Raw genomic sequence first — 57,671 nt, forward strand, 5'->3', positions numbered from 1 at the left:
TGCAACTTTCGGGCCCAGTGGTGGGCGCTGCCACACGCCTCCATTCCGATCAGAGTAGGCGGCATGTTGGCAAAAAATGCGGCCATTTGTTCACGTTTAATCTGCTTCTTCAATACAACCTTGCCAAATTCATTGACCCCGTGCACCTGAAACACATTCTTTGCCAAGTCAATGCCAATAGTTGTAGCCTTCATGGTGGACGCTCCTATCTGTGAGGTGGTTGTTACGCAACTCCACTTTGGCACATCGATGCCGTTTAGGGTGGGGGCGTCCATTCCATTGCTTTGGGTCGGCGCAGGTTGGGGCCAAATGCAGACATCCATGTATGACTGCTCTGAGGCTGCAAAATATCTGGAAAATTCGAGGCAATCCTCGGTTTCACTTTAACTATCCAGCCTCCACGAAACACGGGGCGATTCAATCCGTGTCCATGTGGCAGTGGGGTGAAATACAAGAAGTGTCATGGCCTTTAACGCCAATTGGGACCTCGGGCCATGAGTTGCCGTTCGTGAATGTCGACTAAGCGGGGAAATATCTTCGCGTTGAATCAGATCTGCACGCTTGGCAATTTTAGGATACGGGGTAAACCGACGATATGGTTTTTTAGCCATTGGAGAAAACTGTCTTTGTCTCATCTGTGCCTGGCAAGAGGACTTTATGACCAACTACGGTATTGACAACACGCAGCTCATTGATGCGATCAATAGCGCGCGTCGCTCCTCCCTTAGCAAAACTGTCGGCGTGCCATCGGTCGCGTCACACAACTTGATGTGTAACGCTTGGCAGGATTCGTCTAAGACACTTGAACAATTGCGACAATTTGAAGGTTCCAAGGCGCTGATTTCGGTACCAGCATTCGGGGAACATGGCTTTGAACCGCAGCTTGGCAGATTCCGATTTTCATTAATTTTTATGTATGGATTTTGCTCACCAGACCCAAAAATGATGCGGGTCCAACACCGTCGTAACCCCAGTCTAGAAACAATGCACAGAAAAATAAGCGCTCTTGACCGCTTTGGAGTGCAGCAGAAGTCCGGAATCAGCCTGGAACTGGCACCCGCATTGCAGCGAAAGCAGTGTCTCAACAAATCATATAGATTTTGGGTTTATGGCAATCACGTCCCGTCCTCCAGACATTGAGGCAGAGATTACGCTTCTTGCGACTGAGTTTGGTGGGCGCCGTTCTGCTGCGAAGTCAGGGTATCGACCATCTCATGATTTCGGCCTTGACTCACTGAACGATGCTGCCCATGAATACATTGGAAAGGAGTCAGTTTCGCCAGGTCAAAGTGCAAAAGCAAACCTATGGCTACTGGTACCAGAGTATCAAAATGGTCGACTCTATCCGGGCTTTAAATTCACTGTGCAAGAGGGTCCACGCATTGTTGGTCATGGTGTGGTCGTAACTGTCATTAATCCCATTCTTGAGAAGCGTATTTAGCTCGAATTGGAGCGACCGCTTTGGAGCAGAATGTAAGACCGCTTCCAGCCTATTGAAGGCTGCCATCTGGAAAAACCCAAAATTCAGGCCAACGACTCTTCAAGGCTGATAGCGGGTGCTCCCGATAGTCGGCTTCCCGGTTGTCCAGTTCAGCCCTGTTCAGCAGCCATTCATGGCCTTCGCCATCGTGCCCTTACCGGAAGTAGCCGTCCACGATTTGGATCCTCCAAACCGGACGTTGGCTATGGATTGTCGCCGTCATACCAGCCACCGATCTGGGACGACGGTGATGTGCAAGTGAGTGACGGGATGTAAATCGAGTCAGCAGACTGGGATGTGGCGGCACAACCGTCACCGGACTATGAGGTTGATCAGCGTATCAATCGATGACCCAGCCAAGCGGCTACCTTGAAGCGTTGCGGGGTAACAGTGCCCGAGCCTGCGCAAATGACTCTATCGTCAGGCGCAGTTTGGTGAGACCACGTCACGGAGCCAGTCATCGACAGAGTTTTTTCGTGGTTTGATACCACCTCTGTCTGACGATACTTGGCTTCGTGTGGTTGGAAAGCCTATCCGTCGAGGCCCGGTCTGGCGTGTCAGGCCTTGCGTCGGCGTGCAACGGCTGCGCCAGCTAGCGCCAAGCCGACTAACGCCAACGTGGCAGGCTCGGGAACAGTGCCGCGCGTATAGGTCAGCGTGTCGATCGCAACTTGAGTGCCGCCGTCGTGAAACACAACTTTGCGCACGTTGCTGGCTGCGAACGAGGCATTCCCGAAAAGGCCGACACCACCGGAACTGAACGTCTCAAGTAGCAGGTCTGCAGCGTCGTACAACTCTGCAACGAAAGTGACCCCCTGGCCCGACACCGCCCAAGTCATGCCGAGTGCAGAGATGTCCTCGCCAAAAATCACCGATCCAGAACTGCCGTTGTTGGTAATGCCAAAACCGTCGTCCGGCAGGCGGGGGTCGGCGCCGAAGCGTATAGCGGTTGTGAAATTGGCAATGCCGTAGCTCTGGTAGAACGTTGTGCCGTCCAGAACCCCGAGGCCTGGGGCGCCGGCTTCGTTGAATGTGACAGTCACCGGCGTGGCTTGACTGGCGACTGAAGCACCCGCCAGCGTGACAGCCAGCAAAATCGAGCGAATCAGGTTATTGGACATATTGAATTCTCCAGCTTGTGATAGTCAAGACGCTGCAAGACCTATGCCACCCATTTAAATCAACAACTTACGATTGGTCAGTTTCTGAGCTGTAAAGCATTCCGACATAATATTGAAAAGAAAATCCAACCAGCTTTCGGGAAGCACGGCTGACGCCGGGTGCAGGCGTCAATCGTCGATTTCCGGTCGGCATGCATCACGATTTGCTGAATGGACCGCCGAATTGCACCCAAAGCACTGCTTGATGTCTGGAAAATGACCGCTGACGGCCACTATTCAGGCATCAGGCACGAGCCTCCTACCAGGTGATGCGCTGATCGAACTCGGTCTCCGGTGCGGGCTGGGCTGATGTATCCCACTGACGATCGCTGCCCACCTGTTCTGCCGCCGCCGCCCACCTTGGCGCATGGCTTTGTCCGGTCGTGCTGTGATGATAGCGGGCACGACTGCTTTGTGGCCAATTGCTGCGAAGGCCGTTGCGTGTGCCCGTCGTGCAACACGCGGCAAATGGAGGAGGCGGCCGCACACCTGACGAACTATGTTTTCCCGCACCTGCCTGTGCGCCAATGGATGCTGTCGGTCCCGAAGCGCCTGCGTCACTTCACGCAGCGCCACGAGGCAGTGCTCAACATGGTGCTGCGAATTTATCTGCGGATCGTCGCGCAAAGCCTGCGTGCCCACTGCGCTGGTGCGACCCAAGTGAACAAGGCGGCGCCACACATTGACGCAATGGCCTTCATCCACCGCTTCGGCTCCAGCCTGAACGGGCATGCGCACTTCCACGCCTGCGTGGTCGACGGGGTGTTTGAGGAATTAGCAAGAGACCACTGGACTTCCCTGAAGCGGGTATACACAGGTGTCGGCTTCCGACCATATAGCCGGTACCCGTTTTGACGAAATGTGCGCCACTTTGCTGCCTGTCGTTCCCTGGTTGCCAACGGCTGCTATAGAGCAGGCAGATCGCAAGTCTCTAAGACCGGAACCGCTGCAATGCGGGTGCCCGTTCCAGGCTGGAAGCATGTGCAGCAGATCGGGTTCTGCCTGCTCCAGACCGAACATTGACAGCCAGGGGGACCCGCCCACTCATCCGACGAGTACCCCAGGTCACTTTCGATGCACCCTTCCACGTTCCCGGAAGGGTCATGCACTGCCAGGCATGAAAAAATATCAAAAAGCATACAATTTTGTTATAAATTGATGTTTTTTGATATTTAAATAACTGGTGGTCACATGAATCAGACGGCAACAATGCCTCACAACACAACAAGCTTCACTGCATCAGAAGCGGGCATCTCAGACCTTGCCCTCAGCGAATTCCTGGCCTTCAAACTCGGTGAGGAAGAGTACGGTATCGACATCTTGCGGGTGCAGGAAATCCGCTCCTTTGAGCGCCCCACCCGCATGGCCAATGCACCCGAGCACATCCTGGGTGTGGTCAACCTGCGCGGTGTGATCGTGCCGATTGTGGACATGCGCATCAAGTTCAAGCTCAGCCCGGTGAACTACGACAGCTTCACCGTGGTGATTGTTCTGAACATTGGCACCCGTGTTGTTGGCATGGTGGTTGATGGTGTCTCCGATGTCATCACCCTGAGCCCGCAGCAATTACGCCCGGTTCCCGAATTTTCATCTGCCATCGGCAGTGATCACCTGCTGGCCATTGGTTCGCTGGAGAACCGCATGCTCATTCTGATCGACATCGAGAAGCTCATGAACAGTGCGGACCTGGGTCTGTTTCCCGAACTTGTGCATTGAGCGTTTCACTTACAGCTTATTGAGGGAGTCAACATGGAATTTGCAACAACCTGAATATCGTCACCCACTCGAAAGTGCACCTGGGTTCTTGACGCCGATGCTGTTTGGCGTTGGCTATATCAGCTCTAACGGGTCGATAAGGTAAGAGGTTGCCACAGAACCATGAGCACAACCGACAACCAAGATCAGGATTGCAGCGCCAACCAATAACGCTCGACATTGGGAGTCTTTTTTACTTCCAACTCTTGTAATTGCTGCACAACCAGCTGCAAAAAAAGTCACTTTAACGCGATCAAAGATCGCGCCCGTCAACCATTTAAAAGTGACATCCACTTTGTCACCCGGAGTTCATCCATGAGAACCAATTTGCCCGTCACCCAGAGTGAATACCAGTTTCCGGCTTCGGAAACCCTTCTGTCCACCACCGACACCAACAGCCACATCGGCTACGCCAATGCCGCGTTCATTCGTACCAGCGGTTTCTCGCCTGAACAGTTGCTGGGACAACCCCACAACATGGTGCGTCACCCTGACATGCCGGTGGAGGCTTTTGCCGACATGTGGCACAGCTTGAAGGAAGGACAAACCTGGCGTGCCCTGGTGAAGAATCGGCGTAGCAATGGCGACCATCACTGGGTTGTTGCCAATGCGGCGCCGATGCGTCGGCACGGGAAGTTGACAGGTTATTTATCGGTCCGCACAAAACCAACACGCACCCAGATTGATGCTGCGCAGACGAGGTATCAGCAGTTCAAGGAAGGGACAGCTTCAGGTCTGGCGTTTCACCGCGGGCTGATTGTGCGCACCGGCTTAATGCGCTGGAGCAGCACGTTGCAACTCTTGCCCACCGCCTGGCGAGTGCGCCTGCCGTTGCTTGCCCTGGGTGTTGCTGCCGAAACAGCCCTAACCTGGTCTGATCTGACTGGCGGTGTGTTGGCAGGGGCGGCGGCGGTCATTGCAGTTAGCCTGCTGCTGGTCGACTGGTTTATTGAGGCACAGATCACGACACCGCTGGGCCAAGTGGCGCAGGCTGCACAACAAGTTGCCAGCGGAGAGGCAGCACCTGATCTAAACATGGACCGTTGCGATGACATTGGCCTGATGGCCAGATCCGTCAACCAGGCAGGACTAAACCTGCAATCCTTGGTGGCTGATGTGTTTGAGCAAGCCCAGGGTGTGCAAGTGGCCAGCCAACAAATTGCTGCAGCTACCGCAGATCTGTCCAGCCGAACCGAACAAGCGGCCTCCAGCCTGGAGCAGACAGCTGCTGCCATGGAGCAGCAGACCGCCTCGGTCAAACAGAATTCAGACACGGCGCATCAAGCCAGCCAGCTGGCCCTGACTGCTACGCATGTGGCCGAAAAAGGTGGACAGGCGATGGCCAAAGTGGAGAGCACCATGACACTGATCAGTGCGTCCAGCCGCAAGATTGCCGACATCATCAGCGTCATTGATGGCATCGCCTTCCAGACAAACATCTTGGCGCTGAACGCTGCGGTGGAAGCCGCACGCGCAGGCGATCAGGGGCGTGGCTTTGCTGTGGTGGCCAGCGAGGTCCGCAGCCTTGCAGGACGTTCGGCGGCGGCGGCCAAAGAAATCAAGGTACTGATAGATGACTCCGTCGGCGACGTGGAAAGTGGATCGCGCCTGGTGGCAGATGCAGGGGGCACGATGAATGAAGTTGTTACTCAGGTCAAACGTGTCAATGACCTGATGGCAGAGATCACCGTGGCATCCAAGGAGCAATCAGCAGGCATATCCCAGGTGGGTATGGCCGTGGCGCAACTTGACCAGATGATTCAGCAGAACGCAGCCATGGTGGAGCAAAGCAGCGCTGCGGCAACCAGCATGGGTGCTCAGGCGCAGAGACTGGTGGAGGCGGTCAAGGTGTTCTCTGTTTGATCCATCGGTAGTCACAGGGGACGTGACTCGGCGTTTAGGTGACACGCCCAGGATAGCTTTGAAGGCAGCTTTGAGCCAGTTCTTGGATACCCCAACGCACTCCACATGTCTACCTTTGCTGAAACCGATAGATAGGGCAACCAATTCGGGCACGGTTGAGCACGTGCTCAACACCCTGGCCCATCTCAAGGACCAATCCCGGCTCATGACGGTTGGTGAAGTAGATACGCCACTGACGCTACAAACCCCACCGCTGGCCAACGTGACGCGCTACGACAGCCTGCGAGGCGGTGAGATTGAGGTCAGCTATGTCCAATGACATCGTGACCGCATTGAAGGGTTTGAGTTTGCACGGCATGGCCAGTGCATGGCCGGAAGTGTTGGGTACGGCGCGCATCAAGACACTGGACCATGAGACGGTGCTGCACCAGTTGCTCAAGGCAGAAGCTGCGCAACGTGAGGTGCGTTCCATGGCGTACCAGATGCGGGTGGCCCGTTTCCAGTCGCATCGGGACTTGGCCGGGTTTGACTTCGCCCAGGCTGGTGTGGATGAGGGTTTGATTCGGGACTTGCACCAGATGAAGTTTTTGGAATCTGCACACAACGTGGTGTTCATTGGCGGACCAGGCACGGGCAAGACGCATCTGGCCACCAGCCTAGGCGTAGAAGCTATCCGTAACCATGGCAAACGGGTGCGTTTCTTCTCTACGGTGGAGTTGGTCAATGCCCTGGAATTAGAGAAGGCGCAAGGCAAGTCAGGACAGATGGCTTACCGGTTGATGTACGTGGACATGGTGATCCTTGATGAGATGGGGTACTTGCCTTTTACCCAGGCGGGCGGGGCATTGCTGGTTCATTTGTTGTCCAAACTGTACGAGCGCACCAGCGTGGTGATCACCACCAATCTGAGCTTCTCGGAGTGGGCCAATGTGTTTGGAGACCCAAGGATGACGACAGCGCTGTTGGACCGACTGACCCATCACTGCCACATCGTGGAGACGGGCAATGAGAGCTGGAGATTCAAGAATTCCAGTGCGCAGGTACGAACACCACGCAAGACAAGTAAACCGAAATCAGGGAAAGGAGACCATCAAGAACAAGCCAATGACGTAGACTTATCCACAACCGAATAGCCAAATTTATCTTTAACCAGGTGGCTCAATATTGATCCGAAATGCTGGATCAGTTTGTCTCCGGAATCAACATTCCATGCGCTTTATCTGGCGTTCCGAGGAGGAACGAGCTTGGCTCGATATGGTGCCAATTGGCCGTGAATTTGGAAGTCCTGATTACGAACGACTGGAGCAGGAAGACCATCAAAGGAGGCAGGCCAACTTGGACGAACTTGTCTCCATATCAACGCAACAAGCGAGTGGAGTTCCGAACTCGGCAGAATGGGATCCCCAAGCCGCAACCAACGTGCAGAAAGCGTTACTGGAAATGGGCCATGACGTCAGCGCAGCAGTTGCTGTCGAGGTGTGGCGTCAATGTTCACAATCGCTGAAAGCTAGTTGGATGGGTGGTCCTGAATCGGTGGTGAGGGCCAAAATGATGCTGATTTGCCATTGCAATGGTATGCCAAGTGTTGGGCTAACATTGAAGCCATGACCACTGCTGCAGGACTTGTCATCGCATTTGCACTGATAGCCATTGGCGGTGTCGGATTGGCGGTGTTTGCCATCATGCACCGTGAGCGTCTGCCTGGGGATTCGGGTTCAAACCCAGGAAGTAAATGAGTGCATTGGTGCCAACAGTGGCATACCCTACCAGTGAAGATTAGCGTTGCATAGCTTCTGGGTCGACATAGCCCAGATCTGCATACACATTAGCAGTGCCAACTTCAATTGCCTCGGCCATCTGTTGACTCATCTCTTGGGTGGTCGCCAGACTTCGGCTATTCAGCGTCACGTTGCACATGCTGTGGCTCATTCGAACCGCTATCGCGTTTGATTCGGTACTTTTTCGCCTCAGAATTCAGATAGAGGCCACCACCAAAGATGATGCAGCTAACAATGAAAAGCAGCAAGTAATCGAACATCAGTCAGTCTCCAGGATGTGACTCATTCAGCGTTATCAGCATCACTCTTGGGCTTCGAGCTGGGGCTCACATCCTCTAACCTGTGCGTGTTGACGTAAAGCCCAATTCCGCACAGAACAAAGGTAAAAATAACAAAAGCAATCAGCAATTCGTTTGACATTTTGTGTAGCCAATTATTTAGGAAAACTACTCTGGCAACCCTCTATTTGTCGCGTTTGATGCGGTATTCATTGACGCCTCGCTATTTTGTTCGTAAGTCTAAGCCCAACGTGGCTTTTCTCAACAGTGAGATTGGTAGACTTGAGTGGTGATTCAGAGTCACTTTCGCAGAAATGAGTTGATTGAGTCGCCTCAGAAAGGGTTGCGCTGCGCAACCCCAACCGGGCGCAACAGGCAAAGGGCACGACATGGACATTCTTGTTTTGAGCATCGTTGCTGGTCTCATTAGTGTTTTTGGCCTCTGGGTCGCAACGCGGCCTGTTTCTGAGGAGGTTGCAAAGGAGAAGACGAACAAGATGCGAGTCTCTCGTCGACCTTTGGTGACACCTCGCCCGCGAAGAGTTCGGCTGTTGAGCAACAGAAGATAGAAATTGCAATAGCCTCCCCTCATTCGCGCTGAGTAGGGTGCCCAGACCATTGCCGGGCTGCGACGACCGGCTGACTGTACTGAACAAACGTCGAAGTCGTGGGACGTAGCAATCCGCCTTTTGCCCCCTTGTTCTCCAGCAGAACGGAGCTTGTAAGGGTTAACTCAGCCGCTGCGGTGTTTCTTCGGCGCGGATGAAATTGGCCGCTGCACCGTTGGCTCAACCATGACTCAGATGCAAAATGTCACTGCCCATGCAGTGTCTTTGGCACTGCATGATCTGCATACCCTAGTTCGCAAAACTTGCTCAATCCTCGTAGCTGGAGATGTTGGATGACGGATCAGTCGCATAGATTGCTCGCCATTGTGGCTGTCGATCAAGCACACCGCGTTCGCTGTCAACAACCGCACTGCGGGCACGGTGTCTATGCTCGGATTCATGTTGTCGAAGAGGGTGGTCAACTGCTTGTCTTGGGATCGGACTGCTTTGCAAAGCGGTATGGTGCTGTCCAGACGTCTGGTGTCCATGGGCAGGGCGGTGGCGGCGGGAGGGTGCTTACAGAGGCAGAACGTGAACTGTTGGTCAACAACACACGAGCGTTGCTGGAGCAGTTTGAGGCTGAGCGCCGCAGGGCGCTGGAGTTGGCAGAAGAAAAACGCCTTCAGGACCAAGCGCAAGAGGCCGCCAGACAAAAGGCGATGGTTGAGAAACTGAGGTCGCTAAAAGCCCTGTCTGAGCTACGAAGTCCATCCAGTCACGTCCTGCAACCAGACAACACAAGACCATTGGAGTCCCAGCAGACGCCTCTGGAAGTAACTCCCACGCCAGCATGGGCGAGTCTGAAGAAAGAGCCTTCCTCGCTTTTTGCGTATGGTGTAGGTGAGGGCCAATGCTGGGTGCTCATTCAATCAGCCACCCATGCTGGTTGTTTCATTGCCCCGGCCCCAGATGCGTTTGAGTCTTGGGATGAGGCATTGCCGCCCAGCATGGGTCGCCCAGACCTGGACCGTCAAGTCTATGTGAGCGAAAAATCTATCAACGAGTTGGTTGGGTGGTTTATGCAGCGCCGCCCCAAAAGCAGTCGTATTGACAGCGATCCCGTGGCGATTCAGCGCTATGCGCTTGAATGTGCAAAATCTGTCAGCTAACCCGAGCCACTCACAAACGATCCAATCGATCACAGCAGTACCGCGTTGCCATCGCCGATTTTTCTGTACGAGAAAGTGGCGCGACCATTGGCTTTGACTTAACTGGGGTGCTGCACCGTCCCAGCCCCGCTAATCATCTACTGATGCAACACCCGATTGAGTAATTCTGCCAACCTTGAACCAGCTGCCACCAACTGGTTCTCCATCACCGGCGTGAATGCCTGAACGTAGTCCTGGCCCACAAATCGACCCGGATAGAAACCCTTACTGGCCACGATCCTGCAGGAAGCCTGGGCAGCCCGGGCCGCGTTCCACGGTGCTGTCGAGCTCTTGAGGGTCTTGACCAACAGACGTTGGCTCAGAGTGTCCGTGTCTTCCTGCAAAGTCTTGATCAGTCCACTGTCCCAGAAGGCATGCAGGTTGCTTCCTTTTCCGAAGGCCTGTATCTGGTAGCTGTTGCCGCCCCGGTCATCACCATACCCTGCATGCAAGGGCTGGTGCACATCACCAACGAAGTGAACCAGGTACTTCAGTGCCAGAAGTCTTTTGTCATCCGAGGTTTTTGAAGCCAGCACCTCGGTTTGCTTTTCGATGGCTTCCACCGCACACTGGCCATCGGGACAATCGCGCTCACGCTGGTACACACAGGACTCCCTGGGGAAGTTCACATAGTGCCAACGTGCCGTGCTGGGACTGCGGTGCTCATCGGCCCAGGTGGAGATGGAGGCCAGTGTTTCTCCGGGCTCCAGTGCCAGTAGCCGGGACACTTCTGCCTTGGCCTGTGGTGTCAGCTGAGCCCAGGCCAGATTGGCAATGACATGATGGCCTTGTACGCCCCAGGCCTGGACCTGGGAGGCACCGAGCCACAGACTCAGCCACAAGCCCAGACTCAGAAGGCGCACAAGCAGCTTCATACGCCTGAGAGATCGTCCTGCTTAGGCCTGAGCCTCAGGCGTCGCAACTGTCTGGACTTCAGGCTGGACTGGTGTCGGAGCAGGTGCAGCTGCAGGCGCTGTTGTCGCAGCTGGTGCAGGGGTAGTTGCCTGTACCGGGGTCTTCTCAGGAGCTGCTGCTGGTGTTTTTGCCGGTGCCGGGCTCTTCTTGGTTGCCTTGGCCGCCACCTTGACCAGCTTGTAGCTGCCCTGAGGACCGGCCACCAGACGGCCCTCTTTGATCAGGCGAGCCAGCGCCGCAGTCATGGAGCCCACGGGAATATTGGTCTCTTTGGAAATCGCAGTCTGGATGATGTGCTCAAACTTGTCGGTGTTGAGAATCTTCAACAAATAGGCCAGGAGCTTGGCGGGGTTGCCTTGGAGTTCCTGGGTGGCAACTGCTGTGGTACCGCCTTTGACCTTGGCGCCCTTGGCAATGGCTTTGGTCGCGGGCTGGGTTACTGGCGCTTTGCTGGTCGGTTTGCCTGTTGGGGTCTTGGCTGCGGTCTTCTTACCTTTTGCAAGCGGTGTAGCTGCTTTGGCGGTGGGTGCAGCGGTTGGCGCCTTGGTTGCCTTGGCCGTTTGTTTTCGGGTCGCTTTTTTCACCTTGACGGTGGTGGCGCTGAGGTCGACGGCTTTGGTGACAGTCTTCTTGGCCGCCTTCTTGGTGCCTGTGCTGGTGGGGGCGCTGGCAGGTGCGCTCAGGGCGCGAGTCTCGCGCACGATGGGCAGGTCTTCTTCGGTCAGTTCACCGGCAATGCGATAGAGCTCGCGCAGTTCTTCTTCGATGCCCGACAGCCTCTTGGACAGACGGGCTGTGACTTGCCAGCTTTCGATGAGGGCAGCGTTGCCCAGGCTGTAGGGGTTGTTGAGGACGGCGGCGTTGGCGCGTTGGGCGTAGGCTGCGACTTCACTTTTCAACTTTTCGTCGGCATGGAAGATGGCGGTACCGGCCTTTTGCAGGGCAGTGAGGGTGGAAGCAGAGATTGGCATGGGGCGCTGGTCCTTGGAGAAATGAGAGAGAAACTGTGAACAAGAAAGACGACTTCAAACGGGGTAGGACACCGGATGGATCAATAGAAGACGATCAGGGTCTCGGTTGTCCGGGCATCAGGTTTGGTCCTATAGGGAGCGGATTGTAGAAAGATGAAGGAAAAGCGTTGGTGCGGTGGCTGACTTGCCAGCGTTCAGCAATTGATGATGCTTTGTCTTTCACGACCCTCAAGCACGGACAAGTCGCAGCAGGGTGATCTCAGAAGGTGCACCAAAACGCTTGGGTGGTCCCCAGTACCCTGTTCCCCGGCTGGTGTAAACCCACAGGGACTGCAACCTATGTAGCCCCGCCGTGAAGGGCTGTTGCCATCTGACAAAGTGGTTCCAGGGCCAGAACTGGCCACCATGCGTGTGACCCGAGAGCTGCAGATCAAACCCCGCTTGCAGTGCATCAGGCGCACTGCGGGGCTGATGGGCCAGCAATAACTTGAACACAGCGTCAACCGGTGCACCGTTCATCGCCCGAGCAGGGTCACTGCGTTGTGCCTTGTCAAAGTGGTGGGCTCCGAAGTCTGTCACACCAGCCACCACCATCGTGGCAGGCTCAGGGTCCTGTGCATCATGGTGGTGGTGAATCACCACATGATCGTTCATCAGCACTTGGATACCCAAGCCTCTCAATGTATCGATCCAACCATGTACCCCGGAGTAATACTCATGGTTGCCGGTGACAAAGAAGCTGCCGTGTGTGGAAGTCAAATCCACCAGAGGCAACACGTCATCTCGCAGCTCTGCAACACTACCATCGACCAGATCACCGGTGATGGCCACCAGGTCAGCACCCAGGCTATTAACTCTGGTCACGATGCGCTGCAAATACGGGCCCTTGATGGTGGGGCCCAGATGAATGTCGCTGATCTGTGCAATCTGAAAGCCTTGCAGTGCGTCAGGCAGGTTGGCAATCGGGACATCGACTCTCACTACTGCTGCAGTTCGACGTGCATTGGAGAATCCCCACAACGTCACCAGCAGACCCAACACCGGCACCAACAGCGCCGAGTCAAAACGCAAGCTCGCAAGGTCAACGCTTGCAAGCGTTGCGGGCCAAACCCTGTCGAAACCCTGCATCACCAGCAGTGCGACTTCCCGCAGCAAAGCCAGTACAAAGAGAGATGACCCGAGCCCCATGCACAGCAGACCCAACCAGGTCAGAAGGGAGGCCAATTTGGGCCTGGCAACACGCCGCCCCAGAAACCCCATGGGAAGCAGCAGTGCCGATAGCAGCAGCGCCACCCAAAATGCCATGCCCAACAACGGGTGAACTGCAAGGAGATCGGGTGCTACTGTCCAGCCGACAAAGGCGTGCAGAAGGAAAGAAATCAGAAACAGGACAGAGACGGACATTCGGGAGGACGCATAGGAACTCGTCCATGCGCGGTAGCTGCAATGAAACCAGATGGTGGCGGTTGGGGTTGATTCAAGTCATGGACGACTGTCGCAGAAGGATGGATCACCGCGACAGTAACGACGCTCGATGGATCGATTTGAAGTTTGTGTCGTGAGGTTGATGCGTTTTTGTTGTCAGACTGGCGCCGCATATGTGCGAGTGTTAACGCCGATATTGGAATGACAGGGTTCTGGTACTTGTGTCGGTGACGGAGTGACACACCTGTAATGTTCTGCAAACTGCGGTGGACACCGCGTTCAAGCGGTGCTTTTGCCTATCAATCCCCAACCAGTAAAGAGGGCGAATTGGGTATCGGCGGCAACACTCTGGTCTTCTGGACGCCACCAATGCCTCGGTGACATTTGACAGAAGTTCTAAATCAGTCAATGTACGCATGATCATTGAATCCTCTTGATAGGCTCCATGAAGACCTTCCAGGCGCGGCACCCGACCATCAGGGCCCGTGCGTCAGCCAGGGCGTGGTGCGGTGGCCACTGCGGTGTGTAGGTGGCATTCTTGGCCTTGTCAAACACAGGATGCGCGATGGTGCGCCTGTCCAAGTGAAGTTTGTCCCCCACGTTGGGCGGTAGCTTCTTGTGGGTCACATCCAGCAAAACCGACGCCAATAGCAGCCAGTCCCCTTCAAAATCAAAGATGAGCGTGGCAGCTTCCGGCAATGTTTCAAACCACTCGTGCAGCCGCTGTGTGAGTTGTCTGCGGTCGCAGGAAGCTCCTGAGACACGGTTCAGAACTGGCAAAACTTCCTTGCGCACAAAGTCGCTGCACTCGTCTTGCTTGAAGTCCGTTCGCTCGGCGTAAAACTCCCGCCCGTCTTCGGCCACCAGCGCGAGGCTAATCAGGTCATGTTTGACAAAGTCGGTGAATTCCGTATCCAGAAAAACCAGCATGTCACCCGCAGCCTTTAAACATGGTCGTCACCGACCGTTGCGGTCCACCGTCCCAACACTGACCGGCCCTAGCTTACGCAGTAGGTAAAGGCCTGTTGCATCCAGACGGTAGATATGCGTGGTGGCGGTCCAAGGGTTGAGCAACACCAGCTCGCGCACGCGGCGCTCCTCCGGTTTGATTTCGGGCTTGTTCATTTCTGTTACCAAGTGAACGCCTCTTGGCGTTTGCGCAATGCAGCTTCGTCGGCCCGTTGAGCATCAGTCCGGTCTTCACCGTAGGTGACAAACAGTGGAAGGGGAAAGAGCGCATTGTGCTGCCAGATCGGCGGATCTTGCGAGACCCCATAGACCTGCAGAATTTCACTGTGCGTGAGGTGCTGGAGATTCACTGCATCGGCCAACGCATCAAGTTCCCGCTCAAGCTGGGCATCCAGATTGACCAAGTAAACACGGGCTTTGATCAACGCTGTGACACGCTCTGGCCAGCCCAGCTGCCATCGATTGGCGATGGACACAGCAATGGAGCCCATTTCCTCGATTTGCAGAGCGCCCTGTGGGCCGTAGATATCGCGGTTTAGAAGTTCTTCCATCGGGATTTCTTGAGATAAGTTTCAACTTTATCGGTTTTTGATATGACTCACTCTGGACATCATTCCCGCAAATCAAATTCGACTCCGATAGACGAACAGCTACTTGAAATTGCTAGCACCCCCAAGTAAGTAGTCCAGGCCCGTGTCATCCGTGGGCGTGTTTTGACAGGCAAGCTGCCTCCCAGTTGGATTTCCAGCTTAGGTCTAAACAGGCGGGCGTCGTGGTTCATCAAAAGTGGCTTCAATCTCGAGGCAACAACAGCAAATGCCTGGTCGGATTGAACCATCATCTGAAACCACTGTTCGACATAATTTGCAGAGAGCATCTCCGCGTACCAGCTGATGTATTTTCTGTAGAGCAGCAGAACGGCCAATGCGTCGACATGGCATATGCAGCTCAGGTCTTTGAGCGCGTCAACATCCATCTTCAGAACAGCGAACCACAAAGACCTGGCATTTGGGAATCTCTGTCGGAGATAAAGGGCTACGGGATCTGCAAGTTTTTCGCAGATTTTTTTCGCCTCCGTTTTAGTCAGCTGACGCGTTTTTAAAATTCTCCACAGGGGGGAGTGGAAGATATCGCTGGAACCAGGGGCATATTGCTCAGCCACCACCACCGCAGTTGGCCTCTTGCTGTCACCATGTCCGTTACCGAAAGGACTCACATCACCCCGACCGTACTTTCTCCACAACTGCGGTTGACGGTAGCCTCCTTTGTCATCTCGCGGAGCCGCACAGTCAGGATTGATCAGCCGTTCGATCTTTGCGAAATCCAACCCCAGCATCTCTCTGACCGTCCAAGCCCAATAGGCTGACTGACAACAATCAATTTCACACCTCCGGGGACGGCCTACCTTTTTCTGACCCATCCGCAACCTTTCACCAGTTTTAAAAAGAATATTAGATATTTCTTCTATTCAATGAATGATTGAAAGCACAAAAATCGATATCAGCATATCTTTTGATCAATGAACAGTCATGAAACCATTGATTTATATGCTAAGTGGTTTAAATCGGCAAATTCCGGGAATATCCACGATCATGAATATCACCCCAATGCAGCCACCGCCGTTACCTCTCGGGCAAACACTCACCGAACAATATGGTCACCTAGTCGGAGGTGCCGACCTCGCCAAATTATTGGGATTTCGCAGCACAGACACCCTGCGTAAAGCAGTGGCCAATGGCACTTTGACATTGTCAACATTCACGGTCCCAGGCCGCCAAGGCCGATTTGCACTGACCAGCGACGTCGCCGACTGGCTCCTGTCACTCAGGAATGGAGGCGCCCCAAAAAACTCAGAGAGGGACAACTGATTCGTCTTGGCCCTCTTCTGGCCAGACCCGTGTTCGAGCAATCGATTGCCTTTGTTGGAAACAGCGCAGAACGTCTAAGGACCATCGCGCCCACCCCAAAAAACAGACCGCAGAAAGGAACCCAATGACTTAAAAGCTCAAAAAAAAACGACGTGAGGTCGGCAAACCACACGTCGTCTTCCTGGGGGATTCCCAGACTTTTATCTTCAGTGACAAGTCTACGGACCAAAACTTGGTTCGTCAATCCCCCTTTTTCATCAATTTGTTGACGAACGCCAATTTGGCGGGCGGTGGAATCGCTCGTCTTGGCGTCAAGGGGAAACTCATGCGAACACAGAAACGGTTTACACCAACACTGCTGGCACGATTCGTCCGGCAGGGACGTGGGACAGGGACATACATAGATTACCTTCCGTGGCACAGGGTCGGCCGGGGCGATCCCGCCAGCCTTGGGCGCTCACACTTGATGATGTGGCGGCAAAGACAGCGAGAGCTGCTGTCCGACGGTGAGTGGGTCGGACTGCTGTTTTCAACGATGATCAATGACCTGGCTGATGTGCGGGAGCAGCAAAAGCTCTCGCTGGAGGACGGACCATTTGAACTCGCCTTGTACGATGTGCGCCACGGTGGCAAGAGCTACCCAGGCACATTAAACATCGCTAGGCAACTCGGTTTCAAACACCCGCGTGTGAATGGTGATGGGGCTTCAGACGATTGGGTAATGACAACAGACCAACTCCTAGTCATTCGAATGCCGTCTGGCCAGCTAGAGTTGTTGGCTGTAGCTTACAAACCCGATGGCAGAAAACTCACAAAGCGCAACCGCGAGCTTCTCGCAATCGAGAAGGCGTACTGGAATGCACGTGATGTGGTGTGGCTTTTGATCACCCCCGATCTGTTTTCCGAGTCAGCTGGGGTCACCTTACGTCGCGCTGCTCCATGGGGACTTGGCGTCACCGTTGCTGCCTCCGACAGAGCAATTGCCGTCCATGTTGTCAACCAAACATTGGGGCACACCTTCACTTACACGTTGGACGTCATCACTGCTGCCCTTGGAAACAAGGATCTCGCCCAGAGAGCTTTCTGGCAGGCGGTATGGACGGGTGTCATACCCATGGATCTGCGAACCGGTTGGCGACCTCACTTGCCGATCAAGCTGCTGAGCCAAGATGATTTTGTCGCATTGAACCCGGTGGCTTCCAGGAGGACATCATGGAACTGATGTCAAACCAGGTGTTTCGACTGCTTCTTGACGACAGCTCCGATGCCTACCCGGCAGGGATCTACCGCGTCATATTCGACGAGGCCAGCATCAATAAAACGGTTTGTGTCTGTATCCAGACCGCCGACGATGCTCCAACCAGACCAGGCGGCCGCAGGAAACTCAAAACAACCAAGTGCCCTCGCAAGAAGGCACCACCGGCGCTCATTGGCGAGCTCATATGGATGGATCGCGACTATTTGCAGCGACTGGCGACAAACAAACTTCTGATCACGGTCGAGATTGACCGCGAGCCCATTTATTTCGTGCCCATTGAGTCACCCAAAGACCTGGTCATCTTCACTCAGAGATGCAAGTCCATGGCGGGCTTTCTTGATGCCAACAAAATGCAGGAGAGCATTCTGGTTCATGGAGGCCTAGGCGGACTTGTACGTGAGGCGATGACGACTGGCAAGGTTTGCCGTGCCTACGTGTACAAGCAGTGGTCAACACTTTGCCGTCTTGGTCTGAGCGAGATCAGCCTGTTGCCACGACGCGACCGCTGTGGTGCGCCCAATGTGAAGCGGCCCTGTGACCCTGGTGGTCGCAAGAAACCCGGACGAAAAACTCAGAAACAACGGATCGCCAAGGCGCATGGCATCGACTTGCCACCCAAGCAACCAGGCATGAGCACCGAGTGGCGAGCATCCATCATCGCCGGTGACAACCAAATCAAAACACCGGTTAAACCAGCAATGGCAAAGCGCTGTACCCTTATCTTAGAGAGCTCCTTTGTCAAAAAGTACCGCCAGGAGAACGGCGTACTGGTTCCCGTTGAGCTCAAATTGGGCGAGTATCCAAACAACCGGCAAATCCGGCGCGTACTAGAGGTCGAGGTCCCACGCCTCAAACGACTGTTGCAAGCGACCACCCTCGGTCATTTCAAACGGTCTTTGCGCGGCTTGATCGCGCGCAACTGGAAGGGTGTTGCGGGGCCAGGCCATACCTGGGCCATCGACTCAACGGTGGGCGACATTTACCTGAGATCGTCTCTCAATCGAGCCTGGATTGTGGGGCGCCCCATCGTCTATATCGTGGTGGATGTCTGGTCCACGGCCATTGTGGGCTTCTATGTTTGTCTGACTGGCCCGAGCTGGAATACAGCCAAGATCAGCCTCTTCAATTCAGTTTCGGATCCAGCACTTCTTGGGGACATGTGGGGTTATCAACCCATCCTGAGCCTCAACCCCTTCCCAACCATGTGCTACCAGCTGATGTGTGATCGGGGTGAGTATTTGTCAAAAGCCGCCAGTGTCACGGCCATTAAATTGATCCCCTGCATGTCGTATGCGCCGCCCTATCGTCCAGACTTAAAAGGCTTGGTTGAGGTCCTGCATCGCATCGAAAAGGATGCTCAGTTCTTGTTCTTGCCCGGTGCGATGGACTATCGACGGGCCGAATTTGACCTGCGAAAGTCACATCCCTCAGAGTCGGCAATGACTGTGCGCGAGTATGTCCAGTATCTGCATCTGATTTTTGCTGAGTACAACCTGACAGCGGATCGACGCCACCGGGTTGATGCCCATATGGCAGCGGCAGGTGTTTTTCCAAGCCCTGCCGGGCTGTGGCGCTGGGGAGACGCAATGGGCATCGGTCTGCAACGTCACATTCCCCAAGCTGACTTGATCACAACACTCCTGCCACCTGACAATGCCCGCGTTGGTCACAGTTCGATTGTCTACAGCGGCAACGATTACGTCTCCAAAACCATCCAGGACGAAGAATGGACAACCGAGTCACGCAACTTCAAGGGTTGGTCGCTTCCGGTTCATTACTACCCTGGCTCTGTTGGACGTATCTGGACACCGAATGTCAGCGGCAAGGGGCTGCTTGAACTGCAGATTTCCGACCAGGCCAAGACCTCGGTCGAGGTCACATTCGATGAACTCGCAGACTCGATCGCATTCACCCGAATGGGACGCGCTGACGTTGAACATCACAACACGCTTCGCGCTTTGGACTTCCTTCGCCAGGTGACAGCACTGCGCGACAACGCCATATTATTGACGAAGGAAGCGATCGCCAGGGCCCAGGGGGCTTCGCCAACGATGACCGAGGCCCGGTTGATTGAGGTGGCTTGTGCCTCGAACCTGCGCGGTTCTGAGGCCACCACCACCGACAAACTTCGCGACGAGGCCATGGAGGCGCATGAGGAGATGATGCGTGCCGTCCTGCGTGCTGGTGATGATGATGATGATGATGAGGCCTAACATGTCCAATCTGCACATGCTGGACCCCTACGCTGGCAATATCCTGACGCAGGGGCTGGGACCGATCCTATCCAGGATGGAGACCGCGAAGGCTTTGACTGAGCTTCCCAAACGGCTGCACTCCATGGACGGGATACCGCCCCACATTGCTATGCATCACTTGATGGCGATCCGGGACTTCCATATCCCAGGCGTTGAAGAATGTCGTCTACATCAGACCAACGACTTAATGATCAGACAAAACTACCGATACCTGGACCCTACTGTTGCAGCCACCTGGGCGACGGTCAGTGGAGATCGCGTGGCTTACAGCCACAGTCGGGCACCGGCATATAGTGGAGCGGTCGTTGGGCACTCCGGCACTGGAAAAACGGAAGGAGTCTTGCGCTGTCTGCGAATTTACCCACAGCAAGTGATTCAACATGGCAGTTTTCCACGCATGGTTGGACCTCATAAACAGGTCGTCTGGCTGTCCATCAATGTTCCCGCCAGCGGTAGAACTGTCGACCTTGGGACAGACCTCATGCGTGAGTCGGACCGGGTAACGGGAGAGAACCGCTTTGCCTCCGAGCTCAGCAAAGAACGGCGCGATGGCATGAAGATGCTCGACTCTTGGCGGCAGTGGGCCACATCGCATTTGCTTGGCCTCCTTCACCTGGACGAAGTTCAAAACCTGTTCAAACTCGCAACCCTTAAAAAGCGCCGGACCAGATCTGGCGTTCCCAGTGAAGCACCAGAGTTGAGCATCGTCGAAGATCAATTCCTGAAATGGATTTTGATCTTGATGAACACATGGCATGTGCCCTTGCTTCTGTCGGGCACGCCCGATGGCATCGGCGCCTTGACCCGTCGCCTCAGCACCACTGAACGGATCGTGACGTCTGGCTACCATGTGTTTCAACATTTCGACAGCGTAACAGACAGCAACTACCGAAAAAATTTTCTGGAACAGTTGGGCAAATACCAATATGTCCAGAAGAAACTCCCTGTCGACGACGAACTGGCGAACCTGATACTTGAACTGACCGGAGGTATTCAGCGCCTCATCGTGGCACTTTGGATCGCAGCACACCGGGTGGCGCTGGAGCGAAACGATGGCAGCCTGACGCTCAATGATTTCAGGATGGCTGCCGCGACTTACTTGGCAGCAGTCGCCCCCGCTGTGGCAGCGTTTCGGAGCAAAGATCCGGTCAAGATGGCCCGCTACGAAGACCTCTTGCCGCGTAACGATGCCATGTGGTCTCAGTTCTGGGGTTCAGTCTCGCAAATCTGATGCGTTTTTGAAGGTGCGTTTTCATGCATACCGATGACCACGGGCAGGTGCGCTCTTTTCTTCTTCGCACCAGAACGACGTTGGGGATCTTGTGCAGCCATGGCCGTGAGAGCCATGGTCAGCAGAGGGCCTGATTTGCGATTCAGATCGTCCATCTCATCCATGGACAGTCCACCAATCGTGGCACTCTCCGAACTTGACTTCTCATTGACGCGAAAGGCCGTGACTGCAGCCATTGGGTTCTTGGCCTCGGATCTGCTGCTCAAGTTCGGCAGGCCCAGTCCTCCAAAAAGGGACTGGGTTCTGTGCATTGCGATATGGAGCATCTTGGATACCGCTAGATGATTCCCTTTGTACTGGATATAGGCATCAATCAGGCTCTGGCGCTCCTGCTCGGTCGGAACCAGCATTTTGCGCTCCGGTATATCTGCATGCGTTCTCGCAGCGCCAAATAGGTCATTTAACGCATCGTCTGCTGTGTCATAGAGGACGGCACAGGCCAGAACATACGACGAGACCGAAGACGCGGAGGTTCGCATGTACAAAACCCCATCCACGTGATTCAATATCTGGCCATCGGGCTTCTCAGCCAGCCCAGAAAACACGGTATTCAGCCATTGACGGGGGAATGCCGATCTGATGAGGTCACTCAGCAATGGCTGCTTCACCCGCCCCCCATGCGTTTGCAAGCCGAGTGCTGCCGCTTTCTTGCGAAGTGCCAGTGCCACGTATTTCACGTCCAACGGCGCCACTCGAACCATCAACCCGGAAACGATGTCTAGAAATCTCTGAACGCTTGGGTTTTTCTTAGCCTCGTCCACCAACTCCTTCAGAACCAGTGCGGAGTTATCTGCGAATATGGCAGGCGGCTGAAGAAATGCCGATTCATTGGCTACAAAGTGAAGCGGAGTCTCATGCTTTGGACACCACAGTTGACCCGGCAACTGGAGATCGCGCCGCCAATAGCTGACACCATGGAACTCAACATCGGCCGAAACGCATGCGGTACAAAGATAAGCACCTGCGCGTGCTGGGACCATGCCACTGTTGGAAAGAAGTGTTCGGCGCGCCGGACTGCCATGCGGCAGATCAGGCAAAAACGATGTGATGGCGCGTCTGAATGGAATGGTTGAGTGCCTCTGCGCAAAATGTTCCAGCGACTGTCCAGCTATCAGACTCAGAGACTCCAGGTATGAGCGTTCATGCTGTGAAAGATATTCAAGGCAGAACATCCTGAGCATGTTTTCTTGGGCATCTTTTTCCGTCAGCAGTCCGTTGATGCGCATCACTCGACCCAAATAGCCGCGATCGAGTTCCTCTGGCAAGGGAACGGGGCGGACCAGAGAGGTCATATGCCCTCCCCTTTGGCATGCGCCTTGCCATGAAGCGGGCCTAAGGCTGATAACGACCGAATCACTGCAGACAGCGCTTTGGCATGTGCAGCAGAGCCATCCCAAGTGAGGGTCAAGGCATTCACCAACTCGTCATTGCTCCGTACCGAGTCGGCCGTCACGCCCCCATCGAACTTCTCGACATACAAACATATCTCTTCTGCCAGTCTGGAGGCTTTGACGCCTTGCCCTTTGAGAATGCGACTGACCTGAGATTGGCTGGCAGCCAAATCTTCCGCAATCTGCGTTTGTGTGATGCCATGCACCTTGCAGACGTGTCGGGCACGTTCCAGGCGCGCTTTGATATCTGATCGAATCATGTATTTAGCATATCACAATGCATTTATACATATTTACCTTTCAACAAGTTGTCCAATGCGTTGCTGCGCCTACAGAAGGTCTTTGATCAACTTGGCCTTGGATCGCCTCAACCCACGTTCAATGACGCGGCGGGTCAGTGGAAGCCTGTCCAGTGCTGAGAGTTTTGGTTTGAGCTGCGGCATCGCCTGGCAAAGCTGCCAGAGTTGCAATGGCTTGTTGGGCTGAGCGGCCTTGAGATCTTCCAAGGTTTGCTCTGCTTCGGCACTCAAGACCAAATCCCGTTCATCCCAGTCCACCCGAGATGCAACAGGTGTACGTGCCACGACCGGTGGCAGATTGACCTGAAGCCAGGCTCGGTCATTTCGATAAAGCCAGGCATACCGTGATGGATCCTGTGCTCGCAGCCAGTTGGTTCCCAGATGTCCGTCCGCGGCCAGTGCCGCAGCCCAAGCACTACGTGCTTGCGTCTGTCGATTCAGAAATACTGCTTGTTGCCATGCTTGATGCAATCCTGGCTCAGTTCGCAAAAAACGGGTTACCGCTTGCACTGAAATGCCATGTTTGTTGGCCGCTGTCGTTTTGTCCAAGCCTTGCAGCAAATCTGTTCTCAACACCTCTTGAACCGCAGATGTCAGTGTCTTGGGTCGCTTGGCCACTTTGACACCGACCTGTGCCAACCAAGCCATCGCAGTCCCAACCGTCACATGAACAGCACTCGCGGCTGCTGTGGCTGACATACCTGCGCGTACATGAGTCACCAACTGTGCCCTGGTTTCATCATTCGGGGATACGGACACGCACGGTTGCTCACTGTCGGGTGATTCTGGCTCGGACGAATGGCCACCAGGCGCATGGCAGCTGTCGTATGCTGCCAAAAAGGAATCGGCGCTGTCGAATAGCCAGCTTATGAGTACAAGCACGCGCAAGGGATGGGTGCCAGTGCGCCAAGGCCTCAGCAGTCGTCCGATCTGGGAAGCCGCTACCGATGCATTGGAGGGCAAAGCGCTCAACTCCATGGGTCCGCGCAACTTTTGAGTCCAAGCCAGGTAGCTGGGCGTCAGATCATTGACTCGCAAGTTGCCGTTCGGCGTTAGCCAGTCTTTTTGGCGGATGGCCTCACGCAAAACTGGCACCACATGTGCACCATCCAACCATCCTATAGCACGGTTTTGCCGCAACAATTGCAACGTTGTGGAAGCCAACGCCTTCAGCGCCTGTGCATCGGTCGACTTCTGCAACCAGTCGAGGGTGAGATGGCGCCTGTCTGGCAGTGCCCACAGAAACCGGTTGACACCCGTGGACTTGATCGTGGCTTCATGAAGTGGCTCCGCATGCCGCTCACAAAACCAAACACCAGGATATTGATGTTCCAGGTGCCAATAAGCCCAACCGGTTTCAGCGACATCCTGATCCATGCAAACCGTGCAGGCCTTCAATGGATGATTGGCGCGAAAGCTGCTGGTCAGGAGCCCCAACCGATATTTCAGGTGGTTGACTGACTTACCACGCATCATCGCAAGGCAATCAGAAATCAAGCCAGCCGAGGAGAATGGTCGGTAGTAAGACAGCAGCGTATGGTCAAGCGCCAAATCATCCGGTGCACCCAATACGCTGCCTGTTCGTGTGCAAAATTCATCCAACTCATTGGGGAAATCGTGGTGAGTACCCGCCTGCCGTCGACCAAAGAGTATGGTGGAGGTTTCGCACGCTCCCAGATACCCCCAAAAAGCATGTTGCCTGCTGACTAGGCTGAAAAGCGTCTCCCCTGGTAACCAACTGAGCAGTGAGGGAGGGAGGTCGAAAAGCTCTGATGAGGCACTTTCTGCCATCGTGATGGTGCTACCTTGGTAGTATGTGGTCAGATTTTGAACCGGTACACAAGCATGATCAATGGTTCCATTAAGTTGCAACGAAAAGAGGCAACCGAAAGGTAAGTGAGCTGCCGACTCACTTCACATACTGACAAATCAAACGACTTTGACCAAATAGACTCCGCATATCATTGCGCACATCTAACAAGGCAGGGAGAACTATGAAACTGGAGGCATTTCGAGTTCGAAACTATCGCTCTATCAATGACAGCGGAGATATCGCGGTTTCTCGCATCACAGCGCTCTTAGGGAGAAATGAAAGCGGCAAGTCGAACCTGCTGCGAGCGCTTCATAGCCTGAATCCGATAGAGGGGTTCAAAGCATTGAAACCCATCAAAGACTTCCCTCGGCACAGACGGCTCGAAGAGTGCACAGAGGAAACGCCCGTCCTGTCTACCACCTGGGTACTCGATGACGATGACAAAGAGGCTCTTTTGGAGGTGCTGCCGCGTGCCACTGATGTGGAAAAGGTCACAGTTGGAAGGAGCTACCAAGGCAAAACTAGAACTGTGGGCTTTCTTGATCTAAAAGCGATTCCATTTGATGAAAACGACATAAAAAGCAAGGTCAAAAAGGTCTCCGCCGCAGTGCGCGCCTTGGCACAGAAGCAGGAGGTAGCCACAACACTGGACGCGGCGGCTGATGCCTTTGAAACGGTTACTTCAACCACGAAAACGCGAGATGCGTGGGCATCTCAGGCTGCCGCTGCAGCAAAGGCCCTCCGAACAGCTCTGGCCAGCACGGACGCTGATCTCACCGAAAAACAAGAGGAGCTGCTCTCGGAACTGGAAGATTTGGCCAACACCATCGTAGGCGACAAAGATGCCCAGCAAAAGGCACGAAACTGGGTTATCGGGGCTATTCCCAAGTTCATTTACGTTGACGAATACCCCGAGCTTGATGGGCACCAAGACGTTGCAGCATACCTCCAACGCAAGTCTCAAGGCCAGCACCCCGATTCGGACAAGAACTTCGAGAAGCTATGCAAAGTCGCCGGACTCAAACCTGATGAACTGCAGCAGCTTCACGGAAATGGTGATCACGAAACGCGAAACCAACTTGCCAATCGAGCGAGCGCCGTTGTCACAGGTGAGATCAAACGCCTATGGAAGGATCGTGCGCTCAAAATTCGATTCAATTTGGACGCAAACCACCTTGACACAATCATATCGGACCCAACAAACACTTACGATGTTGAAATCAACCTCAACGAGAGGAGCCGTGGATTTCAGTGGTTTTTTGCCTTTTACATCACGTTCTCAGCGGACACCGACGGCGGCCTCGCCGAAAACGCGGTTATTTTGTTAGACGAACCAGGTCTTTACCTACACGCGAAGTCCCAGTCAGACCTTCTACGCCACCTGGAGACTGACTTCGTAAACCAGATTCTCTACTCTACACATTCACCGTTCATGGTGCCGACACATGCGCTGGACTCAGTCCGAACCGTCAACATAGCGGAGGAAACCGGTACGACCGTCACAAACGATCCAACGGGTGATGCTCGAACTCTATTTCCTCTTCAGGCCGCCCTCGGATATGACCTTGCCCAGAGCCTTTTTGTGGGGCCCAACAATCTGGTCGTCGAGGGGGTCACGGATTTTTGGATCTTGAGCGCCGTCAGTACCTACACAGCGGAGAAGGGGAAGACAACCCTGAGCGCTGCGCTAACAATGACTCCGGCGGGAGGCGCGCAGAAGGTATCCTACATGGTCGCTCTGCTGACATCCGAGGCTCTCAACGTGTTGGTCTTGCTCGACACAGAACGCGACTCCAAGGCAACCAAAGACGAGCTTTTGAAGGCGAAACTCATCCGCGACCAAAACGTCGTGTTTGTATCGGAAGCATTCGCATCTCCTCCGATCGAGGCTGATATTGAGGACTTGTTGGATCCGACGGTTTATGAGGCGTTGTTGCGGGAGAGCTATGCTACAGAACTGAAAGACAAGACCCTGAAGCTCAACGCGAACATCCCGCGAGTTGCAAAACGAATTGAGGCAGGTCTTGCAGAGCTTGGGATTCCCTTCCATAAGACCCGTCCAACACGGCTGTTTCTTAAAAAGATGGCATCGGAGCCTGACAAGATGCTGCCAGACCAGAGTCTTGCGCGATTCGAAGCGCTGTTTGCACTGATCAATGGCCGACTTGAGAAGCAGGTGGCGCGACCTGTGAAGCCATTCGGGAGTTAAGCGATTTGAACCCGAAGATTGAAGAAGCAAAAGCGCGTTCTCGATCAAAGTTGACCGAGTTCTTATCGGCCATGCCAAAGGACCTGGATGCCCGAGATGACGTAATTGCCGAGCGGCTCCGGCGCGAAAACTCATCTGCCAAGTCAAAGCTAGGAAAAATATATACCTTGATGACTGACCTCAGTCATGCAGTGAAGCCCTACGTTGCCTGCGGCAAGGGATGCTCAGACTGCTGCAAAATGAACGTCAGTATTTCAGACATTGAAGCGGATCGACTCTCTATGGTTTCCCGAAAGCCCATGGCTGTAGTCAAACAACCAGTTCGCCATTCGCTAGAGGATTTCAGCGGGGTTCCATGCCCTTTTCTTGTGAAAGATGCGTGTTCGGTTTATGACGCACGCCCTTACGCCTGTCGCGCTCACTACTCGTTCGACACCAGCGCATATTGGTGCCACCCAGAGAGGTCTAACGCAGGAGAAATGAGCCTCCTACAAATGGGTGGGGCACGGCAAGCCTATGACGATGTAGTGGTAGGTTCTCGCTTACGGGGATTTGCGGACATCCGTGACTTCTTTCCAGAGTGACCTAGCTGCATGCCCAAATCTCTAGAATGTCAATCGGCCACTTATTGCAGCCGGTGAGCGCCGCATGCCGACCTCACGCTGTCTGACACCTCTTCACGGAAGCTGCTGAGGATTGAAGCTGCGCAATTCTATGACGAGTGAATGGGCTAGCTGAGCGTGTCACCATCTCGCCTTACGGCCACGCACAGCTTTGCAGACAGTGATTCGATGGCATCTTCCAGGGTGCTTCTCACGAACCACTCGGTGATTTCCCTATGAAGCTTAAGTAGCAACTGAAGCGCGTCGTGGTTACCGTGAGCTGCTATTACAGATGTTCCCACCTGTGGCAGATTTGGTCTTTTCGCCCGAACGAATTTCTCCCCGACGGAAAGCGGCAGACGAGTGTTTTGACGCTGAACTTCCCGAATCGCGCTGCTCATAATGTGTCCGTAATCATCCTCCAAGTCGAACACTGCAGCGTCAGGATCAAGGCTTAGAACTTCGGCGAAAAGCCTAGCACGCGCACGGACGGCCCCGAGTTGAGAAGCGCAAGTCAGAAGCTCAAGTTTCTGAACACCGCCAAGGTCATCGCGACAGGACCATTGTTCAACCACTTGCATCCAGCGACCTATACCTGCGTGGGGAGCTGCGTGACGAAGCGTTCCACTCAAGAATGAATCCATTTCAAAGACATACAACATCCCAGTTGTCGCGGAACGCCCCAGCTGCACGGCATGTTGAACATCTACTACGTGCTTCTCGGCCAGGTCAGCTGCCCGTTCTGCAAGTATTCGGTCAGGGTGATGTCCAAGCAAAGAAATTGCTTGAGCGGCCAGATCTATGCGTCCGTCACTGATCTTTTCCAAGACTTGTGTGAATGCCAACCTATCTCCGAACCGAGCAGAGAAGAGGCGCATGATGTCAAGAATATCCGGGTGGAGCTCAGATTCAGTGATGCAAGTCGCAATGAAGGTGTTGCGTTCGTCTGCCGTTGCGAATAGTTGGTTCAAATATCCAGAAATCCTCTTGCGTCGCTCCAGTGGAACTTGTTCGTTCCGCAAAATACGCTTGAACTCATCTTCGCGAAGAGGATGGACATGTAGCAGACGTATTGCCGACCATAGTTCGCCCTCGTCCTCCTGCAAAAAAGCATTTCGAATTAGCTCAATTGACTCCTCATTCAATGGCGAACCCGCAATGTTGAGAATCCGCAGCCTAGTCTTTCGAGGCAAGCGATCATCCGATGCAGTAGCAAGCACTAAATCTCTCGAAACGCTACCTGGCAGGAAGTGTTCAAACAAACTGCCTAGACCTTCCCGATGCGGGCCTGCATCGGATTTAAGGAGTCGATCAAGTATGGCTCTGAAAGCGACATCGCCTGCAGCACTAACGGCTGGCTTGAAGCTGTGATAGTGAACAAATCTATCTAACGGACGGTCCATAATTCCGCTTAAGACGCTCATTGTCAGTTCTTGATCGTTTTCACTGGACACAATTTGCCCGCCACCATCAGACATTAACCAGACGTGATGCACTGCCTTCCTCAAGGCCGGCCGCATGGGATTTGAAAAGCTTTCCGCAATCAGACCGCCCACTCGACTACGCGCGGCAAGCGACGCACCAACCCAAAACTGGACAAGCCTGTCTGCAACCTCGTCTCGAATTGAAGCATTAACACGCGTGCCATTGGCAATGCATCGCCCAACAAGTCGAAGGCCGGTGAAAAAAGCGTCGTCTGCCCTGTCCAGCATGGCACGAATGACTGGAACAGGATCTGGGTGTTGCTCTAGAGAAAACTGAATAACTTGAGCCCACGGTCGCTGGATCGCATCATCAATTCGATTTGCTAGAGACTCAGGCGATCGTCGAATCAAGTAACACGATGCCAAATACTCTTGAACAATTGGAAATGGGAACTGCAACCTGATTGAGCTCTGTTGTCTCAAAATTCCGTTCGCACGCAATCGCTCGAATATCATCTCGGCTTCAGCAGTACTCTGCGCGGTACGAGAAATGATCTCACGAACCTCACGTTCGCTGGCACCGATTTCCTGTCTCTCCAGTCGCTCAAAAGCAAGTGTTTCCGCAACCTCGCGCAGCAACCCTCCATGATCGCTCCTACCGACAATAGCTTTGTGGATATGGGGGTTGAATAGGGTCTTTAGATACCCTTCAATTAGGTCAGACCGAGTGGCGGGAAGGTTAATGTTTACATCGTTGACTGTTGCTAACAGAATGCTTAAAAATAAGGGAATCCTTGCCAATCGTTTAATGTCCGGATGAATGTCCAAGCGACGAATGAATGCGTATACATCGATCGTAGATAGCCGTCTTTTCATTACTTCCACGAAGCGCACCATGTCTTCGTCATTCAGTGGGAGCAACTCTATTAATCTCGAATCGGAAGGCTCCGAAAGGACCGATGGATCGCGCACAGTGAGCATCCACGGAACGGTTGAATAACGAGCAGAGAAGGTTTCGATTCGCTTCAATAGCGCTGGTCGAGAACTTAGTGGAATCTCGTCTAGGCCGTCAAAGAGCATTACTACCAAGCCCTGCTCTGCGAGCCTTTGCCAATCGGCCTTAATTTCAAAATCCCGATTGACCTCCGTCATAAGAAATTCTATGACACCGATAGCAGCGACTGCCAGCGAGGCGAGTGGAATAAGAACCGGCACGTATGGTCCTTTTGCAAGGCGCCCCGCCATTGCAATTAGCAGTGCGGACTTACCGTGACCCGGTCCAGCGACGACAACACATCGATTGAGATGCTCCGAAGGAAAGGCCTGCATATCGACCCCCACAGAGATCTCAGTAGGACGGTCAAGTAGGTCTTCATCTTCAAAATCTGATATCTGTGCTCGCTCATAGAAATGGGCGCGAGGCCAGACAAATAAATCTTCTGTCGAGCCAGAGATCGAGGTCCCAGGAATTTGGATTCGCGACGTAGCTGCGACGGTAGCCCTGTACGCGGGCACCCCCCATTCAGCTGGTTCAAGAATTTTTATGTCATGCTCAAGAACGAGACGCCGACGCAGTGGTGCGGCATGAAACATGGCACGGACCCGTGCGCCTCCTCCAGCAATGTCACGCAATGTCGTCAATAACGTTGCGGGAAGTACAAATCTATCGCCAAGTCTTCGGCGCGAAAATTCGGAGGATATTTGATCCTCCGAAAGTATCTGAACCATGGTGCGGCGGAGAATTTCCAGAACCTCCGCAGGAGAGCCGACAATCGACTCAATCCCTGAGAGGAGTTTGGAGTGCGCCTCCGCCAAGCTCGCCCGGAATGCGGCCTCATCCAAAGATGACCCGGCTCGCTGGCATAGCTCACGAAGGCTCTTTGCTTGGGGGGTCAATCCTTCAAGAACGACGGTCAGCTGATCAAATGCACCAAAGTCCATCCGATTGAACTGGGTACGAAGACTCTTCCATAACGCTTTCCAGGGGTCACCACCTGGCGTGATGTCAATCTTGACGTTCAAATACTGGCAGTGACCATCTGCATACCGAACCACAATGTCATCAACATCGGTAGGTGCTTCGACACGAACCTCAATGACTCGCTCTCTGGGGGGCTCCGCGCCCAACTCCAGCAGATCGGCAAGATAGAGCGCCGCGACACTGTTTTGATAAAAGATCCCTGCCTGAGTGGTTGCCCCGCCTGCCTCCGCCATGCCATTCTCTCCTCATGATTTACCGCTCAGAATACGTACTCTGGTGCTTACTAAGACGTAGATGTTTACACACTGCGCGACCAGTTGATTTGGTCTAGGCCGTGTCCCTCCCAAAAACTGCCGTTGGCGGCTGGCAGCTTTTGGCCCACATGAGTCATCAGAAATCTCAGCTCCTTAGACTTGGCATTCCGCACACCCGAAACAGACTTCCCCTGCCTCAATGTCGTAAGTGCGGCTGCAACATTCCATTTGAGTAACCGCTTTATGGTTCCTCAACAACAGCGCGATCTCTGTCGACCAAAAGCTGCCCCAGAGCAGCAGCTTCTAATCAGCTCATCCAAACATGGCTTCATCCACAGCTTAAAGCACGCCCAATTTCAACCTTTTCAAGCGGGAAGCAGTGCGTGTTTACGACTTTAAATAACGTCTCCAAAATCCAACACCCCGCAAACCCGCATGAATGCTAGGCCCGTGTTTACGACTTTAATGACCTGTTTACGACTTTAATTGCGCGGAATAGGAATACTAGTCAGTGATCCCCCTCACTCAACAGTGACCGACTTCGCCAAATTACGTGGCTTATCGACATCCGTCCCGCGTGCACAAGCCGTGTGGTATGCCAGCAATTGCAGCGGCACCACGTGCAGCAGGGGTGACAGTTCACCGTAGTTTTCAGGCATGCGGATCACATGCAGGCCCTCGGCGCTTTCGATCTTGGAGTCTGCGTCGGCCAGCACATACAACACACCACCTCGTGCACGCACCTCGTGCATGTTGCTCTTGAGCTTTTCCAGCAGCGCGTCATTGGGCGCCACGGTGACCACCGGCATGGCGCTGGTCACCAGCGCCAGCGGGCCATGTTTCAACTCTCCCGCCGGGTAGGCCTCGGCGTGGATGTAGCTGATTTCCTTGAGTTTGAGGGCGCCTTCCAGCGCAATCGGGTAATGCAGACCCCGGCCCAGGAACAGCGCGTTTTCCTTGGCGGCAAAGTCTTGCGCCCAGGCGATCACCTGCGGCTCCAGCGCCAGCACCGACTGCAGCGCGGCGGGCAAGTGGCGCATGGCCTTGATGTGGCGCATTTCCTCCGCCTCGCTGAGCAGGCCGCGCGATTGCGCCAGCGCCAGCGTCAGCAAAAACAGCCCGGCCAGTTGCGCGGTGAAGGCCTTGGTAGAGGCCACACCAATCTCGACACCGGCGCGGGTGATGTAGGCCAGCTCACACTCGCGCACCATGGCGCTGGTGGACACGTTGCAAATGGTCAGGGTGTGTTGGGTGCCCAGGCTTTGTGCGTGGCGCAGCGCGGCCAGGGTGTCGGCGGTTTCGCCCGATTGGGTGATGGTGACCACCAGGGTGCGCGGATTGGGCACCGAGTCGCGGTAGCGGTACTCGCTGGCCACCTCGACCTGGGTCGGGATCTTGGCGATGCTCTCGAGCCAGTATTTGGCGGTGCAGCCGCTGTAGTAGCTGGTGCCACAGGCCAGGATCAGCACCGAGTCAATCTCCTTGAACACGCGGGCGGCGCTGGCGTTCGCGCCATCAAACAACTCGGGCTGGATGTGGTTGACGCCTTCGAGCGTGTCGGCAATGGCGCGCGGTTGCTCAAAAATCTCTTTTTGCATGTAGTGGCGGTACGGGCCCAGCTCGGCCGCGCCGCTATGGGCATGCACGGTTTTGACCGGGCGCTGGGCTGGCGTGAGGGGTTTGAAGGCCTTGTCCACCAGCCAATATTTGCCAAGCTGGATGTCGACCACGTCGCCCTCTTCCAGGTACACGATCTGGTCGGTAACACCAGCCAGCGCCATCGCGTCACTGGCCAGGTAGTGCGCCTGATTGTCTGGCCCCACACCCAGAATCAGCGGTGAACCAGCGCGGGCGCCAATCAGGCGATGGGGCTCGTCCTTGCAGAACACCGCAATGGCATAGGCACCACGCAGCGAGCCCAGCGCGGCTTTGACGGCCTCAAACACATCACCGTCGTACAGGCTGTCCACCAGGTGGGCGATGACCTCGGTGTCGGTCTGGCTCTGAAACACATAACCCTTGGCCTGCAGGCTGGCACGCAACTCGTCGTGGTTTTCAATGATGCCGTTGTGCACCAAGGCAATACGCCCCGGGCGGCTGGCAGCATCAGCCCCAGGGCCATGGCTGAAATGCGGGTGGGCGTTGTGCACCGCCGGGGCACCGTGGGTGGCCCAGCGGGTGTGGGCAATGCCGGTAGTACCTTGCAAATGGGTGGTGGCGATCTGGTCCATCAGCTCGGACACACGGGCGGTGCTGCGGGCGCGCTGTAGGCCGTTGGCATACACCGCCACACCGCAAGAGTCATAACCCCGGTACTCCAGCCGGGACAAACCCTGCACCAGAATGGGAACGATGTTTTGCTGGGATACTGCGCCGACGATGCCACACATAAGCTGCTCCAAAAAGTGATGGACTGCATCGTAGAAGCTCACGTATGAAATATGCAGTCTACTTATTACATTTTTTGACGTGATATTTCATATAACAAGATATGTGTTTAAATATTTCACAAATAAAGTTTCCATGAATGAATAAATCACTTTCTTTGCGCCACTTTTTGCTTGCCCTGGCTGTCGTCGCCGTCTGGGGCAGCAATTTTGTGGTGATCAAACTGGCGCTGGGCCAGATGCCGCCGCTGCTGTTTGCCACCTTGCGATTCTTCATGGTGGTGATGCCGATGGTGTTTTTGATACCGCGCCCAGCGGTGCCTTGGCGCAATCTGGCGGCTTACGGGCTGCTGATTGGCGTGGGGCAGTTCGGGCTGCTGTTTGTGGCCATGAACGGGCACATTTCGCCGGGGCTGGCCTCGCTGGTGATCCAGGTCCAGGTGTTTTTCACGATTGGGCTGGCGATGGCGCTGGCGGGTGAAACCCTGCAGCGGGTGCAATGGCTGGCGCTGCTGCTGGCGGCCAGTGGGCTGGGTGTGATTGTGTTGCACACCGACGGCAGCACCACGGTGCTGGGCCTGGGGCTGGTGCTGCTGGCGGCCTTGTCCTGGGCCGGTGGCAACCTGACGTGCCGCGCTGCGGGGCGCATCAACATGGTGGCTTATGTGGTTTGGTCCAGCCTGTTTGCGGTGCCACCGCTAGCCGTTTTGTCGCTCTGGGTGGAAGGCTGGCCCGCGCTGCAGGCCGGGCTGCAACACGCCGACGCGGTGGCCTGGGCCGCTGTGGCCTGGCAGGCCTGGGGTAACTCGATCTTTGGTTACGCCGCCTGGGGCTGGTTGCTGAGCCGCTACAGCGCCGCCACCATCACACCGATGGCGCTGCTGGTGCCGCTGTTTGGCATGGGTTGTTCGGCCTGGTGGCTCGGTGAGAGCCTGCCGCCCTGGAAACTGGGTGCCGCCGCGCTGGTGATGGCCGGGCTGGCGCTCAACCTGCTGTGGCCCATGTTGCGCCAAAAACTCTTGAAACGATCCACCCCATGAGCGCCCTGACACTCGACAACATCGATCTGCAGTTACTCGCCCAGCTGCAAACCAACACGGCTTTGTCTAACCAGGAACTGGCCGAGCGGGTCCATGTGTCGCCGCCGACCTGCCTGCGCCGCGTCAAACGCCTCAAAGACACCGGCTTGATCGAGCGCGAGATCGCGGTGCTCAGCACCGACAAACTCGCCAGCGAGCTGGGCCACGGGCTCACGGCGGTGGTCGAGATCACGCTGGACCGCCAGGACCAAGCCGCGCTGGAGGCGTTTGAGCAGCGGGTGGCGCCCATCGACGCGGTGCAGCAGTGTTACCGCGTCTCCCCCGGGCCGGACTTTTGCTTGGTGGTGCACGCGGCCAACATGCCCGACTACCTGGCGCTGACCCAGCAGCTGTTCACGGCAGATGCCAATGTGCGCAATGTGAAGAGTTTTTTCAGCCTCAAACGCAGCAAGTTTGGTGCTAGTTTGCCATTACCCGAATCGCTCTAACTTATAAGACTTTTTGGCCTTTAGCCCTTATAGATCAAGGGCCAGAAGCTATGGATTCAAGAGTGATCCGGTGCCACAGGCAGGCACAGCGTCACCTCACAACCCTGGTCTGGTGTGGCGGTGATCTGGATTGCGCCGCCCAGGCGCTCTAGGATACGGCGGCATAACAGCAGGCCCAGCCCCAGGCCTTCAAATTCACACGCCGGATGCAAGCGGCCAAACACCTTGAACAGCGCCTGCGCCTGCTCGGGCCTGAAACCCACACCGTTGTCGCTCAGGGTCAGGCGGATGCCTGCGGGTGCAGCGGTCTCGGCCTCTGCAGATGGCGCGGGCTCACACTGCCAGCCCATGGCAATCTGGACCGGTGCCCGGCCCCGGCTGAATTTGAGGGCGTTGCCCAGCAGCTGTTGCAGCACCTGGCGCAGCAGGCACGGGTCGGCCAGCACCGGAGGCACATCGTCTGCCAGTTGCCACAACACATCGACATCCGGGTGCAGTGCCGCCAACTCATCTGCCACCTCACGCGCCAGCGCACCAACAGACACCGGCTGCAGGTCCAGCACCTGTGACCCGAGCCGCGATAGCTGGGCCAGGCCGTCGAGCTGGCGGGTCAGCAACTGCGCCGACTGGCGGATGGTGCCTAGGTGGCTGGCCAGATCGTCGGGCAACTCAGGCCAGTCTTCGGCAATGATCTGCGCATAGGCGTGGATGTGGCGCAGCGGCGCACGCAGGTCGTGTGACACCACGTAGGTGAACTCCTGCAACTCGGCGCGGCTGGCATCGAGCTGACGCTGCAGCTGCGCCAGCTGGTCGGTCAGGTCTTGGGGGTTTGGTGAGTCGCTGGGCTCACTCATTTCTTGGCTGGGCGTTTCCAGTTGGGGATGCTGACCTGGCGCGCGCGCGCCACGGTGAGCGCCAGCGGGGGTGCGTCTTTGGACAGCGTGGAGCCGCCGCCCACGGTGCCGCCCGCGCCGATGGTCACCGGCGCAATCAACACACAGTTGCTGCCAATGTGCACATCGGCCTCGATCACGGTGCGGTGTTTGTTGGCACCGTCGTAGTTGGCGGTGATGCTGCCTGCACCGTAGTTGACGCGTTCACCCACGGTGGCGTCACCCAGGTAGGCCAGGTGGTTGGCCTTGGCGCCTTTGGCCAGGGTGGAGTTTTTGACTTCGACAAAGTTGCCGATGTGCACCTCGGCGCCCAGCTTGGCGCCTGGGCGCAGGCGGGCAAACGGGCCAATCAGCGCACCCGCGCCGACCTCCACCGCATTTTTGCTGCCGGGTTCACCCCCCTCGATGTGGGTGAAGGGGTGGATCACCGCACCGGCAGCGATGCTGGCGTTTTTGATCACGCAGTTGGGGCCAACCTGGACACCTTCGCCCAGGCTGACCCAACCTTCAAACACGCAGTTCACATCAATGGAAACATCCTGCGCGCAGGTCAAGGTGCCGCGCACATCCAGGCGCGCGGGGTCGGCCAGGCGCACACCCTGCTCCATCAACTGCAGTGCCACACGTTTTTGGTAAGTTCGTTCCAGCTCAGCCAGTTGCACCGGGCTGTTGACACCCGCCACCTGGGCCGCGTCGCTGATCTTGTGTGCCACCACCGGAAAACCGTCGGCCACCGCAAATTTGACGATGTCAGTCAGGTAATACTCACCCTGGGCGTTTTTGTTGTCGAGCCGCGCGAGCCAGCTTTTGAGTTGTTTGGCAGGCACGGCCATGATGCCGCTGTAAACCTCGGTGATCTTGAGTTGCGCGGCGCTGGCGTCTTTTTGCTCAACGATGGCTTGCACCGCGTCGCCCTTGCGCACGATGCGGCCGTAACCCGTGGGGTTGGCAAAATCGATGGTCAGCAGCGCGAGTTTGTCACCGGCGCAGGCGCTGATCAGCTGCGTCAAGGTGTCGGCTTGGGTCAGCGGCACATCACCCGAGAGCACCACCACCAGACCATCGTCACGCAACACCGGCACCGCCTGCTGGATGGCATGGCCGGTGCCGAGTTGTGGCTCCTGGCGCACAAAATTTATATCAAATTGGCCTGTAGACCTTGTTGCTGTTGATAAAGCAGCTTCAACTTCAGGAGCGCCGTGGCCGGTGATCACGGTCACCTGGCGGGCTTGCAACGCGGTCGCGGTGTCCACCACATGCTGCACCAAGGCACGTCCGGCCAAAAGATGCAACACTTTGGGCAGTTTGCTTTTCATCCGGGTGCCTTTGCCCGCTGCCATGATCACCACGTCCAGCGGTGTGTCTGTAAAAAGTGTCTGAGTGATTGCCATGCCAAGCTCCGCGTTGAGTCGATTGCCGTTTTTTCGCATTATCCGCGCCCTGCTGGTGACGCTGACCGTGCTGCTGCTGGGCGCCTGCAGCATGGTGCGCCTGGGGTACGACCAGTTGCCCAGCCTGACGTATTGGTGGGTGGACAGTTACTTTGACCTCAACGATGCCCAGAGTGTGGCCCTGCGCCGAGACCTGGACACCCTGCACAGCTGGCACCGCAGCCAGGAGCTGCCGCAACTGGCCAAGCTGCTGGCCTCGCTGCAGACCCAGGCCCTGCAAGACACCACACCGCAGTTCACCTGCCAAGTCATCGACCAGCTCAAAGCGCACCTGCAGGTGGTGCTGACCCAGGCCGAGCCCGGCCTGGCCACCCTGGTGCGTCAACTCACACCCGCGCAAATGCAACACCTGGCCCACCAACTGGACAAACGAGAACAGGCCTGGCGCGAAGAGTGGGTGCAGATCAGCCCGGCCAAGCTGACCAAGCGCCGTGCCGAGCGCCTGATCGAACGCAGCGAAAGTTTTTATGGCCGCCTGAGTGACTCACAACGCAGCCTGCTGACCAGCAGTGTGCTGGCCAACCCCTATGACGTGGTGCAGGCCGAAGCCGAGATGCTGCGCCGCCACCAGGACCTGCGGCAAACACTGCAAGCCCTTGTGCAGGGCGGTGACAGCGCCAGCCAAGCGCAGGCGCGACTGCATGCCCTGCAACAACGCCTGCTCGACTCGCCCAACACCAACTACCGCACCCAGATCGCGGCCTTTACCCAGGCCAACTGCACCATCTTTGCCCAGTTGCACAACAGCGCCAGCCCGGCGCAGCGGCAACAGCTGGTGGCCAGACTCCAGGCTTATGAACTCGACCTGCGCACGCTCTCAGCGCCGCGCTGAACCCACCTAAGATCACCCCATGGCCATCAGCGTTTTTGACCTTTTTAAAGTGGGCATTGGCCCCAGCAGCTCCCACACCGTGGGGCCGATGCGCGCCGCGCGCCTGTTTGCGGCGGCGCTGCAAACGGAGGGGGTGTTGGCTCAAACCGCCAGCATCTGCTGCGAACTCTACGGCTCACTCGGTGCCACCGGCAAAGGCCACGGCTCAGACGTGGCGGTGATGCTGGGCCTGATGGGCCACGCGCCTGACACGGTGGATGTGGACGCGGTGCCCGGCCTGATTGTTGGTGTGCGCAGCAGCCGTTCACTGAATGTGCTGGGCCAACATCCGATCCCTTTTGTCGAGCGTGAACATGTGCTGATGTACCGGCGCGAGGCGCTGGCCGAGCACCCCAATGGCATGAAGTTCACGGCCCTTGACGCTCAGGGCCAAACACTCAAGTCCGCCAAGTATTTGAGTGTGGGCGGCGGTTTTGTGGTGACCGCTGGCGCCGCTAACGAGGCCGTGTTGACTGAGTACAAAAAGGTACCCTACCCCTTTACCAGTGGCGCTGAGTTGCTATCGATCTGCAAGCAAACCGGTTGCAGCATCAGCCAGGTGATGTGGGCCAACGAGCGCACTTGGCGCGATGACGATGCCATCCACAGCGGTCTACACACCATCTGGCGCGTGATGCGTGAGTGTGTGCAGCGCGGCCTGAGCCACAGCGGCACCCTGCCCGGCCCCTACAAGGTGCAGCGCCGCGCCCCGCTGCTGGCCGCGCAGTTGCGCGAACGTGCCGAGCGCACCCTGGCCGACCCCTTGAGTGTGCTGGACTGGGTCAACGTCTACGCCTTTGCGGTGAACGAGGAAAACGCCGCCGGTGGCCGCGTGGTCACCGCACCGACCAATGGCGCGGCGGGCGTGATCCCGGCGGTGCTGCATTACTGCGACCGCTTTGTGGCGCCATTCCATGGCCGCGGTCCAGCCCGCCCGGACCAGCGCGGTGTGGACGACTTCCTGATGACGGCGGCCGCCATCGGCATCCTCTACAAACTCAACGCCTCGATCAGCGGCGCCGAGGTGGGTTGCCAAGGTGAGGTGGGTGTCGCCTGCTCGATGGCGGCTGCGGGCCTGGCGGCGGTGATGGGTGGCACACCGGAGCAAGTCGAAAACGCCGCCGAGATCGGCATGGAGCACAACCTGGGGCTGACCTGCGACCCGGTCGGAGGCCTGGTGCAGGTGCCGTGTATCGAACGCAATGCCATGGGCGCGGTCAAGGCCATCAATGCCGCGCGCATGGCGCTGCAGGGTGACGGCCAACATGTGGTCTCGCTCGACAAGGTCATCAAAACCATGCGCGAAACCGGCGCCGACATGAAGACCAAATACAAGGAAACCTCACGCGGCGGACTCGCCGTGAATATCGTGGAGTGCTGACGCGCTCAGGCGCTCAGGGCTACCTCAGCCGCCGGGACGGGTGTCACGCGTGGGCCAAAACTGCCCAGGTTGGCCAGCGTGGTGTTGTGGTGGGCTGAAACCTGCGCCGCATTCAGCACAGCGTTGTCCACCGTGCTGTGACCGTCGGCCACCAGGGTCACCGGGTAGCCCCGGGCCAGTGCGGCGCGCACGGTGGAGTCGACACAAAACTCGCTCTGCAGGCCACACACCACCAGGTGATCCACCGCGTGTGACAGCAGCAGGTCCTGCAGGTTCGTCTTGTAAAACGAATCACAGGCGGTTTTGTGAAGCCGCTGGTCGGCATCCGACAGCTGCAGGCGGGCATCCAACTGCCAGCCCTCGGCACCGTGCTGCAGCGGCCCATCAGCCTCTTCGTGTTGGATCAGGATCACCGGCACACCCGCTGCACGAGCCCGCGCCGACACACTGTTGATGCGCTTGATCACACCATCCATGTCAAAAGCGGCATCGGCGCCATGGCACAGGGCGTGTTGGACATCAATGATCAGAAGCGCAGAAGTCATGGCCGTGGTGTCCTTGTCATCAGAGGGCGCCGGGCAGACCGTTCACACCGGCCAGACCACACCGTGGTCGTTCAGGATGGCGTCGAGCGGCATGTCGTGGGGTTCGGGCTCAAAGTCGGGCAAAAAGTCGGTGCCAAAACCCAGCCCCACGGTAAACGGGCGCGGATTGAGCGAGGCCAGCATGCGGTCATAAAAACCGCCGCCGTAACCGAGCCGGTAGCCACCCGGTGCGTAACCGACACAGGCCACAAACAGCAACGTGGGGGTGATCACCTCGGTGTCCTTGGGTTTGGGAATGCCGTAGGCGTCGTCTTCCATCGGGCAGCCCGGGTACCAAGCATGAAAGGTCATGGTCTTGTGAACTTTGTCGACCACTGGCAGTCCAATCTTGCGTAGCTGGGGGCGTTCGACCAGTTCGCCGTCTTCTTTCCAGCGGTGCAGGGCCGGTAGCGGGTTGAATTCACCCTTGATCGGCCAATAGGCACCAATCACCGTGTCGGGGCGGCCCACCAGCCAGATGCGCATGACACGCCGCAACAGGGCCACCCGCTGTTCGCGGTCTGGCAGGCGCAGGCGTTGTTCGAGAAGCTGTTGGCGCAGAGCCTTTTTGTCCTGCGCACGTTGTTCATCAGAGTTATTCATAATCTCCACATGCAGTTCAAGATGATTTTGACATTGATTGGTGCCGCCGGATTACTCGCGGCGCCAATGCTTCACGCCCAAACCTCAGCCGATAACGTTTTGCTGGACATGCAGCAAGCTTTCAGAAAAGGCGACAGCACCCGACTGGCCGCCTTGCAACCGCTGGCCCAAAGCCACATGCTGGCACCCTGGGCCGCGTATTGGACCCTGCGCGCCCGGCTGGACACCGCCACGTCGGACGAGGTCAACACATTTTTTAACCAGTACCGCGGCACCTACCAGGAAGACCGCCTGCGCAACGACTGGCTATTGCTGCTGGGCCAGCGCCGCGACTGGGCCCGTTTTGCCGAGGCCGCGCCCGACTTCCGCATGAACGATGACCGCGAGGTGCGCTGTTACACCCTGGCCATGGAGAACATCCTGGCCAAGGTGGACCTGGCCAGCGAGGTCAAGGCCCAGTGGTATGCGGCCAAAGACGCGGGTGACGGCTGCACCCTGGCGGCACAAAGCCACTTTGACGCAGGCCAGCTGTCGGAGGCAGATGTCTGGCGCAAGGCACGACTGCTGGTGGAGGCCCGCCAGCTCGATGCGGCACGCCAGGTGGTCGCCATCGTGGCGCCCGGCGCCAGCGCGGCACTCAACGACGCCCTCAAAAAACCCGAGACCGTGCTCATCAAACGCCCGGTATCGAACCACCGCCTGAACCAGGAGCTGGCGGTGCTGGCACTGATCCGCTGGGCCGACAGCGCCCCGGACAGTGCCGCCCAGGCCTTGGAAGAGCGTTGGAGCAAGCACCTCACCAACTCCCAGCGTGCCTGGGCCTGGGGCGCGATTGGCAAACTGGCAGCACAAAAACTCTCTGACAGCGCCTTGCCCTATTTCCAACACGCCAGCCCCGAAGCCATGAGTGACGAACATCTGGCCTGGCGGACCCGCGCCGCCTTGCGCCAGCACCAGTGGCATGACGCGCTGGAGAGCATCAAGGCCATGAGCCCGGACGCCGCCAGCGACCCCACCTGGGTCTATTGGCGCGCCCGCGCCCTGCTGCAACCGGGCCAAAACCAGGCCGAGCAAACCCAGGCGCGCCAGCTGCTGCAAGGTATTGCCAGCGTGCGCGGGTTTTACCCACTGCTGGCGCTGGAGGAACTGGGCCAACCGATCACACCACCCACCGCACCCACGCCTTTGAGCGCGCAGGAAAAAGACCGGGCGCAGGCCAACCCCGGGCTGCAGCGTGCCCTCAAAGCCATCACCCTGGGCCTGCGCAGCGAGGGTGTGCGGGAGTGGAACTACACCACCAATTTGCATGCCCCCGGCGGCATGAATGACCGCGAGCTGCTGGCCGCTGCTGATCTGGCCTGCCAGAACGCGGTGTGGGACCGCTGCATCAACACCAGCGAACGTACCCGCAACGCGATTGATCTGGTGCAACGTTTCCCGATGCCCTACCGCCAGGCGGTGATCGAGCGCAGCCGCAGCATCAACCTTGACCCGGCCTATGTCTACGGCCTGATCCGTCAGGAAAGCCGCTTCATCACCGATGCACGCTCTGGCGTGGGTGCCTCGGGCCTGATGCAGGTGATGCCCGCCACCGCGCGCTGGACTGCCAAAAAAATTGGACTGAGCAACTTCACACCCCAGCAGCTCAATGACCGCGACACCAACATCACGATTGGCACCGGTTACCTCAAGCTGGTGCTCGATGACTTTGCCGGCTCGATGCCCCTGGCCGCCGCAGCCTACAACGCCGGGCCCGGGCGCCCGCGGGTCTGGCGTGGCCAACCCGGCGCCCCTTCAGTGGAGGCCGCCATTTGGGCGGAAAACATCCCGTTCACCGAAACCCGTGATTACGTCAAGAAAGTGCTGGCCAACACCACCATTTACGCAGCCATGATCACCGGGCAGACCCAGTCCCTCAAGGCGCGGCTGGGTCAGATTGGCCCGCCCGACATCAGTACACCAGAGAACCGCGACCTGCCATGATCCAACTCTATATCGGTAACAAAAACTACTCATCCTGGTCGATGCGGCCCTGGGTGCTGCTGACCCAGGCCGGCATTCCTTTTGAAGAGGTGATGGTGCGTTTTGACGCCTTCACGCCGGACTCGCAGTTCAAGGCGGCGCTCAAACCGGTGTCCCCCACCGGCAAGGTGCCGGTGCTGGTGGACGGTGACTTGGTGGTGTGGGACACACTGGCGATTGCCGAGTACCTGGCCGAGCAGTTTCCCGATAAACAGCTCTGGCCAACCGACAAAGCGGCACGCGCCCGGGCGCGCAGCATCTGCGCCGAGATGCACAGCGGCTTCACCAGCCTGCGCAACCACTGCCCGATGAACATCGAAGCGCGGCTGCCCGACACCGGCGCCCTGCTCTGGCGCGACCAGCCCGGTGTGCGTGCCGATGTGGCGCGTCTGGTCGCCATGTGGCAGCCGCTGCTGCAGGCGCATGGTGGCCCGATGCTGTTTGGTGCGTTCTCGGTGGCGGATGCCTACTTTGCACCAGTCTGCACCCGGCTGGTGACCTACGCGCTGCCCTTGCCGCCAGACATTGCCGACTATGTGCAACGTGTGCTGACGCTGCCGGGCGTCAAAGCCTGGATCGACGGCGCCTGCGCCGAGCAGGATTTCCGTGATTTTGAAGAGCCCTACCGCCTGCACCGCTAGCCGCGATGCAGGGGCCGTGCCCACCCATGCCGACACACATGCCCACTGAGATGCAGGTTTACTTGGTAGGTGGTGCTGTGCGCGATGCGCTGCTGGGTTTGCCGGTGAGTGACCGCGACTGGGTGGTGGTGGGCGCCACGCCGCAGGTGATGATTGACCAAGGTTATGTGCCAGTCGGCAAGGACTTCCCAGTGTTCCTGCACCCGCGCACCCATGAGGAGTATGCGCTGGCGCGCACCGAGCGCAAAACCGCCCCCGGTTACCACGGCTTTGTCATCCACGCCGCACCCGACGTGACGCTGGAGGAAGACCTGGCACGGCGCGACATCACTATCAATGCCATAGCTACTCACCCTGACACCATAAGGGACATTGGCCAATTTGACACCAAAAATGCCCTGATTGACCCGTTCCATGGCCAGCAGGACCTGGCCAACAAAGTGTTCCGCCACGTCAGCCCGGCATTTCGCGAAGACCCGGTGCGTATCCTGCGGGTGGCGCGTTTTGCCGCGCGTTTTGCCGACTTCACCGTGGCCCCTGAAACGCTGGCGCTGATGTGTGAGATGGTGGCAGACGGCGAGGTCGATCACCTGGTGCCCGAACGCATCTGGCAGGAGTTATCGCGCGGGCTGATGGAGGCCACGCCCTCACGCATGTTCGCGGTGTTACGCGACTGTGGCGCCCTGCAGCGCCTGCTGCCCGAGGTAGACCGCCTGTGGGGTGTGCCGCAGCGCGCCGACTACCACCCCGAGGTCGACACCGGCGTGCACCTGATGATGGTGCTGGACATGGCTGCGCGCCTGCAGGCGCCGCTGGCCGTGCGTTTTGCCTGCCTGTGCCACGACCTGGGCAAGGGCAACACCCCGGCCGATGTGCTGCCACGCCACATCGGCCATGAAGAGCGCAGCGCCAGGCTGCTCAAGGGCCTGTGTGAGCGCCTGCGTGTGCCTACCGACTGCCGCGAACTCGCCGACGTGGTGGCGCGGGAACACAGCAACGTCCACCGCAGCACCGACTTTGGTGCCAGTGCCCTGGTGCGCCTGCTGGAACGTTGTGATGCTTTGCGCAAACCACAGCGTTTTTCCGACATTCTGCTGGCCTGTGAATCTGATGCACGTGGCCGACTCGGGCACCTTGACAGCCCCTACCCACAGCGCCCCCGGCTGCTGCAGGTGCTGGCGGTGATGCAGGCGGTGGATACCAAAACCATCGCCCAACAGGCCATGGACATGGGGGCCAGTGGCTCAAAAGTCGGCGACATGGTGCACCAGGCCCGGGTGACGGCGGTGCAGTCCACCCTGCCTGGCTGAAACCGAACACACCAGGTGCTGCGGGTGTGGCGCGGACCGGCCAACAAACCCAAGATTCGCGAGAAATCCCTCACAGATCAAACTTGGGCGAAATCCGCTGGGTTATGCTTACAACATGTCAAGTTTGCTGATTATTGAAGACGATGAGCTGCTGCGTGATGGTTTGAGCGCCCAGCTTCGTCAGCTCGGTCATGCAGTGACAACCGCAGCCGATGGCGAACTGGCACAACGGCTGCTGGAGTCTGACCGCTTTGACGGTGTGATCCTGGATCTCGGTCTGCCCAAGATCAGTGGCATGGAGTTGCTGCGCTGGTTGCGCAAACGTCTGCCCGCTTTACCGGTGCTGATCCTGACCGCCCGCGACGATGTGGATGACCGTGTCCAGGGACTCAATGCCGGTGCCGACGACTACCTGACCAAACCCTTTGACATGGCCGAGTTGCAGGCCAGGCTCGCCGCGCTGCTGCGCCGCGCCGCCCTGCCGGCCTTTGGCGGCAGCCTGGAAGTGGCCAGCCAGAGCACCCGGCGCCTGCGGGTCGACGCATCCCTGCCCCAAGCCTGGCTGGGAGATGAGCCACTGGACCTGACCCAGCGTGAATGGGCCCTGCTGTCGCTGCTGGTGACCCACGCCGGGCGCGTGGTCAGCCGCGAGGATGTGCTGGAAACCTGGCAGGCCGAACCCGGCGACAGCCTGAGTTCCGCCTCGAACGCGCTGGAGGTCTACATCCACCGCCTGCGCCGCAAGCTGGTCGACTCGGGCCTGAACATCCGCAATGTGCGTGGCCTGGGCTACATGCTGGAAACCACGCCGCAATGAACACCGAGGCCAGGCCTGCCGGGCAGGGTCTGTCACTCAAACGCCAGCTGCTGCTGTGGCTGCTGCTGCCCCAACTGGTGCTGTTTCTGGTGGGTGGTGCGCTGGCCTACCGCATCGCCCTGAGTTACGCTGAAAAAGCCACCGACCAGTCACTGACCCAGTCGGTGCGTTCGCTGGCACGCCAGGTCAAACCGATTGGCTCGGGGCTCTTGATCGACTTTCCGCGTGCGGCGCAGGACATCATCGAACAAGACCCGCAAGACCGGGTCAGTTACATGGTGTCGAGCCCGCCAGGGCATTTTTTGCTGGGCAACGCCAAGCTGCCCGACCCGGCCGTCACGGTGGCGGCCAACAGCCGTGACGCCCTGCTCTACACCACCCACATCGATGGCAAACCGATGCGCCTGGCCCTGCTGGAGCTGGACTACGGCGAGGCCGATGCGCCGCAACGCCTGCGCGTGCAGGTGGCCAAAAGCCTGGCCCTGCAACAACGCCTGACCAACGAACTGATTGCCGACATGCTGGCACCACTGATGTTGCTGGTGGCATTGATGAGTTTGCTGGTTTTTGCCGGTATCTCGCGCGGGCTGCAGCCGCTCAAACGCCTTCAGGCGCAGCTCGGTGACCGCCAGTCACTCAGCGTGCACGCGCTGTCGCCGATCGAGCTGACACAGGCGCCGCAAGAGGTCCATGCCCTGGCCACGGCACTGAACCAGCTGCTGGCCGCAGTGCGGCGCAGCCTGAGCCAGGAAAAACGTTTTCTCAACGATGCGGCGCACCAGCTGCGCACCCCTCTGGCGGGGTTGATCAGCCAGACCGAACTGGCGCTGACCGAAACTGACCCGCAGGCGCGGCAGGACCGGCTCAACAAGGTGTTGTCAGGCGCCAGGCGCAGTGCCCACCTGGTGCACCAGTTGCTGTCACTGGCACGCAACGAGGTCGAGGCCAAGCTGGCGCCGCTGGACGTGGCGGTGCTGGCGCGCGAGGTGGCGCGCGAGTGGACACCGCGTGCGGTCAAACACAACATCGACCTGGGTTATGAGGGGGAGGACCACCTGATGGTGAACGGTGAAGCCCTGTTGCTGCACGAAGCCCTGAGCAACCTGATCGACAACGCCCTGACCTACGCCGGCCCGGGCACCGAGGTGACGCTGAGCGCCCGCACCGAAGCAGACCAGGTGGTGCTGGAGGTGCAAGACAACGGCGCCGGGGTCTCCGAGCAAGACCTGCCGCAGGTGTTCAACCGATTCTGGCGCGCCAACGAGTTGCCGGGCGGCTGCGGGCTGGGCCTGGCCATTGTGAAAGAGATCACCCAACGCCACGGTGGCTACGCCCTGGCGCTGGCGGCACAGCCCCATGGTCTGCGGGTGCAGCTGTGGTTGCCACGCATCACTACACCCCCTTCGCCCGAGCCTTGAGTTTGGCCGCTTGACCTTCACTGCGGGACGCGCGCTGAGCTCATGAGATACTGACTTCTCGTGAAGCCTACACAGCCACTCCTCAGACGGGATAGCCACCTCCAGCGCCGCCAGTGAAACATTCTGCCGTCAACCCGCCGCACGCCACTGTGGTCAGCCGCACCACAGCGGATGTGCTTGACAAACAAACCACCGGAGAAGACAACAACCCCTGGCGATTGGCGCTGCTGGGCTCCGGTGCTGGGTTCTGGGACTGGAACCTGGTCACCGGCCAGCAGACCCATTCGCCGCAGTGGGAGCAGCTGATTGGTTACGCTGGTAATGAGCTGAACCTGGACTACCAGACATTTGTGGCTCTGATTCACCCCGACGATCTGGCTCACCTGGAAGCCCAGGCCAACGCCTGCCAGCGTGGTCAGGCGCCCTACTTTGCCGCCGATATGCGCATGCGCTGCAAAGATGGCTGCTGGAAGTGGATCGCCACCCGCGGCATGCTGGTTGCCCGCAGTGCCGATGGCCAGCCATTGCGCATGATGGGCACCCACGCTGACATCTCCCAAAGCAAAGCGACAGAGCAGGAGCTGGCCAGACTCAATGCCGAGTTGCACGAGAAGTCCAGCATGCTGCAGACCACGCTGGACAACATCAGTCAGGGCATTTTTCTGCTGGATGCCGACAAGCGCATCATCGGCTTTAACCCACGTGTGTGTGAGTTGCTGGAGGTGCCCCCCGAGTTGCTGATGACCCGCCCCACCTTGACGCAGTTCAGCGCGTTTCAGCTCAATCGAGGTGACTTTGGCGAACGTGAGCTGTTTGTGAGTCAGAACGCACGCGCCTACGTGCGCAGCGATGGCCTGGGTGAACCTCCGGCCCACTATGTGCGCGAGACACGCCAAGGCCGTATGCTGGAGGTCAAAAGCAAGGTCCTGGAAGACGGCGGCATGGTGCGCACCTTTGCCGATGTCACCGACTACTTCCGCGCCAAACAAGCGCTGCAGACCAACGAAGAACGCTGGCGTCTGGCGCTGGAGAGCACCGGCGACGGCCTGTGGGACCTGACCGTACCCACCGGCGAAGAGTACCTGTCGCCAGGCCTGTTGCGCATGTACGGTTTTGAGGAGGGCGACCTGCGAGCCAGCCTGGCAGACCGTGATCGACACACCCATCCCGACGACCTGGATCGGGTGCGGCGCGACCGGCAAGACCACCTGGACGGACTCACCCCCACCTACAGCAACGAACACCGCGTGTTGTGCAAGGACGGCAGCTGGAAGTGGGTGCTGTCGCGCGGCATGGTCATCAGCCGGGACGCCAACGGCAAAGCTCTGCGCATGATTGGCACCCACACCGACATCAGCAAACGCAAGGCAGCCGAGGCCACCATCTGGCAACAGGCCCACTTTGACACGCTGACCGGTCTGCCCAACCGCCGCCTGATGCGTGAACGTCTGGCCCAGGAGATGAAGCAATGCCGGCGGGATGGGCTGAAACTGGCCCTGCTGTTCATCGACCTGGACCGTTTCAAGGAAGTCAACGACACCCTGGGCCATGACCGCGGCGACCTGCTGCTGACCGAGGCCGCCCAACGCATCCGCCACTGCCTGCGCGAGGTCGACACCGTGGCGCGAATGGGGGGTGACGAGTTCATGGTGATCGTGACCGGCTTGCCACAGGTGGCGGATCTGGAGGCGGTGTTGCACAAGTTGCTGGGCTCGCTCGGCGGGGTGTTCCAGCTCGGGCTCGACCAGGTGTTTATTTCGGCCAGCATCGGTGTCACGGTTTACCCCGATGACGCGCTGGAGATTGAAGGCCTGCTCAAAAACGCGGACCAGGCACTCTATGTGGCCAAAGCCGCCGGGCGCAACCGCTTCAGCTTTTTCACACCGGCGCTGCAGGAAGCCGCCCAGTGGCGGGCCCAGCTCACCCGGGACATGCGCTTGGCGCTGGTCGAGCAACAGTTCCGGGTGGTGTATCAGCCGATCGTGACCCTGGCCACGGGGGTCATCCACAAGGCCGAGGCCTTATTGCGCTGGCAGCACCCGACACGCGGCCTGATCAACCCGGGCGAGTTCATCCCGGTGGCCGAAAGCAGTGGGCTAATTGGGGCGCTGGGTGAATGGGTGTTCCAGCAGGCCGCCGACCAGGTGCAGGCCTGGCGCGCCCGGCTGCACCCAGACTTCCAGATCAGCATCAACAAGTCACCGGTGCAGTTTGAGAACCCTGACCCGCTGGCCACCCCCTGGATCGAGCAGCTGCGCGCACGCGGGCTCGGTGGCGACAGCATCGTGGTGGAGATCACCGAAGGCCTGCTGCTGTCCACCAGTGCCGGGGTAACCGAACAGCTGCTGGCCATGGGGGATGACGGCATCCAGGTTTCGCTGGACGACTTTGGCACCGGCTACTCGTCGCTGGCTTATCTGCAGAAGTTCCACATCGACGTCATCAAGATCGACCAGTCCTTTGTGCGCCAACTGGCGCCGCAGTCCACCAACCTGGCGCTGTGCCAGGGCATCATCGCGATGGCGCATGCGCTGGGCATCCAGGTGGTGGCCGAGGGCATCGAGACCGAGCAGCAGCGCGCGCTGCTGGCCGCTGCGGGGTGTGACTTTGGCCAGGGTTATTTCTTCTCGAGACCGGTGAGTGCGGCCGAGTTTGAACAGATCTGTGGCCAGATCCACGTCCACCCACCCACCGTCAACGCCGCGCTCTGAGCCAGGCGGCGGGCCAGGCGTTCACCTTAGCCAAGTCGCACACCGGTCTGGGCATCAAACCAGTTGTTGTGGCGGCTGCTGATGGTCAGGCCCACGTTGTCACCCACGGCCACCGGCGTGCTCGGCGGCACACGCACATTGATCAGTCCGGCACCGGTCTGCACCACCACATAGGTGTCGGCACCGGTCGGCTCCACCAGCGTGACCTCACCGCGCCAGGGCGCATCGTCAGCCAGGTGGATGTGCTCCGGGCGCTGACCCAGGGTCACCGCGCCGGCCACCGGTGCGGGCAGCTGCAAAACCCCACCTTCAAAGGAAAATTGGCCTGTAGCTCCGATACCGCTTGCGTTACCCGTTATGAAATTCATAGTGGGTGAACCAATGAACCCTGCCACATAGGTGTTGACCGGCTGGCGGTAGATCTCGTAGGGGGTGCCAATCTGCTGCAACGTGCCGTCCTTCAACACCGCGATGCGGCTGCCCAGCGTCATGGCCTCGATCTGGTCGTGCGTCACATACACGCTGGTGATGCCTGAGAGCAGGTGCAGGCGTTTGATCTCGGCACGCATCTCCACGCGTAACTTGGCGTCCAGGTTGGAGAGCGGCTCGTCAAACAGGAACAGCTGCGGGTCACGCGCGAGCGCCCGGCCCATGGCCACCCGCTGGCGCTGGCCACCCGAGAGCTGCGCCGGGCGGCGCTCCAGCAGGTGCTCGATCTGCAGCAAGGCGGCCACCTCGTGGATACGGCGGGTGCGCACATCGAGCGGGATCTTGCGCATCTCCAGCGCAAAGCCGATGTTCTGCGCCACATTCATGGTCGGGTACAGCGCATAACTCTGGAACACCATGGCGATATCGCGCTGCGCCGGTGGCATGTCGACCACGTTTTTGCCACCGATCCACAACTCCCCTTCGGTGGGCGCCTCCAGCCCGGCCAGGATGTTGAGCAGGGTCGATTTGCCACAACCCGAGGGCCCGACCAGAATCAGAAACTCGCCCGGGGCCACGTCGATGTTGATGTGGCTGAGCACCTCAATCGCGCGGGGACCTTTGCCGAACACCTTGCGAATGCCCGCAATGTGGAGTGAAGCTGCCATGTTCTTATCCTTTGACGGCGCCAGCCGTCAAGCCTTTGACGAAATACTGGCCAGCCAGCACATAGACCAGCATGGTCGGCAGGCCAGCAATGATGGCGGCGGCCATGTCCACGTTGTAGTTCTTGACGCTGCTGCTGGTGTTAGCCAGGTTGTTGAGGCCCACCGTGATCGGCTGGCTGTCGGCACCGCTGAAGGCGACCCCAAACAGGAAATCGTTCCAGATGTTGGTGAACTGCCAGATCAGCGTCACCATCAAGATTGGTGTGGACATCGGCAACACGATGCGCCAGAAGATGCGCCAAAAACCCGCACCGTCCAGACGTGCGGCGTTGACCAGCTCACGCGGGATGGCGCTGTAGTAGTTGCGGAAAAACAGCGTGGTGCCCGCCATGCCGGCCAGGCTGTGCACCAGCACCAGCCCGAACACCGAGCTCGACAGGCCCAAATCCCCCAGCACCTGGCTCATCGGCAACAGCACCACCTGGAACGGCATGAACACCCCGAACAGCAGCAAGCCAAACAAGAACTCCGAGCCCCTGAAACGCCACAGACTCAGCACATACCCGTTGACCGCGCCCCAGGCGGTGGAGATCAGCACTGCGGGCACCACCATCGTCACCGAGTTCAGAAAATAGGGCTGCAGACCCCGGCAATCCACCCCGGTGCAGGCGCTGGACCAGGCCAGCCGCCAAGCATCCAGGTTCAGCCCCTGCGGCAGACTCACCAGGTTGCCTGCGCGGATCTGTTCAGCGTCCTTGAAGCTGGTGACCAACATCACATACAAAGGCGCCAGGAAAAACAGCGCCGCCAGCAGCAACACGCAGTACACCAGCAGGCGGGACAAAGTTCGGACATGCATGCGGCTTATCTCTCGTGCGGCTTGGTTCTGAGCTCGCTGTAGAGGTACGGCACCACGATGGCCGCGACGGTGGCCAGCATCATGGTGGCGCTGGCCGCCCCCAGGCCAATCTGGCCACGCGTGAAGCTCATGGTGTACATGAAGGTAGCGGGCAGGTCCGACGCATAACCCGGCCCGCCCGCGGTGAGCGCCATCACCAGGTCAAACGCCTTGATCGCCAGATGTGACAAGACCAGAATGGTCGAGAACACCACCGGGCGCAACATCGGCAGGATGATGCGCCAGTAAATACGCGGCAAGCTGGCGCCGTCAATCTGCGCTGCCTTGATGATGTTGTCGTCAATACCGCGCAGGCCCGCCAGGAACAGGGCCATGGCAAAACCGGTGGACTGCCAGATGCCGGCAATCACCACGCAGTAGATGGCGGTGTCGCTCTGCACCAGCCAGTCAAAACCGAACGAGGTCCAGCCCAGGTCGTGCATGAGTTTTTCCAGGCCCAGGCTGGGGTTCAGAATCCATTTCCAGGCGGTGCCGGTGACGATGAAGGACAGCGCCATGGGGTACAGGTAGATGGTGCGCAACACGCCCTCACCCCGGATTTTCTGGTCCAGAAACACGGCCAGCAGCAAGCCCAGCAGCATCGAGCCGCCCACATACAGCAGGCTGAAAAGAACCAGGTTTTGGAGCGCAACGTGCCAGCGCTCCATGTCCCACAGGCGCACATACTGTTCCAGCCCGACAAACTCGTCGTAGTTTGGCAACATGCGTGAGTTGGTAACCGAGAGCACCCCGTTCCAGATCATCAGCCCGTAGATGAAGGCAAACCCCAGCACAAAGCCTGGTGCGACCACCAGTTTGGGCAGGACTCTTTCAAGGGAACTCATAGACACCACGCCTTCGTGGCGCCAAGGGCAGTTCGTTCTTGGCTCGGCTGCGCTGCGCTTGGACCTGACGGGCCGGGTATTCCGTTCCGTTCGTGTCCCCCGACCGAAAGCCTGCGGCCGTCGGTCTCCTCCTTTACCTCACTGCACGAAACACCCGACCCATCAGGTCCCGACAGATTCTTGGCCTTCGACAAACAAACCCGTCTGTCCAGCTGCAGGGATGGGGTGCGTGTCATAGCGAAGTCAAGGAGGAGCCCGCAGGGCGGGGGACATGAGCGGTGACACGTACCCCAGCCCTGCAGCGGGCGATCACCACCAACGCCACCAACCATCGCCGGGAGCAAACGCCGCAAAAACCGTTGTCTCAACATGTGTGCTCGGTTCACTGCGTCACCGCCGCCTTGGCAATGCTTTTGACACCGTCTGCCACGCTGATCTTGTCGTTGTTCCAGAACTGGCTCACCGCGTCCTTGATCGCGCCCTCGATGGCGGGTTTGACCGCCATGCCGTGGGAAATGGATGGCACCAGGGTGCCCGACCTGCCAGAAGCGGCGAAGTCTCGGGCAGACAGCTTGGCGCAGTCGTCAAACTTGCCCATGTCCATGCCCAGGCGCACCGGAATCGAGCCCTTGCTCAGGTTGAACGTCTGCTGAAATGTGGTGCCCATGAGGGCTGCCGCCAGATCGGCCTGGGCTTGTTGCGCCCCGGCGCTTTTGAGCTTGAACATGACAAACGAGTCCAGATTGAAGGTGTAGGCATTGGTGCTGCCCGGCGCGGCAGCACACAAGTAGTCCTTGCCGGGCAACTTGCCTGCGGCGCTGAACTCACCCTTGGCCCAGTCCCCCATGATCTGGAAAGCGGCCTTGTTCTGGATCAGCAGTGCGGTGGCTAGGTTCCAGTCGCGCCCCGGGGCGGCCGGGTCGGTGTAGGCCTTGAGCCTGCGAAAGGTTTCCAGCGACTTGGCCATGGTCGGGCTGTTCAGGGCGGTGGGGTCGAGCTTGACCAGTGCGTCCTGGTAAAACTTCGGTCCCCCCACCCCCAGCACCACCGACTCGAAGACGGTGAGGTCTTGCCAGTTCTGGCCGCCATGCGCCAGCGGGATCAAACCGGCTTTTCTGATCTTGTCCGCTGCGGCAAAAAACTCGTCCCAGGTCTTGGGCATGGCTGCCACACCGGCCTTTTTGAGCACCGCCGCGTTGGCCCAGATCCAGTTGACGCGGTGTACATTGACCGGCGCGGCCACATAACTGCCCCGGTATTTCATGCCGTTGGCCACCACCGGCGGCAGCAGGTTGTCCCATTTTTCGGCTTTGGCGGTGGCATCCAGGTTGGCCAGCACCCCCTCGGTCGCCCATTCCTGGATCGCCGGGCCCTTGATCTGGGCGGCTGCGGGCGGGTTACCCGCGATCACGCGGCTTTTGAGCACGGTCATGGCGTTGTCCCCACCGCCCCCGGCCACCGCAAAGTCTTTCCAGCTGTGGCCCTGGGCTTGCATGGTCTTTTTCAACTCGGCCATGGCCCGGGCCTCGCCGCCCGAGGTCCACCAGTGCAACACCTCCACCTCACCCGCCATCACGCATCTGCCAGCCAGCAGGCACAACAAGGCAAGCGCTTGCGGGATTCGTTTGACCATGTCCACTCCTGAAAATCGATCCGGGCAGGCGCACAGCGCCACCCGAATTAATTAATTGTTAATTAATAAAACACCCAAACAATGCGGGCTTACCCTTGTGGTTGTTGCTGCAGATCAAGCTTTCCTGCTCACAGGCTGGCGCGCATCTCCTGAAACACCTGCCAGAACACCGCGTCCTGCGTGGTGCAGAAGTTGATGCGCATCAGCGTGCCGGGCGCCCGGTTGGCATGGAACAGCGAGCCCGGCGCCAGCAGGTAACCCAGGTCCAGCATGCGTTGTGCCAGCGCGTCGGTGTCGACCCCGGTGTCGACCCAGCCAAACAGGCCCGCAGGTGGCGCCACAAAACGGCAACCCGCAGCCAGCGCCAGCGTCACACTGCGTCCCCGCGCCTGGGCCAGCCGGGTACGCACCTGCTGGGCATGGCGGCGCAGCTGGCCCTGCTCGATGCACCAGGCCAGCGCTTTCTCGAGCAGCGCCGGGGTGGTCAGCGTGGCCAGCAGCTTGGTGTCGAGCAGTTGCTCATACAGATGGGTGGGTGCGGCCAGAAAACCGATGCGCCAGCCAGGCGCCAGGATTTTGGAGAAACCACTGACGTAGATGGTGCGCTGCAGACCATCCAGCGCGCTCAACCGGGTGGCGTGTTCGGGCGCCAGGTGGCTGTAGGTGTCGTCTTCCACAATCACAAAGTTGTGCGCGCTGGCCAGTTGTAACAAGCGGTGGGCACTGCCCGGGCTCAGGCAGAAGCCGGTCGGGTTGTGCAGCACACTGACACTGACAAACAGCTTGGGCTGGTGCAACTCACAGTAACGCGCCATCACCGCCAGATCCGGCCCGTCCGGGCCACGTGGCACCGGCAGGATGCGCATGCCCAGGGCGTCGAGCCGGGCAAACTCGATGGCCCAACCAGGCTCTTCAACCATCACACAGTCACCGGTGCGCAGCAGGGTGCGGCTGACGATGTCAAGCGCGTGGGTGGCCCCCACGGTGGTGATGATCTGCTGCGCGGTGGCTGGAATCGCCAGCGCCGCCAGCCGGGCCGAGAGCGCCTGGCGCAGCCCCGAGTCACCGGCGGGTTCACCATACTGCAGCGACAAGGCACGCAGCTGCGCACCACTGCTGACACGGCGGATGGCGGCGGACAAAAAGCCGGTCTCCAGCCAGTCCGGCGGGAAGGCGCCCAGGCCGGGCTGGGGTTTGTCGCTGCCACGCTGGAACATGCCACGGATCAGTGCAGTGGCGTTGACCGGCACATGCTGCGCCGCAAAAACGCTGCCAACCGGGCTGGCACCGGGCGCCACCATCTCTACACTCTTTGCAGCACTAGGCCCTTTATCCATCAGGGACAAGCTGCGATTTCTGACAAAAAACCCGCGATTCTTGTGCGCCTCTACCAGGCCCTGCGCCAGCAACTGGTCGTAGGCTGCCACCACCGTGCTCGGACTCACATCCTGCTGCTGGGCACACAGGCGCACCGAGGGCAGGCGGCTACCCGCAGCCAGCAGACCGCTGTTGATGCGCTCCGCCAGGCGCGCCGCGAGTTGTGCGGACAAGGACTGTGACCGGGTTCTGACCAACATCTTGTGTACTCCCTCTAACGCTGCCAACACAACCAGCCAGCTGGCAAGCCACCACACGGTGGCGGCAGCTGTGTTGCCAACACAAACAATACAGTAGTCTTAAATGTCTTTTTAAGTGTACTGCAGGTGTATTGTTTTTGACATTACATTTGTGGCCATGATGGGCTTTTCTCCCCCCGCTGATCACCACCCCAAGCGCCGCGCTGTGACGGCACGATGCTGCACGGATCACCAGGATTCAAGTCAAATTTGCCTCCAGCCCTGACGTCAAAAGGACCAATAGCTATGACAAATGGAGCACACCCATGAAAACACTGGGCCTGATCGGTGGCATGAGCTGGGAGTCCACGCTGCCTTATTACCAGCACATCAACCAGACGGTGAAGGAATCCCTGGGCGGCTTGCATTCGGCCAAACTGATCCTGTACAGCGTGGACTTTGCGGAGATTGCGCAACTGCAGGCAAGCGGTCAATGGGATGCGGCGGGCGCTTTGCTGGCCGAGGTGGCGAGCAAGCTGGCGCACGCCGGGGCCGACGCGCTGGTGATCTGCACCAACACCATGCACAAGGTGGCCCCGGCCATCGAGGACGCGGTCGACATCCCCTTGTTACACATCGCCGACCCAACCGCACAGGCGATTCAACAAGCCGGGCTGACCACCGTCGGGCTGCTGGGCACACGTTTCACGATGGAGCAGGACTTTTACCGCGCCCGCCTGGAAAGCCGTTTTGGCCTGAAGGTGCTCACGCCACCCGCCGAAGCGCGCAACGAGGTGCACCGGATCATCTTCGAGGAGTTGTGCCTGGGCCAGGTGCAAGCGGGCTCGCAACACACGCTGCAGCACATCGCCGCGCAACTACAAACGCAGGGTGCACAAGCCATCATCCTGGGCTGCACCGAACTGGCCATGAGCCTGCAAGCACAACACGTCACGCTACCCCTGTTTGATACCACCGCGTTACACGCCCGCAGCGCTGCGTTGTGGGCTCTATCTTGAAAGTTTGCTTTTGAAAAACACCCACCACGAAACCCTGGGCATGTGGCTCGGTGTGCTGGGCGTCGCCATCTTTGCGGTGACGCTGCCGATGACGCGCCTGGCCACCGGCACCGCGCAGACGCCCTATCTCTCGCCCTGGTTTGTGACCTTTGGGCGGGCGGTGCTGGCGGGCGCGCTGTCCCTGGTGTTTTTGCTGGCCACCCGTTCGACCCTGCCCACCCCGGCGCAGCGCAAGCCGCTGGTGATGGCGCTGTTAGGCAATGCCATCGGTTACCCGCTGCTGCTCGGGTTTGCGTTGTTGCATGTCAGCTCCGGCCATGCAGCGGTGATCACCGCGCTGCTGCCGCTGAGCACTGCGGCGGTGGCCGCACTGGTGTTGCACCAGCGGGCGCGGCTGGGTTTTTGGTTGTTTGCCGCACTGGGCAGTGGCCTGGTGCTGGTGTTTGTGCTGTGGCGCAGCCACAGCCAGGGCCACGGTTTTGGCCTGGCCTGGGCCGACCTGTTGCTGCTGGGTGCGGTGTTATCTGCCTCGGTGGGGTATGTTTACGGTGCGCAGGTGACCCATGCATTGGGCGCCGAGCGGGTGATCTGCTGGGTCTGTGTGATGGCGCTGCCACTCACCGTGCCCGGTGCGCTGCTGACCTGGCCCAGCCACAGCGTGCCCAGCTCGGCCTGGCTGGGCCTGGTGTACGTGGGTGTGTTTTCGATGTGGGCCGGTTTTTTTGCCTGGTACCGCGGCATGGCGATGGGCGGCGCACTGCGCGTGAGCCAGACCCAGCTGCTGCAACCGTTTTTGAGTATCCTGGCCGCCGTGCCCTTGCTGGGTGAGCCGCTGGAGCTGGCCACCCTGGGCTTTGCCCTGGCCGTGATCACCACCGTTTTTCTGGGCAGGCGTTTTGCCAGACCTGCCCCTGTTGTTGTTACCCTCGTCGCCTCAAAGGAACCTGTATGAACGCACCCCTGCCCCCAGATTGTCTGAACTCACCTTGGCAACTCGCCCGCCGCGCCGAG

Annotated in this window: 49 protein-coding genes and 2 pseudogenes (1 of these 51 running past the window's edge); 28 read left to right on the forward strand and 23 right to left on the reverse strand. The window is 58.2% G+C overall.

The features are described from left to right. Positions 1-194, reverse strand: a pseudogene (locus KKO72_RS07745) (IS110 family transposase); the annotation flags it as partial. Positions 195-389: 195 nt separating this feature from the next. On the opposite strand from KKO72_RS07745, the gene KKO72_RS21365 reads away from it, so the two are divergent. Together KKO72_RS21365 and KKO72_RS07755 are read left to right on the forward strand one after the other, a co-directional pair. Then, positions 390-473: an SEC-C metal-binding domain-containing protein gene (locus KKO72_RS21365; RefSeq protein ID WP_371736849.1), complete on the forward strand. Its 84-nt coding sequence runs from the start codon at positions 390-392 to the stop codon at positions 471-473. 184 nt (positions 474-657) lie between these two features. Beyond that, positions 658-1,140, forward strand: coding sequence for a hypothetical protein (locus tag KKO72_RS07755; protein ID WP_214937076.1), 483 nt, complete (start codon positions 658-660; stop codon positions 1,138-1,140). Positions 1,141-2,037: 897 nt separating this feature from the next. Here the strand turns inward: KKO72_RS07755 and KKO72_RS20925 are convergent. Further along, complete coding sequence (locus tag KKO72_RS20925) at positions 2,038-2,601, reverse strand: PEP-CTERM sorting domain-containing protein (protein ID WP_251140531.1); 564 nt, start codon at positions 2,599-2,601, stop codon at positions 2,038-2,040. 402 nt (positions 2,602-3,003) lie between these two features. On the opposite strand from KKO72_RS20925, the pseudogene KKO72_RS07765 reads away from it, so the two are divergent. From KKO72_RS07765 to KKO72_RS07795, 7 genes and pseudogenes are all read left to right on the forward strand, one after another. Next, positions 3,004-3,495, forward strand: a pseudogene (locus KKO72_RS07765) (transposase zinc-binding domain-containing protein); the annotation flags it as partial. A gap of 354 nt (positions 3,496-3,849) precedes the next feature. Next, on the forward strand, positions 3,850-4,356 hold the full coding sequence (locus tag KKO72_RS07770) for a chemotaxis protein CheW (RefSeq protein WP_214937080.1): 507 nt from the start codon (positions 3,850-3,852) through the stop codon (positions 4,354-4,356). 354 nt (positions 4,357-4,710) lie between these two features. Beyond that, the gene (locus tag KKO72_RS07775; protein WP_214937082.1) at positions 4,711-6,258 is read left to right on the forward strand and encodes a PAS domain-containing methyl-accepting chemotaxis protein; all 1,548 of its coding nucleotides are present in this window, start codon (positions 4,711-4,713) and stop codon (positions 6,256-6,258) included. Positions 6,259-6,421: 163 nt separating this feature from the next. Then, on the forward strand, positions 6,422-6,577 hold the full coding sequence (locus KKO72_RS07780; protein WP_214937084.1) for a hypothetical protein: 156 nt from the start codon (positions 6,422-6,424) through the stop codon (positions 6,575-6,577). Beyond that, entirely contained in the window at positions 6,567-7,391 is an 825-nt protein-coding gene (gene istB / locus KKO72_RS07785) for an IS21-like element helper ATPase IstB (protein ID WP_214937086.1), read from the forward strand. The genes KKO72_RS07780 and istB overlap by 11 nt, the downstream gene beginning before the upstream one ends. A gap of 76 nt (positions 7,392-7,467) precedes the next feature. Next, positions 7,468-7,866 carry a hypothetical protein gene (locus KKO72_RS07790; protein ID WP_214937088.1) on the forward strand — a complete coding sequence of 133 codons (399 nt, stop codon included), beginning with the start codon at positions 7,468-7,470 and terminating at the stop codon, positions 7,864-7,866. Positions 7,867-9,215: 1,349 nt separating this feature from the next. Continuing rightward, on the forward strand, positions 9,216-10,031 hold the full coding sequence (locus KKO72_RS07795; RefSeq protein WP_214937090.1) for a hypothetical protein: 816 nt from the start codon (positions 9,216-9,218) through the stop codon (positions 10,029-10,031). 137 nt (positions 10,032-10,168) lie between these two features. Here the strand turns inward: KKO72_RS07795 and KKO72_RS07800 are convergent, their stop codons facing one another. The 7 genes from KKO72_RS07800 to KKO72_RS07830 all read right to left on the reverse strand — a co-directional run bounded on the left by KKO72_RS07800 (position 10,169) and on the right by KKO72_RS07830 (position 15,686). Beyond that, a complete protein-coding gene (locus KKO72_RS07800; protein WP_214937092.1) occupies positions 10,169-10,945 on the reverse strand; it encodes a S1/P1 nuclease in 777 nt (258 codons plus the stop codon). Positions 10,946-10,966: 21 nt separating this feature from the next. After that, entirely contained in the window at positions 10,967-11,956 is a 990-nt protein-coding gene (locus tag KKO72_RS07805) for a hypothetical protein (protein ID WP_214937094.1), read from the reverse strand. Between the two features lie 228 nt (positions 11,957-12,184). After that, entirely contained in the window at positions 12,185-13,027 is an 843-nt protein-coding gene (locus tag KKO72_RS07810; protein ID WP_371736846.1) for a metallophosphoesterase, read from the reverse strand. A gap of 774 nt (positions 13,028-13,801) precedes the next feature. Next, positions 13,802-14,311, reverse strand: a complete 510-nt coding sequence (locus KKO72_RS07815) for a 3'-5' exoribonuclease (protein WP_214937098.1) — start codon at positions 14,309-14,311, stop codon at positions 13,802-13,804. A 27-nt stretch (positions 14,312-14,338) separates the two neighbouring features. Further along, a complete protein-coding gene (locus tag KKO72_RS07820; protein WP_214937100.1) occupies positions 14,339-14,506 on the reverse strand; it encodes a hypothetical protein in 168 nt (55 codons plus the stop codon). A 5-nt stretch (positions 14,507-14,511) separates the two neighbouring features. Beyond that, complete coding sequence (locus tag KKO72_RS07825) at positions 14,512-14,901, reverse strand: hypothetical protein (protein ID WP_214937103.1); 390 nt, start codon at positions 14,899-14,901, stop codon at positions 14,512-14,514. A 59-nt stretch (positions 14,902-14,960) separates the two neighbouring features. Continuing rightward, complete coding sequence (locus tag KKO72_RS07830) at positions 14,961-15,686, reverse strand: hypothetical protein (RefSeq protein ID WP_214937105.1); 726 nt, start codon at positions 15,684-15,686, stop codon at positions 14,961-14,963. 193 nt (positions 15,687-15,879) lie between these two features. On the opposite strand from KKO72_RS07830, the gene KKO72_RS07835 reads away from it, so the two are divergent. From KKO72_RS07835 to KKO72_RS07850, 4 genes are all read left to right on the forward strand, one after another. Continuing rightward, positions 15,880-16,218 (forward strand): hypothetical protein, encoded by a 339-nt coding sequence (locus KKO72_RS07835; RefSeq protein ID WP_214937106.1) that lies wholly within the window; start codon positions 15,880-15,882, stop codon positions 16,216-16,218. Positions 16,219-16,450: 232 nt separating this feature from the next. After that, a complete protein-coding gene (locus tag KKO72_RS07840) occupies positions 16,451-17,440 on the forward strand; it encodes a TnsA endonuclease N-terminal domain-containing protein (RefSeq protein ID WP_251140532.1) in 990 nt (329 codons plus the stop codon). Beyond that, positions 17,431-19,689: a transposase gene (locus tag KKO72_RS07845; protein WP_214937109.1), complete on the forward strand. Its 2,259-nt coding sequence runs from the start codon at positions 17,431-17,433 to the stop codon at positions 19,687-19,689. Before KKO72_RS07840 ends, KKO72_RS07845 begins: the two co-directional genes overlap by 10 nt. Position 19,690: 1 nt before the next feature. Continuing rightward, positions 19,691-20,962 (forward strand): AAA family ATPase, encoded by a 1,272-nt coding sequence (locus tag KKO72_RS07850; protein ID WP_214937111.1) that lies wholly within the window; start codon positions 19,691-19,693, stop codon positions 20,960-20,962. On the opposite strand, the gene KKO72_RS07855 is transcribed toward KKO72_RS07850, so the two are convergent. The 3 genes from KKO72_RS07855 to KKO72_RS07865 form a co-directional block, all read right to left on the reverse strand. Continuing rightward, positions 20,932-22,314: a TniQ family protein gene (locus tag KKO72_RS07855; RefSeq protein ID WP_214937113.1), complete on the reverse strand. Its 1,383-nt coding sequence runs from the start codon at positions 22,312-22,314 to the stop codon at positions 20,932-20,934. The two genes, KKO72_RS07850 and KKO72_RS07855, sit on opposite strands and share 31 nt — an antisense overlap. Then, positions 22,311-22,673 carry a hypothetical protein gene (locus KKO72_RS07860; RefSeq protein WP_214937115.1) on the reverse strand — a complete coding sequence of 121 codons (363 nt, stop codon included), beginning with the start codon at positions 22,671-22,673 and terminating at the stop codon, positions 22,311-22,313. The genes KKO72_RS07855 and KKO72_RS07860 overlap by 4 nt, the downstream gene beginning before the upstream one ends. 69 nt (positions 22,674-22,742) lie before the next feature. Further along, the gene (locus tag KKO72_RS07865; protein WP_214937117.1) at positions 22,743-24,503 is read right to left on the reverse strand and encodes a TnsD family Tn7-like transposition protein; all 1,761 of its coding nucleotides are present in this window, start codon (positions 24,501-24,503) and stop codon (positions 22,743-22,745) included. Positions 24,504-24,706: 203 nt separating this feature from the next. Between KKO72_RS07865 and KKO72_RS07870 the strand changes: the two genes are divergently transcribed. Then, positions 24,707-26,734 carry an AAA family ATPase gene (locus KKO72_RS07870; RefSeq protein WP_214937119.1) on the forward strand — a complete coding sequence of 676 codons (2,028 nt, stop codon included), beginning with the start codon at positions 24,707-24,709 and terminating at the stop codon, positions 26,732-26,734. Positions 26,735-26,739: 5 nt separating this feature from the next. Next, positions 26,740-27,318, forward strand: coding sequence for a YkgJ family cysteine cluster protein (locus tag KKO72_RS07875; RefSeq protein WP_214937121.1), 579 nt, complete (start codon positions 26,740-26,742; stop codon positions 27,316-27,318). A 146-nt stretch (positions 27,319-27,464) separates the two neighbouring features. Here the strand turns inward: KKO72_RS07875 and KKO72_RS07880 are convergent, their stop codons facing one another. Together KKO72_RS07880 and glmS are read right to left on the reverse strand one after the other, a co-directional pair. Beyond that, positions 27,465-30,974, reverse strand: coding sequence for an NACHT domain-containing NTPase (locus KKO72_RS07880; RefSeq protein WP_214937123.1), 3,510 nt, complete (start codon positions 30,972-30,974; stop codon positions 27,465-27,467). Between the two features lie 542 nt (positions 30,975-31,516). Further along, positions 31,517-33,385, reverse strand: coding sequence for a glutamine--fructose-6-phosphate transaminase (isomerizing) (gene glmS / locus KKO72_RS07885; protein WP_214937125.1), 1,869 nt, complete (start codon positions 33,383-33,385; stop codon positions 31,517-31,519). Between the two features lie 137 nt (positions 33,386-33,522). On the opposite strand from glmS, the gene KKO72_RS07890 reads away from it, so the two are divergent. Continuing rightward, entirely contained in the window at positions 33,523-34,422 is a 900-nt protein-coding gene (locus KKO72_RS07890) for an EamA family transporter (protein ID WP_214937127.1), read from the forward strand. Continuing rightward, positions 34,419-34,910: an Lrp/AsnC family transcriptional regulator gene (locus KKO72_RS07895; protein WP_078364322.1), complete on the forward strand. Its 492-nt coding sequence runs from the start codon at positions 34,419-34,421 to the stop codon at positions 34,908-34,910. The genes KKO72_RS07890 and KKO72_RS07895 overlap by 4 nt, the downstream gene beginning before the upstream one ends. Positions 34,911-34,966: 56 nt before the next feature. Here KKO72_RS07895 and KKO72_RS07900 read toward each other — a convergent pair whose 3' ends face one another. After that, on the reverse strand, positions 34,967-35,764 hold the full coding sequence (locus tag KKO72_RS07900) for an ATP-binding protein (RefSeq protein ID WP_214937129.1): 798 nt from the start codon (positions 35,762-35,764) through the stop codon (positions 34,967-34,969). After that, entirely contained in the window at positions 35,761-37,194 is a 1,434-nt protein-coding gene (glmU, locus tag KKO72_RS07905; RefSeq protein ID WP_214937130.1) for a bifunctional UDP-N-acetylglucosamine diphosphorylase/glucosamine-1-phosphate N-acetyltransferase GlmU, read from the reverse strand. Before glmU ends, KKO72_RS07900 begins: the two co-directional genes overlap by 4 nt. Between glmU and KKO72_RS07910 the strand changes: the two genes are divergently transcribed. Continuing rightward, on the forward strand, positions 37,193-38,086 hold the full coding sequence (locus tag KKO72_RS07910) for a DUF6279 family lipoprotein (RefSeq protein ID WP_214937132.1): 894 nt from the start codon (positions 37,193-37,195) through the stop codon (positions 38,084-38,086). The genes glmU and KKO72_RS07910 overlap by 2 nt on opposite strands. Before the next feature lie 19 nt (positions 38,087-38,105). Then, complete coding sequence (locus tag KKO72_RS07915; protein ID WP_214937134.1) at positions 38,106-39,506, forward strand: L-serine ammonia-lyase; 1,401 nt, start codon at positions 38,106-38,108, stop codon at positions 39,504-39,506. A 5-nt stretch (positions 39,507-39,511) separates the two neighbouring features. Here KKO72_RS07915 and KKO72_RS07920 read toward each other — a convergent pair whose 3' ends face one another. Continuing rightward, positions 39,512-40,051, reverse strand: coding sequence for a cysteine hydrolase family protein (locus KKO72_RS07920; RefSeq protein ID WP_214937137.1), 540 nt, complete (start codon positions 40,049-40,051; stop codon positions 39,512-39,514). Between the two features lie 42 nt (positions 40,052-40,093). Then, complete coding sequence (locus KKO72_RS07925; protein ID WP_214937139.1) at positions 40,094-40,693, reverse strand: 5-formyltetrahydrofolate cyclo-ligase; 600 nt, start codon at positions 40,691-40,693, stop codon at positions 40,094-40,096. 9 nt (positions 40,694-40,702) lie between these two features. Between KKO72_RS07925 and KKO72_RS07930 the strand changes: the two genes are divergently transcribed. From KKO72_RS07930 to KKO72_RS07955, 6 genes are all read left to right on the forward strand, one after another. Further along, on the forward strand, positions 40,703-42,676 hold the full coding sequence (locus KKO72_RS07930; protein ID WP_214937141.1) for a lytic transglycosylase domain-containing protein: 1,974 nt from the start codon (positions 40,703-40,705) through the stop codon (positions 42,674-42,676). Continuing rightward, a complete protein-coding gene (locus KKO72_RS07935; RefSeq protein ID WP_214937143.1) occupies positions 42,673-43,356 on the forward strand; it encodes a glutathione S-transferase family protein in 684 nt (227 codons plus the stop codon). Before KKO72_RS07930 ends, KKO72_RS07935 begins: the two co-directional genes overlap by 4 nt. 50 nt (positions 43,357-43,406) lie before the next feature. Continuing rightward, positions 43,407-44,666, forward strand: coding sequence for a multifunctional CCA addition/repair protein (locus KKO72_RS07940; protein ID WP_214937287.1), 1,260 nt, complete (start codon positions 43,407-43,409; stop codon positions 44,664-44,666). A gap of 115 nt (positions 44,667-44,781) precedes the next feature. Beyond that, a complete protein-coding gene (locus tag KKO72_RS07945) occupies positions 44,782-45,483 on the forward strand; it encodes a response regulator transcription factor (protein WP_214937145.1) in 702 nt (233 codons plus the stop codon). Continuing rightward, a complete protein-coding gene (locus KKO72_RS07950; protein WP_214937147.1) occupies positions 45,480-46,901 on the forward strand; it encodes a sensor histidine kinase in 1,422 nt (473 codons plus the stop codon). Before KKO72_RS07945 ends, KKO72_RS07950 begins: the two co-directional genes overlap by 4 nt. Positions 46,902-47,014: 113 nt before the next feature. Then, a complete protein-coding gene (locus KKO72_RS07955) occupies positions 47,015-49,612 on the forward strand; it encodes an EAL domain-containing protein (protein WP_214937149.1) in 2,598 nt (865 codons plus the stop codon). A 26-nt stretch (positions 49,613-49,638) separates the two neighbouring features. Here the strand turns inward: KKO72_RS07955 and KKO72_RS07960 are convergent, their stop codons facing one another. The 5 genes from KKO72_RS07960 to KKO72_RS07980 form a co-directional block, all read right to left on the reverse strand. Next, the gene (locus KKO72_RS07960) at positions 49,639-50,709 is read right to left on the reverse strand and encodes an ABC transporter ATP-binding protein (protein WP_078364344.1); all 1,071 of its coding nucleotides are present in this window, start codon (positions 50,707-50,709) and stop codon (positions 49,639-49,641) included. A gap of 4 nt (positions 50,710-50,713) precedes the next feature. Continuing rightward, positions 50,714-51,568, reverse strand: a complete 855-nt coding sequence (locus KKO72_RS07965; RefSeq protein WP_214937151.1) for a carbohydrate ABC transporter permease — start codon at positions 51,566-51,568, stop codon at positions 50,714-50,716. 5 nt (positions 51,569-51,573) lie between these two features. Continuing rightward, positions 51,574-52,452 (reverse strand): carbohydrate ABC transporter permease, encoded by an 879-nt coding sequence (locus KKO72_RS07970; protein ID WP_214937153.1) that lies wholly within the window; start codon positions 52,450-52,452, stop codon positions 51,574-51,576. A 382-nt stretch (positions 52,453-52,834) separates the two neighbouring features. After that, entirely contained in the window at positions 52,835-54,085 is a 1,251-nt protein-coding gene (locus tag KKO72_RS07975) for an ABC transporter substrate-binding protein (RefSeq protein WP_214937155.1), read from the reverse strand. Between the two features lie 128 nt (positions 54,086-54,213). Continuing rightward, entirely contained in the window at positions 54,214-55,662 is a 1,449-nt protein-coding gene (locus KKO72_RS07980) for a PLP-dependent aminotransferase family protein (protein WP_214937157.1), read from the reverse strand. A 305-nt stretch (positions 55,663-55,967) separates the two neighbouring features. On the opposite strand from KKO72_RS07980, the gene KKO72_RS07985 reads away from it, so the two are divergent. The 3 genes in view from KKO72_RS07985 to KKO72_RS07995 are tightly spaced (at most 40 nt apart) and all read left to right on the forward strand, a layout consistent with a single transcriptional unit that may run on beyond the window. Continuing rightward, positions 55,968-56,660 (forward strand): aspartate/glutamate racemase family protein, encoded by a 693-nt coding sequence (locus KKO72_RS07985; protein WP_214937159.1) that lies wholly within the window; start codon positions 55,968-55,970, stop codon positions 56,658-56,660. Between the two features lie 40 nt (positions 56,661-56,700). Next, on the forward strand, positions 56,701-57,612 hold the full coding sequence (locus KKO72_RS07990; RefSeq protein WP_214937289.1) for a DMT family transporter: 912 nt from the start codon (positions 56,701-56,703) through the stop codon (positions 57,610-57,612). Further along, positions 57,609-57,671, forward strand: the 5' portion of a protein-coding gene (locus KKO72_RS07995) for a PLP-dependent aminotransferase family protein (RefSeq protein ID WP_214937161.1). It continues 1,200 nt past the right edge of the window; the window shows 63 of its 1,263 coding nt (coding positions 1-63); the start codon lies at positions 57,609-57,611; the stop codon falls past the right edge of the window. The genes KKO72_RS07990 and KKO72_RS07995 overlap by 4 nt, the downstream gene beginning before the upstream one ends.

Origin of the sequence: Rhodoferax sp. U11-2br, from assembly GCF_018619435.1 — a bacterium.
GTDB lineage: Bacteria > Pseudomonadota > Gammaproteobacteria > Burkholderiales > Burkholderiaceae_C > Rhodoferax.

What these genes read in the sequence shown, in the direction of transcription:
- KKO72_RS07755 (WP_214937076.1), top strand. Translation starts at nt 658, where the DNA reads ATGACCAACTACGGTATTGACAACACGCAGCTCATTGATGCGATCAAT.
- KKO72_RS20925 (WP_251140531.1), bottom strand. Translation starts at nt 2,601, where the DNA reads ATGTCCAATAACCTGATTCGCTCGATTTTGCTGGCTGTCACGCTGGCG.
- KKO72_RS07770 (WP_214937080.1), top strand. Translation starts at nt 3,850, where the DNA reads ATGCCTCACAACACAACAAGCTTCACTGCATCAGAAGCGGGCATCTCA.
- KKO72_RS07775 (WP_214937082.1), top strand. Translation starts at nt 4,711, where the DNA reads ATGAGAACCAATTTGCCCGTCACCCAGAGTGAATACCAGTTTCCGGCT.
- istB (WP_214937086.1), top strand. Translation starts at nt 6,567, where the DNA reads ATGTCCAATGACATCGTGACCGCATTGAAGGGTTTGAGTTTGCACGGC.
- KKO72_RS07790 (WP_214937088.1), top strand. Translation starts at nt 7,468, where the DNA reads ATGCGCTTTATCTGGCGTTCCGAGGAGGAACGAGCTTGGCTCGATATG.
- KKO72_RS07795 (WP_214937090.1), top strand. Translation starts at nt 9,216, where the DNA reads ATGACGGATCAGTCGCATAGATTGCTCGCCATTGTGGCTGTCGATCAA.
- KKO72_RS07800 (WP_214937092.1), bottom strand. Translation starts at nt 10,945, where the DNA reads ATGAAGCTGCTTGTGCGCCTTCTGAGTCTGGGCTTGTGGCTGAGTCTG.
- KKO72_RS07805 (WP_214937094.1), bottom strand. Translation starts at nt 11,956, where the DNA reads ATGCCAATCTCTGCTTCCACCCTCACTGCCCTGCAAAAGGCCGGTACC.
- KKO72_RS07815 (WP_214937098.1), bottom strand. Translation starts at nt 14,311, where the DNA reads ATGCTGGTTTTTCTGGATACGGAATTCACCGACTTTGTCAAACATGAC.
- KKO72_RS07820 (WP_214937100.1), bottom strand. Translation starts at nt 14,506, where the DNA reads ATGAACAAGCCCGAAATCAAACCGGAGGAGCGCCGCGTGCGCGAGCTG.
- KKO72_RS07825 (WP_214937103.1), bottom strand. Translation starts at nt 14,901, where the DNA reads ATGGAAGAACTTCTAAACCGCGATATCTACGGCCCACAGGGCGCTCTG.
- KKO72_RS07830 (WP_214937105.1), bottom strand. Translation starts at nt 15,686, where the DNA reads ATGCTGGGGTTGGATTTCGCAAAGATCGAACGGCTGATCAATCCTGAC.
- KKO72_RS07835 (WP_214937106.1), top strand. Translation starts at nt 15,880, where the DNA reads ATGAAACCATTGATTTATATGCTAAGTGGTTTAAATCGGCAAATTCCG.
- KKO72_RS07845 (WP_214937109.1), top strand. Translation starts at nt 17,431, where the DNA reads ATGGAACTGATGTCAAACCAGGTGTTTCGACTGCTTCTTGACGACAGC.
- KKO72_RS07850 (WP_214937111.1), top strand. Translation starts at nt 19,691, where the DNA reads ATGTCCAATCTGCACATGCTGGACCCCTACGCTGGCAATATCCTGACG.
- KKO72_RS07855 (WP_214937113.1), bottom strand. Translation starts at nt 22,314, where the DNA reads ATGACCTCTCTGGTCCGCCCCGTTCCCTTGCCAGAGGAACTCGATCGC.
- KKO72_RS07860 (WP_214937115.1), bottom strand. Translation starts at nt 22,673, where the DNA reads ATGATTCGATCAGATATCAAAGCGCGCCTGGAACGTGCCCGACACGTC.
- KKO72_RS07865 (WP_214937117.1), bottom strand. Translation starts at nt 24,503, where the DNA reads ATGGCAGAAAGTGCCTCATCAGAGCTTTTCGACCTCCCTCCCTCACTG.
- KKO72_RS07870 (WP_214937119.1), top strand. Translation starts at nt 24,707, where the DNA reads ATGAAACTGGAGGCATTTCGAGTTCGAAACTATCGCTCTATCAATGAC.
- KKO72_RS07880 (WP_214937123.1), bottom strand. Translation starts at nt 30,974, where the DNA reads ATGGCGGAGGCAGGCGGGGCAACCACTCAGGCAGGGATCTTTTATCAA.
- glmS (WP_214937125.1), bottom strand. Translation starts at nt 33,385, where the DNA reads ATGTGTGGCATCGTCGGCGCAGTATCCCAGCAAAACATCGTTCCCATT.
- KKO72_RS07890 (WP_214937127.1), top strand. Translation starts at nt 33,523, where the DNA reads ATGAATAAATCACTTTCTTTGCGCCACTTTTTGCTTGCCCTGGCTGTC.
- KKO72_RS07895 (WP_078364322.1), top strand. Translation starts at nt 34,419, where the DNA reads ATGAGCGCCCTGACACTCGACAACATCGATCTGCAGTTACTCGCCCAG.
- KKO72_RS07900 (WP_214937129.1), bottom strand. Translation starts at nt 35,764, where the DNA reads ATGAGTGAGCCCAGCGACTCACCAAACCCCCAAGACCTGACCGACCAG.
- KKO72_RS07910 (WP_214937132.1), top strand. Translation starts at nt 37,193, where the DNA reads ATGCCAAGCTCCGCGTTGAGTCGATTGCCGTTTTTTCGCATTATCCGC.
- glmU (WP_214937130.1), bottom strand. Translation starts at nt 37,194, where the DNA reads ATGGCAATCACTCAGACACTTTTTACAGACACACCGCTGGACGTGGTG.
- KKO72_RS07915 (WP_214937134.1), top strand. Translation starts at nt 38,106, where the DNA reads ATGGCCATCAGCGTTTTTGACCTTTTTAAAGTGGGCATTGGCCCCAGC.
- KKO72_RS07920 (WP_214937137.1), bottom strand. Translation starts at nt 40,051, where the DNA reads ATGACTTCTGCGCTTCTGATCATTGATGTCCAACACGCCCTGTGCCAT.
- KKO72_RS07925 (WP_214937139.1), bottom strand. Translation starts at nt 40,693, where the DNA reads ATGAATAACTCTGATGAACAACGTGCGCAGGACAAAAAGGCTCTGCGC.
- KKO72_RS07930 (WP_214937141.1), top strand. Translation starts at nt 40,703, where the DNA reads ATGCAGTTCAAGATGATTTTGACATTGATTGGTGCCGCCGGATTACTC.
- KKO72_RS07935 (WP_214937143.1), top strand. Translation starts at nt 42,673, where the DNA reads ATGATCCAACTCTATATCGGTAACAAAAACTACTCATCCTGGTCGATG.
- KKO72_RS07940 (WP_214937287.1), top strand. Translation starts at nt 43,407, where the DNA reads ATGCAGGTTTACTTGGTAGGTGGTGCTGTGCGCGATGCGCTGCTGGGT.
- KKO72_RS07945 (WP_214937145.1), top strand. Translation starts at nt 44,782, where the DNA reads ATGTCAAGTTTGCTGATTATTGAAGACGATGAGCTGCTGCGTGATGGT.
- KKO72_RS07950 (WP_214937147.1), top strand. Translation starts at nt 45,480, where the DNA reads ATGAACACCGAGGCCAGGCCTGCCGGGCAGGGTCTGTCACTCAAACGC.
- KKO72_RS07960 (WP_078364344.1), bottom strand. Translation starts at nt 50,709, where the DNA reads ATGGCAGCTTCACTCCACATTGCGGGCATTCGCAAGGTGTTCGGCAAA.
- KKO72_RS07965 (WP_214937151.1), bottom strand. Translation starts at nt 51,568, where the DNA reads ATGCATGTCCGAACTTTGTCCCGCCTGCTGGTGTACTGCGTGTTGCTG.
- KKO72_RS07970 (WP_214937153.1), bottom strand. Translation starts at nt 52,452, where the DNA reads ATGAGTTCCCTTGAAAGAGTCCTGCCCAAACTGGTGGTCGCACCAGGC.
- KKO72_RS07975 (WP_214937155.1), bottom strand. Translation starts at nt 54,085, where the DNA reads ATGGTCAAACGAATCCCGCAAGCGCTTGCCTTGTTGTGCCTGCTGGCT.
- KKO72_RS07980 (WP_214937157.1), bottom strand. Translation starts at nt 55,662, where the DNA reads ATGTTGGTCAGAACCCGGTCACAGTCCTTGTCCGCACAACTCGCGGCG.
- KKO72_RS07985 (WP_214937159.1), top strand. Translation starts at nt 55,968, where the DNA reads ATGAAAACACTGGGCCTGATCGGTGGCATGAGCTGGGAGTCCACGCTG.
- KKO72_RS07990 (WP_214937289.1), top strand. Translation starts at nt 56,701, where the DNA reads ATGTGGCTCGGTGTGCTGGGCGTCGCCATCTTTGCGGTGACGCTGCCG.